Origin of the sequence: Bacillus sp. LBA3-1-1.1 (assembly GCF_040676495.1) — a bacterium.
GTDB classification, from domain to species: Bacteria; Bacillota; Bacilli; order Bacillales; family Bacillaceae_G; genus Bacillus_A; species Bacillus_A nitratireducens.
Window position 1 is genome coordinate 288213 of the sequence record NZ_JBEGIB010000018.1, and the last position, 57671, is coordinate 345883.

The window sequence follows — 57671 nt, forward strand, 5'->3', positions numbered from 1 at the left end:
AGGAAATTGGCCGAGGGACTTTGTGTTAGATCCTACTGGAAAATTTCTTATTGCTACAAATGAAAAGTCACATAATCTTGTACTATTTTCAAGAAATGAAACGACAGGGAAGTTAACACTGTTACAATCTGATGTTGTTGTACCAGAGCCTGTTTGTGTGAAGTTTTTAAACGTTTAATTTGTGATTAGTAGAATTTCTATATACCCCAAAAACAGAAAAAAGCAAAGCGATATCGCTTTGCTTTTTTCTATTTCTTCTTCGGCCTACGTACTAGTTCGCCGCCACAATTCGGGCAAACGTTTTGTCTTTCCTCTGTACATGGTGCACAAAATGTACATTCATACACGCATATGTATGCTTCAGAATCAGGCTGAAGGGAATGGTCGCAAATTTGACAGTTTGTTTTCATTTCTAATGCCATTGTAATCCTCCTCGTTATTTGAAAGTTCTTAATTTAATTATAATTAATATTGTAGTGGGTGTCCTTTTTAAATGAAAAGAAATAGATGGATTATGTTGTTGTTTGAAATGAAATAGGTCCATTTGTTTTAAAATTGATTATTTAGTGCAGTTGGAATATTATGAAATAGTCAAAAGACAACAGGGGGTATATATTTTGACTAATCATAACGACTATTTTCGTGTAGAAGAGGATGTAAATTACAATAGTTTAAAAGCGGATTGTGAAAAATGTTTTGGATTATGTTGTGTGGCATTACCGTTTGCAGCATCAGTAGATTTCGCGGTGAATAAAGATGGTGGTAAACCTTGCACAAATTTACAATCAGATTATAAATGTAGTATACATAGAGATCTTAGAGGAAAAGGCTATAAAGGTTGTACAGTATTTGAATGTTTCGGTGCTGGGCAAAAGATTTCTCAAGTTACGTTTAAAGGAATTGATTGGCGGACAGATGCCGAGCATGCGAGAGAAATGTATGATGCTTTTCCGGTTATGCATCAGCTTCATGAAATGCTGTGGTATTTGAATGAGGCTATTCTATTAAAGGCGACACAGACAATTCATAAAGAGCTGAAGGAAGCAATTGAAGAGACTGAGCGTCTTTCTAATTTAAGTCCAGATGAGTTAATGGAAGTAAATGTGCCATTACACCGAGCGGAAGTGAATGTTCTCCTTTTAGAGACGAGTGAATTAGTATGGAAGGAAATGAATGCTGCACGTAAAAAACGAATCAGTCACCGAGGGGCAGATCTTATGGGAGCTAACCTTAAAAAGAGGGATTTACAAGGAGCAAATTTAAGAGGAGCTTATCTTATTGCGGCTAATTTACGAGATGCAAATTTAAGGGGAGCGGATCTCATCGGAGCAGATTTGCGAGATGCAGATATTCGCGGGACGGATTTTACAAATAGTATTTTTCTTACGCAAGTTCAAATTAACGCGGCGAAAGGGGACAAACATACGAAATTGCCGAAATTGTTGTCCCGTCCATCGCATTGGAGTGCGTAAAGAGTATGGAGTGAAATAGTTTGGATATGTTTCAGTATTTAGAGGAAATGCAGGAAGATGTATTTTCGTTATCAGTATCTCAAATAGAATCGAAGTATTATGATATTTGTCGCACACTAGCGTCAAGTGAGGATGCGGAGCGCATTAAATTGATTCCATTAGATTCATACAGGGAAAGTATGAGGATAGGTTTGAAAGAAGCTTTAGAAATTACTGCAAGTGAAGAGGTAAAAACAATTTATTTTGAGTATGATTTGGATAATGAATGGAATAGTCAGTTCTATGTTTGTGACGATTATATTCCACTTGAGGAAGAGGATGATGATTGGGCTTGTGAATGGACGTATGATATTGAGGGACCGAGGTCAGTAGAATTAGCAGGTTTGTATGCTGAAAATGGCTTTGATACAAATGAAAAGGCAATTGGTATTACTTTATATTTAATTGCAAGAACAGTGTGTAGTTTTATAAGTGCATGTAGTGGATTACAAAGTAATATACCAATTTGCATCGGTTTTCACGACCAAGAGCCAATTATGCGAACAGGCAGAGACTAAGTCTCTGCCTGTTTTTTATACTATTTTTGCTTTTCAAAAGTAGTAATTATAACACTACATATAATAAGGATACCACCAATGAAAAAGTTACTGCTTAACGTCTCATTTAATAGGAGCCAGCCAAGTATTGAACCGACGATAGGTTGAAAGAAGAAAAATAATGAGCCGATGCTAGCATCCATTAATTCTAATCCTTTATTCCAAAGGAAAAATGCACCTGCAGTTGAGACGATTCCTAAATAGAGTACGCCCAATACTACATACATGTTCATATGTTCAATAGGATTTGTTTGAACTTCCCATACCATAAAAGGTGTAATGAAAAAGAGTGAAAAAAATATTGCGTACGTTGTAATAATTAAAGATGAAAATCGAGCTGAAGCGATTTTTACATAAATGGACAGTAAAGCCCACGTAATAGCAGCTCCAACTAAAATGATTGAACCGATAAAATAGGAGCCGATTTCAATATCCCATCCGATAACGATAATGACACCGAGTGTCGCTATTATAGTTGATAAAAGTCTACGAGTAGTTAGTTTCTCTTTTAAAATGAGCGCTGCAAATATAACCATAAATGCAGGTGTAGCTGATGTCACTAAGGAGCCTGTATGAGCATCGGATAATTTCGTTCCGATAAATTGACATGTGATTGAAATGAAATACCCGATGAATCCAATCCAAGCAAATAATAGCCAATCTTTTTTGTGGATGGTTACTTTTTTCTTTTGCTTTTTTTCAGTTATTTTCAAAATTACATATAAAACAACAAAAGCGATAATAAAGCGTAGCCAAACGAGTGTAAGTGGCGAGATAAAGTCGAGTACGTATTTACTAACAACGTACATACCGCCCCATATACTTGCTGCTAGAGATAAACATATAGCACCTAAAATTGTTTGTTTCATTTGAATTACCTCCGTCTATTTTTAGGGTTATGATTTATTCCCTAAGACGAGGCATAGTGCACTTGTTATATGAATGCCCGTCTTAGATTATAGACGGACTACAGGTTGATCGTTTTCGAATGAAGTGTTGTAGTACATGAGCGTAGTCTCCTTTCTTTTTTTATAATGACATTATAACTTAATTTTCTGATTATTGTAGAGTGTTATGAAAAATATTGCTATTAAGTTGCATGCCAGTGATTATCCGGATCCAATTCGTTTAGAGAAGGGAGATCTTGTTTCTGTTAGTGAAAAGCATAAGGGACCAAAAAAGTTGGATAACTGGGTGCGTTGTTCGGAGGAGAATTATAATAGGAAAGGCTGGGTACCAGAGCAAATAATAAGTAAGTGTACAGATGAAAGTGGAGTTATTATAAAGCGACATACTGCAAAAGAATTACAATTGAGTAGTGGAGAAATACTAATTGGGTTAGCAGAACTGAATGGATGGATTGGTTTGAAACGGTAAATGGTGAAGCTGGATGGGTACCGAAAGAAAATTTGCAGCAATAATAGGACACATATTTTTGAATAGTATAAGATGAGACGTGAAATTGTGTATAAATTGTGAATAACAAACCGTCACGTTTGACTGTACAGTTTATGTATTGTATGATTGTAGTAATATAAACAAGGGGGGAAGATCGTTGGGAAGGTGTATCGAATCGGACAGTTGGCTCTCATGGCTCACGTGTCGAAACGAACGATTGATTATTATACGAATCTAGGTATCTTAAAAGCGGAGCGATCTCAATCTAATTATCGCTATTACGACGAAACAGCATTTGAGACATTACAATTTATTGAGAAGTGCAAAGAAATGCATATGCCGCTTTGTGAGATTAAAGAGAAAATCGAGGAGAAGAAAAAGCTGCTCGGTATCAATGAACACGTTTCGAAACATGTGAATGAAGTGACAGACCATATTCATAGATTAGAAGCAGAACTAACGGAGTTAAAGCCTCTTTTAGATGAATTGACTGATTCACAACGTGAAAAAATATCGAAATCTTTATCAGGTCAAACGACAGCTTTATTACAGACACTTGCTCTATTATTATAGAATAAGTGAAATCCGACCTCTTTAATTTTTGTATCGGGCTATGTTTTCTAACGAACAAATAAGAAAACATTATAGTATACAGGAGGTGGACACCTTAGTTTTTTTAACTAAGGGGATTCATTGGAAATATTTAATTTAGTCATGGTTGCGATTTTAATCGCATTTACTGGATTTTTCGTAGCAGCAGAGTTTGCGATTGTAAAAATACGTTCAAGTCGCATTGATCAGCTTGTTGCGGAAGGGAAACGCGGCGCATTAGCAGCGAAAAAAGTAACAACAAATTTAGACGAATATTTATCTGCTTGTCAATTAGGTATTACAGTTACAGCGATGGGACTTGGTTGGTTAGGTGAACCGACGATAGAAAAATTATTACACCCGTTATTTGAGAAATGGAATTTAAATCCGTCTATCTCATCAGTATTAACATTTGGTCTTGCATTTATGACGATGACGTACTTGCACGTTGTAGTCGGGGAATTAGCTCCGAAAACGATGGCAATTCAAAAAGCTGAAAAAGTGACATTGTTATTAGCAGGTCCGTTAATGATATTCTATAAAGCTATGTATCCATTTATTTGGGTATTGAATGGTTCTGCTCGTGTTGTAACTGGTTTATTCGGTTTGAAGCCAGCTTCTGAACATGAAGTAGCTCATACAGAAGAAGAGTTACGTCTTATTCTTTCAGAGAGCTACGAAAGTGGAGAAATTAATCAAGCTGAATACAAGTATGTAAATAATATCTTTGAATTTGATAATCGCATTGCGAAAGAAATCATGGTACCGCGTACGGAAATCGTTGGTTTCTATCTTGAAGATTCAGTAGAAGAACACATGAAAGTAATCCAAAATGAACGATACACACGTTATCCGATTTTTGGAGAAGATAAAGATGATATTATCGGTATGGTCAATGTAAAAGATTTCTTTATTCGATATATGAACAACGATAAAGAAGATTTATCATCGATTCGCACGTATATGCGTCCGATTATTGAAGTTATGGAAACTACTCCAATTCATGATTTATTACTGCAAATGCAGAAGAAGCGAATTCCAATGGCTGTTTTATATGATGAGTACGGAGGAACAGCTGGAATTGTAACGCTTGAAGATATATTGGAGGAAATCGTCGGCGAAATTCGTGATGAATATGATGAAGATGAAGCACCACCAATTCAACATGTGAACGAATACCATAAAATTGTTGATGGAAAAGTGCTTATATCAGAAGTAAAAGATTTGTTTGGATTACACATTGAAGAAGACGATGTGGATACAATCGGTGGATGGATTATGATGCAAAATCATGAAATCGAAGAAGGACAATACGTTGAAGCAGAAGGTTATGAATTTAAAGTGTTAGAAAAAGATGCTTATCAAATTAAACGTGTTGAAATTCAAAAAATGGATCATGAACAAGAACAAGAGAAAGCAGCAACTGTGTAAGTTGCTGCTTTTCTTCTGACACATAATAAAATGTGAAATTAGGAGCGGATATTTTGATTCAAGTAGCCTTACGTGTATATCGATTACAATTGTATACAATCTTTAGTGGTTTACTACTAATGTGGGCGATTACTCCATTTGGAAAACAAGTGACAGGGTTCGGTATTGGTTTAGCAGTTAGCGCATATTGTCTTTGGTTATTAGCTCGTAGAGTGGAGAAACTAGGAAGAAGTATCGTGATGAAAGAAAAGGCTCCTGGATTAGGAGTTTTAAACCGATTTGCAGCCGCAATATTAGGGGCTATCATTATGTATGAAATTGAGCATGAAATGGAAATGTGGGCATTTGGTACGGGTATTTTAGGTGGACACTTTTTAATGATTGCGAATTTAGCCTATGCAAACATGCAGCTAGTAAAAGAAGAAGAGAAGCAAAGAGAACAAGCTTCGAAAAACATAGAGCTATGATGAAAGGGACCTAATGGGGTTCTTTTTTTTGTGTTTGAGAATAAATTGCGCAATAGTTAATGTACTATGAGCGATTTAATAATGACAATTGAATTTACGACCCAATATAATACGCCTCTTTTTTAGGTTTTTCAATAGTGTGGAAAAAAATTTGAAAAAATTTAAAAACCCATCGATTTCGAAAGCTTATGTATGTTATCATGACAAAAGAATTTGCGAAAGAGGTGGATACCAATGTTACAAGCTTTACTTATTTTTGTGCTTCAAATTATTTACGTTCCAACTTTAACAATCCGTACGATTTTGCTTGTAAAGAATCAAACAAGATCCGCTGCAGGTGTAGGATTGTTAGAAGGTGCAATTTATATTGTCAGTTTAGGTATTGTGTTTCAAGATTTATCGAATTGGATGAACATCATTGCCTATGTCATTGGCTTTAGTGCGGGACTATTATTAGGCGGTTATATAGAGAATAAATTAGCAATTGGTTATATTACGTATCAAGTTAGTTTACTAGACCGTTGTAATGAATTAGTGGATGAATTACGTCACTCTGGATTTGGTGTTACAGTATTTGAAGGTGAAGGTATTAATTCAATCCGTTATCGTTTAGATATCGTTGCAAAGCGTTCTAGAGAAAAAGAACTGTTAGAAATCATTAATGAAATTGCACCAAAAGCATTTATGTCTTCTTATGAAATTCGTTCATTTAAAGGCGGATACTTAACGAAAGCGATGAAGAAGAGAGCGTTAATGAAGAAGAAAGATGAACATGCATCGTAAAGAAAGGGGAGTAGTGCAGCTTTAAAAGCACGGCATAATCCCCATATAAAAAAGAGAGGAATCTATTTTAAAAAAGATTCCTCTCTTTTTTATATGTTATTTTTTTCTGCTCTTTCTCAGATTAACAATTAACCATACAACTTGAATAATTATTGGTAATATAAATGCAATTAATAAAACGATAAATGCCACTGATTTAAGCTCAGGTGTTTGAGTAACACCAGCACCATCAACCTCTCTTAGCCAAATGATAGCTGCCAATATCCCGAAAGTGATAATCCAAAATATGTTACCAATCCACCAATAAATCCATCGTCTGTTCATATTAGCACCTCTCAGATGTATTCTCTTTTAAAATATATTTTATTCGTTATATTAAAATGCGATAACTATAAAACTACTCTTTTTCAACTGTATATCTAACTTGTTTAAAGGTTACCATGTCTCCATCTTGAGTATCATCTTTCGTTTGTAAAAGTTGGACCCTTGGTTTGTAATCTGTTCTATGAGCATCCTTGATACTCGTAATATCAAGTTTGTAGGATTCATCATTTTTTATTTTTTGTTCAAAGACTTTTTTATTGGCAACGTAAATAAAAGTTACTTTATTTTCATCAATGCCCTCGGTCTTAATTTCTAATTCATTATCTGTTGTTGTAATCATTGGTGTTAATAATTCAATACTGCCGTTTCCAGTTTCTAAAGAATTTTCTGTTATAATTGAACATCCGGATAATATGATTCCGATGAATAGAAGAACAATTAATTTCTTTTTCATAACATCCCCCAATTTCAAGTGATTTTTGATTTTAGTATTGCTAGACTGCTAGTGTGGAACGTAAATGTTTAACTAGCGCTCTTTTTTTAATTGTACCATAATATGTAAATTTTAATAGGCTGTATATCTACTTTAAGTGGGATTGAAAAGTTTATTTATTGTTGTAAATCAGTATTTTTACAGTAGGTATTTATTTTCTTTAGAAAGCGGTGTTACTAAAATCATTACGAATTGGATATCCAAATATATGATGAAATGTAGAAAGGAGAAAGAACTTAATATGAAGCGCTCTTATTTTTATGGAAATTACAATTTTTACATTTTAAAATAATATAGAATAGATGAATTCATTCACTTCGGAGGTAGTTACTTGAACATTAATGAGAAGGCAATTGAAATGTTTGAACAAAATGAATATGAGGAAGCAATGGAACTGTTTCAACAAGCAGTACGTGAATCTAGAGATGTACAATCTCTCAATAATCTTGCTTGGATGTACTTATATGAGGAAGAGAATGATGATAAAGCTCTTGAATTAATAAGAGAAGTTGTTAAGTTGAATCCTTCCTCATACTTTCCTTATAACATCTTAGGAGAAATTTACATGAAACAAAAAAAGTGGGAAGAAGCGAAAGAAGCATTACAAAAATCTATTTCGATTCAACCATCCAATGAAGCATATCACAATGTAGCTGTAGCTCATTATAATCTTGGAGAGCTGGAAAAAGCTTTGGAATTTTTCTTGCGTGTTGCAGGGGATTCGGACTATATAATGTATAACTATGTAAAATGTTTAATTGATTTAGGGCGAACGACAGAAGCGAAAGAGAAGTTAGATGCTTTTAACAGGAAATCTGATAATTTTGTAGGAGAAATTAATGTAGCAGATTTATATGTTGAGTTGAATTGCTATAAAGAAGCAATTGAATGGTTCGAAAAGGGATACAAAGAAGTTTGGAAAAGCCCCAATTGGATTGGTAGATTTGTTTATGCTCTATATAAAGCTAATAATTTCTCCCGTATAAATGAAGTTATACGGGAATCTATCGAAGCGAAGACAGCAGATATAGAAGATGTTCAGAATGAAGAAGTAGAAGAAAACTGGACAGAAAAAGATAAGAAAGAGTTAATTGAGGAATATAAAGAAGAGAATAATTGTTATAAAAAAATGATAGAACGTATCAAATCTGGATATGTTCCAGGTTTAGAATTTGAAACTGATCATATAGGGGCTTGCTATTTGTTTGGTTGTAAAAGACATAATCATCTTGAATATGAAAAATAAAAAGATTCGACTGTCAAACATGATGGTCGAATTTTTTATTATAGGCTGCTTGTCTAAAGGTACCATCTCAATTGTAATGTGTTACAGATGTTTCGTCTCATTACATAGGTATATATCCTCTTTAGAGCCCCCTTTTTTAATATTTAAAATATGGAGTGAAATAAAACCAATAAGTCCTATTCCGCCGAAAATAAGCCATGGTGTATACATTCCGTTTAAGTTGGATGTAAAAGATGTACCGGTATAATTACCGATGATAAAACCAAATGCGAGTGATAGTTGATAAAATCCGAAGTAAGTAGCTGTATATGATTCGTTACTGTAATTTGCAATAGCGATATCAGCGTTAGGTAATACGAGTGTTTCACCGATTGTAAATAAAATTACACAAATAAATAGCCAATATGGGTGTTAAAATAAAGGAATGAGTAAAAAGGAAATACTCATTAATAAAACACCGTACTTAATAATCAAAAGTGTGTTGTATTTATGAAATAGTTTTCGGAATAACACCATAAATATGACGCCTGTTATTGCATTTATCGTAATAACTAGTGTAGCAAGCTGGTTGCTATTACTAATGTTTTTCATATGAAGTGGAAGTGCGACAGTAAGCTGAGTAAACATAATATAGAAGAAAATCATAATAAACGAAAACAAAAGGAAAGATTTGTTTTGTAAGATAGCCTGTAGCCCTAATGTAATAGACGTGTTTTCAGTAGTGACTTGGAAGGGATTTTTAAGTAAGTAAAAGATAAAAGCGAATAACAGCATAAGAGATCCTGTTAGAGAAAAAGCATAGATTGGATCGAGTAAGAGTAAGAACCCTCCTGCAATTGGTCCGATTATTGCACCGCAATTAAAACTAAGGTTTAAATATGTAAATAGATTTTTTCTCATATGAGCTGGTTGTGAGCCGAATATGGCGCGCGCAGCAGGTTCGTAAAATGCAGTTCCGAAGCCAATAAGTGCAGAAGAAATAGAAATTGTATAGAAATCAGAGCATATTCCTAAAGCGATAAACCCGATTCCTCTTAAAAATAATCCGGCTATCATCATAATGATATAGCCTATTTTGTCAGCAATGAATCCTGAGAATAATGGGATAACTCGTGATGTGATTGTCATAACCGTCAACACTGTTCCTACTTGAACAGCAGAAAAATGAAGAAAGCTTAATAGATAAATAGCTAAAAATGCGTATACTGCAAAATACCCAAAAGACATAAAGAATGAAGAAATAAGCATGAAACGTATCGGTATTGAGAAACTTTTCATAGAACTCCTCCTAATATCGTAACCATCAAAATTATTTAATGGTTAACTATTTTATATTATAATTATACATAAAGTCAGAAAAAAGTAAATTTTAAGAAGAAGGTGGATGGAATTGAATCAAAATGCACCAAATGAATTAGAATATATTCGGGAATTTTTAAATACATGGAAAATACCAAACGATACGAGAGAGCCAATTGATATGCTGCAAACAGAAGAGGATATAAAGCTTTTTATGAAAAAATATTTTCATAAAGAGGTTCCATTTCATACGATAGAGGAATTAAAAAGTTTTCGAGAAGATATTCGGTTAACGGTTGAAGGCGAAGGATCATTGCAAAAGTGGTTAGAGAAATACCCATTTCATGTACATGTAAAGGAAGATATGAAAGGTATTACATATGAGCCTGTGCACGAAGAGAATGTATATACAAAAGTATTAAGCATTGTGTTAATGTCAATTCAAGAAAATTTGTGGGGGAGGTTAAAAGCATGCCCAGATTGTCGCTGGGTATTTTATGATCATTCGCGAAATGGAAGTAAAAGATGGTGCGGTATGTATGCTGGAGAAGAAGGAGGAAGAGCGTGCGGAACGATCGCGAAAGTGAAAAATTACCGGGCGAAGAGAAAAGGGAGATCGGGGTATAATGTGTAATTTATAGTAGGAAAAGAAAATGGGATGGGGGAATGTAGGGTATGAAAGGTACACAAATGTTAGCTTTAAATAAAAAGTGTTGGGATACAGTTGCACCTTATTTCTTTCAAGTGGATTGTTTACCGAAATATGGCCCGTATACAGCGTCTGAAGATGAGATTCATTTGTTCGATTCAATCAAAAATAAAAAAGTTCTTGATATTGGATGTGGAAGTGGGCATTCGTTGCAATATATGGCTGAACATGGGGCGGCAGAATTATGGGGTCTAGATCTTTCAAGTACACAAATTAATACAGCGAAAGAAACGTTAAAGTGTTGGAATCCAAAGTTAATATGCGGAGCAATGGAAGAAGAAGGAGATATTCCGAAAGGGTATTTTGATATTGTATATTCCATCTATGCATTAGGATGGACTTCAGATTTAGGAAAAACGTTGGAACTGATTTATTCATATGTAAAGCCAGGAGGAAGTTTTATTTTTAGCTGGGAGCATCCAGTATATTCAAACTTACAGTATGGTACAGAAGAGATTGCTTTAAAGTCTTCTTATCATGAGGAAACTCCTATTACGTTTGAAACATTTAAAGGAGAAAATGTACAAGCGACATTATATAAGAGAAAAATAAGTACATACATAAATATGTTAAATAGAGTGGGATTTACAATTGAGAGAATAGAAGAGCCTGAACCGTCTCGTGTATTTGATGAAGAAGTAGCTACACCTTCTACGAAATATTATTCTTTATATAAAGCTAGAATGGTGCCAACTACTTTTATTATTAAGGCGAGGAAATAACTTGCTGAAAATAAAGAAGCCTATCATTTTATATTTGAAATGATAGGCTTCTTTATGTAAAAAAAATGAGGTTGAATGTGTACTTTTCATATAAAAATGCATTTCATATAAAAAGTGTAATTATTTTTGGGAAGGGGGATTGTTGTGCGTCATCATAGAAATTGCAAAAAATTCGGAGTGGCACTGCCTCTTCCGCTTGTGGGAGCAATTGGACCAGCTGGTAACAGTGGTCCGACTGGTCCAACTGGAGGCCATGAAGGTCCAGTCGGTCCTCCAGGCATCACCGGTCCTAGAGGGGCAACGGGTCCACAAGGTCCTCAAGGGATACAAGGAATACAAGGTCCGCGAGGGACAACAGGAGCACAAGGAATGCAAGGTGCCGTTGGGGATACTGGAGCGCAAGGGGTTACTGGTCCAATTGGTTTACAAGGTTCTCAAGGGTTGATTGGAAACCAAGGTCCAATTGGTGATATTGGAGTACAAGGACTAGAAGGGATACAAGGAGTGCAAGGCCCTACTGGTAGTCAAGGCTTACAAGGCCCGCAAGGAATACAAGGAGAAATAGGGGAGCGGGGACAAACAGGAGCACAAGGAATGCAAGGTGAGATGGGTGAAACTGGCATCTCGGGTGTAACGGGTCCACAAGGTTCCCAAGGAGCGAAAGGAATACAGGGAGAGGAAGGCGCTACGGGTATACAGGGAGAAGAAGGCCCGCAAGGAATACAAGGAATTACTGGAGGGCAAGGACCACAAGGTGATCAAGGGATACAAGGTGTCATTGGTCCAATTGGTTCTACTGGAATACAAGGATCACAAGGCATAAGTGGAATAAAGGGGATAACAGGTGTGATAGGCCCACAAGGTCCACAAGGTTCTCAAGGAATACAAGGAATAAGCGGATCAATCGGTTTTCAAGGGGCAAAAGGAGTACGAGGGATAACAGGAGCAACAGGGAGTATTGGTACGCAAGGCCTAGAAGGACCACCGGGTGGTCCGATGGGCACTACTGGTCCAATTGGTCCATCTAGTGGAGTGACTGGTCCATCTGGCCCACCCGGTCCACCTGGGGGACCAACAGGTCCAACGGGTGAAACTGGTGCACAGGGTATAACAGGGGGAACTGGTGCAATAGGAGTGCAAGGGTTACAAGGTATAACTGGTCCAACTGGTCCTCAAGGTGTAAGGGGAGCACAAGGTTCCCAAGGTGTAGTTGGAGCAGTTGGAGTACAAGGTCCACAAGGGCCTCAAGGCAACCAAGGTATAACAGGAGCAACCGGTGTAGAAGGTCCACAAGGAATACAAGGTCCACAGGGAGAAATCGGTCCAACTGGTGCAGATGGTCCTAAAGGTATGCAAGGAATACAAGGAGTAACCGGTCCAACAGGAGCGCAAGGAATACAAGGGTTACAAGGAATAATAGGTCCCACAGGCACAACAGGAGCGGCAGGAGTCCAAGGCCCACAAGGAATACGAGGAGAAACAGGAGCAGCTGGAGTACAAGGTCTTCAAGGAGTGCAAGGAATACAAGGGGAAAATGGATTGACTGGTCCACAAGGTGCTCAAGGTACACAAGGAGTTCAAGGAATAACAGGTCCAACAGGAGCGATTGGTTTGCAAGGTCCTCAAGGATTACAAGGGATAGCAGGTCCACTCGGTCCACAAGGTACTCAAGGTTTTCAAGGGATCCAAGGAATAACAGGTCCAACAGGAGCGCAAGGAATTAGAGGTCCACAAGGGAATGTGGGGGAAGACGGTATAACAGGCCCGCAAGGAATACAAGGCCCGCAAGGTAGTCAGGGCCCTGAGGGAACTCAAGGAAATGTTGGAATAACTGGTGAAACTGGAGAAACAGGTCAGGCGGGAGTAACCGGAGCAGCTGGAGCGCAAGGGTTGCAAGGCGTTCAAGGGATTATGGGGATACAAGGAAGTACAGGAATGACTGGACCTACAGGAGCAACGGGAGTAACCGGAATACAAGGTTTACAAGGTATTCAAGGTCTACAAGGTACAACTGGAGTAAGTGGAATGACAGGGGTTAGTGGCAGTATAGGGCCGATTGGAGCGCAAGGTAGTCAAGGCCTAAGTGGCGCGGTGGGACCTAGAGGAGCAACTGGTAGTACAGGGTCTATAGGTTTCTTAGGAATGGTAGGTGCAACAGGAGCGACTGGTTTACCTAGCGGAGGAGGTTATTTCTTTTCTACTGCAACGAGTGCAATTGCAGCGAATGCGTTAATACCAATTAATTCAGGATCTACAACTTTTGGTTCTGGTGTCAGTTTAACAAATGCAACAACTGTAACGTTAAGTACGCCGGGAATATATTTAGTCAGCTATTATTTTCAAGGTGATCCAAATGGGGGGAATGAAACGATTTCCGTGAGGCTTACTTTAAATGGAACGCAAGTCGCAGGGAGTTTTATTCTTTATGTTACAAGAGGTACTTTTGTATTAGAACCAGCAGTTTCTAATACGATGATAATTGAAGTTACTTCTCCAAATTCCACCTTGTCATTACAAAATGGTCCATTAGCTATTGGACATGTAACGACATTATCTGGTGTGATTACAGCTAGTTTAAATGTATTAAAAATAGTTTGATATGTTATAACGGGGGGAGATGCTTGTGAAGAATCAAGATAAGTGTAGTAAGCACCTATTCCTTTTCCGCCGTCAGGTATTACGGGGCCCACTGGACCAACCGGTCCGACTGGTTCTTTAGGTGGACCGACTGGACCACAAGGGATACAAGGAGTACAAGGGCCAATTGGTCCGACTGGTCCGACAGGAATTCAAGGAGTGCAAGGGGTGCAGGGAGAGATCGGTCCAATAGGCCCAACAGGTTTAACTGGACCACGAGGTTCTCAAGGGAGTCAAGGACCAATGGGGGAACAAGGTCCACAGGGAATTCAAGGTGTTCAAGGTATACAAGGAGAAAGGGGGCCAGCCGGTCCAACCGGAATTCAAGGTATCCAAGGAATACCTGGTCCAATGGGAGAAACAGGTCTAACAGGAATACAAGGCATTCAAGGTATGCAAGGTGAAATTGGTCCAACGGGTCCAACAGGAATACAAGGTATACAAGGAGTGCAAGGCGAATTAGGTCCGACTGGTCCAACAGGAAATACTGGTATACAAGGTATGCAAGGGGATTTAGGGAGTAGTGGTTTACAAGGTGTAACAGGTATACAAGGCATTCAGGGTCCGATTGGTCCAACCGGTCCAACAGGCTCTCAAGGAATTCAAGGGGAACAAGGGCCAATGGGACCAACAGGAGCAACTGGTGTTCAAGGTTTACAAGGGCCACAAGGTGAGATGGGTCTAACAGGTCCAACAGGTTCTCAGGGGATACAAGGAGTGCAAGGTGTAATAGGACCAACAGGAGTAACGGGCTTGCAAGGGGATCCAGGTCCAACAGGCTCAACAGGCTCAACTGGGGGAATCGGCCCAACTGGATCTGCAACGGGTCCAACAGGAGCAACCGGTCCAACCGGTCCACCAGGAGGCCCAACCGGCCCAACGGGTCCAGCCGGATCACCAGGAGGCCCAACTGGGGCAACAGGAGCAACGGGGGCAACTGGGGCGACAGGGGCAACCGGAGCGACTGGAATTCAAGGTGTTCAAGGTGTAATGGGACCTACCGGGGCAACCGGTTTAACAGGTTTGCAAGGCGTACAGGGACCAATGGGGGCAACCGGTCCAACGGGTGACCAAGGGATTCAAGGGCCACAAGGTGTAATGGGAGCAACCGGTCCAACAGGTTTACAAGGTTTACAAGGAGTACAGGGACCGATAGGAGCAACAGGCCAGGCAGGTCCACAAGGAGTGCAAGGGGCACAGGGGCCAATAGGTCCAACAGGTCCACAAGGAGTGCAAGGAATTCAAGGTGAGCAAGGAGTAATGGGAGCAACCGGACCAACAGGCTTACAGGGTCTACAAGGAATCCAAGGTCCAATAGGTCCAACCGGTCCTCAAGGTTTACAAGGAGTACAAGGGCCAAGTGGCATAACGGGTCCAACTGGTCCTCAAGGAATCCAAGGAATTCAAGGTCCACAAGGAGGTATAGGTCCAACCGGAGCGACTGGAATCCAAGGCGTACAAGGTCCAGAAGGTCCAACAGGTCCAACCGGTGCAACCGGCCCGCAAGGAATTCAGGGAATACAAGGGATACAAGGCACAACCGGTCCACAGGGCATTCAAGGTCTGCAAGGAATCCAAGGTCCGATTGGTCCAACAGGCCCAACTGGACCTCAAGGAATACAAGGAATAACCGGATCAACAGGTCCAACTGGTCTAACCGGGGCAACAGGACCGACGGGAGCAACTGGTCCACAAGGAATACAAGGAATACAAGGTCCACAAGGGGTAACGGGGCAGGCGGGAGCAACAGGCCCAACGGGAGCAACTGGTCCACAAGGGGTGCAAGGAATACAAGGTCCACAAGGGATAACGGGGCAGGCGGGAGCAACAGGCCCGACGGGAGTAACGGGCCCTCAAGGTCCTCAAGGAATTCAAGGTCCACAAGGGATAACGGGGCAGGCGGGAGCAACAGGCCCGACTGGTGTGACCGGTGTGACTGGTCCGACAGGGGCACAAGGAATAAGAGGAGCGACAGGATCAACCGGTCAGGCGGGAGTAACCGGTCCAACTGGTGCAACAGGTTCAACTGGATCAACCGGTCCAACTGGATCGTCTGCAATATCAACAGGTGGCGGCTATTTCTTTTCTACATCAACGAGTGCAATTGCGGCAAATGCCAATATTCCAATTAATAGTGGATCTACCGTGTATGGAGCAGGTGTATCTTTAACTAGTGCCACAACCGTTACCGTATCTACACCAGGAATATATTTAGTAAGTTATTATTTTCAAGGGGATGCAAGTGCTGGGAATGAGACAGTATCTGTCAGATTACTATTAAATGGAAGCCAATTGACAGGGAGTTTTATACAAAACGTAACGACATCAACTGTAGTAATCGAACCAGCCATTTCAAATACACTTCTTGTAAATGTAGCGAGTGCCAATTCAACGTTAATATTACAAAATGGCCCATTAGGTGTAGGGCATGTGACCACTATAGCAGGTGCGATTACGGCAAGTTTAAATGTAGTGAGAATTTTATAAAGAATATAAAAAACACAAGGAATGTCTTTGTAAGACACACCTTGTGTTTTTTAATATTAAATAAACATTTTCTTTATCTTTTCGGTTGAAAAATATGCTGAAAGAAGTATTTGTGATGTAAGTTATCTATAACTTTATTTGCTTGATATGTGCGGTGTTGTTCTAGTCGAAGTCTTTGTTCCATCATTTTTATTTCGTGATCTGATAAACGTAACATTATACATTTCTCCTTTTCTATAAATATAGGTGTCTATTGGTATCGTTCCCATATTTATAACTAAGGAGGCATACTGTGTAACATAGGCAAAAAGCACCTTCCTCTCCCATTACGCTTACGAGGTTAGCTGTCGGACTCGGGAAGTGAGAGTTTCCCTACTTAAAAAAGATTCGCCCCAAGTAGCAAAAAGCTACATAAGTGGTTCCCCCGCTCCAAAATTTGGACTCAGCAAAAGGTTTTATAAGGTAAAAAATAACATGAACAAACAGTTAAGTCAAATTTTTTTATGTTTTCTGTCTTTTTTAAATTGTGTAAGAATCATACCATTAGGAAGTATTGTATCTGATACTGTAATGAATCCGTGTTTTTTATATAATGTAATAGCAGGGGTATTCGCTTTACCTGTTTGTACAATGTATGTCATTGAAGAAGGGAACATGTTAAAAATATAAAGTAGCAGTTTCGTTGCGATTCCTTTTTGAAAAAAATCAGGCGATACAACGAGTCGGTGGATATCAATTCGTTGTTCTTCTTGCATAAAGGAAATAAAACCGACAAGTTTATTTTCAGAAAAATATCCATAGAATGTTTCATCGCAACTTTGAATATCGTTTACAGTATCATATAAACGGGGTATTGCAGTACTGTTTAAATAGATTGCTTCAACTTTATAGGCTGGGATTTGAACTTGTAATATGGATGATGCTACCTCAAAAGAACTGGAATGCAATTTGTGAATCATAGATCAAGAAACCTCCTTTACATATGATATATTAATATAATTCCTTTTTGGCTAAGTTTGACAATATTTTTCTTTTTTGCATATAATATATGTATCTCCATACATATATTATTCTAAGCTATATTTCTATAGTAGAATATATTTAGTGTAAATGAATGTATAATCTTATATAAGAGTTTGGTTACCCTTATGTTTGATCATACAAACTATAATAGAAATGGAGGACTAAAAATGGGATGGATTATCACATTAATAGTTGGTGCTATTATAGGTGCAATTGCTAGTTCTATAACGGGTAAAAATTTTCCAGGTGGTATGTTCGGAAATATTATCGCAGGTTTATTAGGTGCTTCGTTAGGTGGTAGATTATTTGGATCTTTTGGACCATCATTTGGTGGGATTCATGTCGTGCCAGCATTATTAGGTGCAATTGTATTAATTCTTATTGTATCATTTGTAGTGAAAGCTGCAAGGAAATAAAGATATAGATCATGACGAAAAGCCCTGAATAAGGGCTTTTCATCATTCGAAGAGGTGGTTTAGTTGGAAAAAGTAAATATAAGAAAAAGAGATAAGTTGAAAAAGTTTTTTAGAGAACAAAATTATTTAGCGGTGCTACTTGGGTTTGCATTATTGTTTATCAACATATTATTGCTAACGAAAATTTCTTTTGTTTTTACTCCGTTTATCGTCTTTTTAAAAACAATTTTCTTCCCGGTATTATTAGCGGGTGTGCTATTTTATATTTTACATCCATTCGTTTCGCTTTTAGAAAAGAAAGGTGTTTCACGAATCGTATCAATAGCTTCTATATATATAATAGTACTAGGATTATTTGTATTTTTAGTTGTAACAGTAATACCGATTATAAAAGATCAAATCGATGCATTAATAGATAACTTACCGTATTTCGGTCATGAAATTGAACGAGCAGCACGTAGATTCGGGGAAAGTAATTTACTAGGAAAAATTCAGGAGAATTTAAATATTGATGTAGCGAGTATGGTAAAAGACTACACAGTTGATTTTACGAAATCATTATCATCAGTAACTGGAAATGTAACTGGATTTTTAAGTACTGTTACAGAGGTCGTTTTAACGTTTGTAATGGTTCCGTTTATATTGTTCTATCTTTTAAAAGATGGTGAGCAATTACCGAATCACTTTTTAAAGTTTATTTCAGAGCAAAGACAACCAGCAGCGATGAGAATACTAGATGATATGCATTATGCGATTAGCTCGTATATTAGAGGGCAAATTATTGTTAGCTTGTTTATCGGTATTATGCTATTAATCGGTTACCTTATTATTGGTATTAAATATGCAGTACTACTCGCTATTTTGGCAATGATTGTAAATATTGTTCCGTACGTAGGACCAATCATTGCAATTACACCAGCATTAATTATCGCGTTTATTGACTCGCCATCAATGGTGTTAAAAGTAATTATCGTTATGATGGTTGTACAATTAGCAGAAGGTAAATTTATTTCTCCGCAAGTCATGGGGAAAAAGCTAGACATTCACCCGATTACTATCATTTTTATTATTTTAACTGCCGGAAATTTATTTGGAATTATGGGGATTATTTTAGCAATTCCAGGATATGCGATATTAAAAGTGTTAGTAACGCATGGGTATAGATTTGTTAAGTTGAATACGTGAAAAAAGAGCTAAAACAGATAAAACTGTTTTAGCTCTTTTTCATTTATAGTCTTGTTATAGTAAACAAATTCACCTTATGCGTAGGCTTTTAACTCAATAATAGGTAGATTGCTTTCCTTTAGTTTGTAATCAAATATTAAATCGTCCATGCGAAAATTAGCATCTACTTCAAGAGAAATGAAGGTACCCCCGATTTCTACTTGATTTCCGTTCTCATTTTCAAAAGTGAGCGCACTGTCAAATGTTTCTATGTACTCATCGCAAGTGTATAAATATATAGCGATAGGTGTGAAATGTATAATTACCCCTAAAGTATCATCTTGACTTTTATCATCGTTCTTAAATACATCAATCTTAAACGTATCATTCTTTTTAGTAAACCAACCCATGACATCACCTCGTTTTTTTATTGTAAATCGATTCTATATATATTGATTATATATTGTTCGGAATAAATTGGTAATCACTATTGCTAAAACCTAACAAAAAAAGAAAATTCAGTTTTAGATGAACGACAAATGTGATAAACTGTAAAAAATAACTAAAAGCAATGAAAGAGAAGAGTACATATTCGAAACTTTTTAGAGAGCTGATGTGTGGTGGAAATCAGTAAGGGATGAATATGGAATGGGCTCTGGAGCTTCTCGCTGAAATGAGTAGGTAAAGACGGTTACTTCACGTTATCGAAGTATGAAGTGAGCTAATGATAGCTAATTAAGGTGGTACCGCGGGAGTTTCTCGTCCTTTTTATAGGATGAGGGGCTCTTTTTATTTTTATTTTGAGGAAGGAGGAGTTAGTGTGAGTGAAAAAATAATGTTAACAGGAATTAAGCCGACAGGTTATCCGCATTTAGGAAATTATATTGGTGCAATTAAACCAGCATTACAAATGTCAAAAAATAATGAAGGAAAAGCATTATATTTTATAGCTGACTATCATGCGTTAAATGCTGTGCATGATCCGGCGAAGTTCAATAATTATACGAAAGAGGTAGCAGCAACTTGGTTATCGCTTGGACTTAGTGAAGACGTTATTTTTTATCGCCAAACAGAAATACCGGAGATTTTAGAATTAACGTGGATACTATCTTGCCTAACTCCGAAAGGTCTTATGAACCGTGCCCATGCGTACAAAGCGAAGGTAGAGCATAATAAAGAAGCAGGATTAGAGAACGATGCAGGTGTGAATATGGGGTTATACACATATCCCATTTTAATGGCGGCCGACATATTATTATTTCAAGCTACTCATGTACCTGTCGGAAAGGATCAAATTCAGCATATTGAAATCGCTCGTGACATTGCGACGTATTTTAATCATACATTTGGCATGACATTTACGCTTCCAGAGTTTGTGATACAAGAAGATGGTGCAATTTTACCGGGGCTTGATGGAAGAAAGATGAGTAAGAGTTATGGGAATGTTATCCCGTTATTTGCAGAGCAAGAAAAACTACGAAAATTAATTTTTAAAATCAAAACAGATTCTTCACTTCCGAATGAACCGAAAGAGCTAGAGACGTTATTTACAATTTATAAAGAATTTGCGACAGAAGATGAAATGCAGTCGATGCGTGAAAAGTATGAGACTGGCATTGGATGGGGCGATGTGAAAAAAGAGTTGTTTCGCGTTGTAGACCGTGAATTAGCTGGACCTCGTGAGAAATATGAGATGTATATGAATGAGCCGCATTTATTATATGAAGCGTTAGAGAGAGGTGCTGAGAGGGCACGAGCTATCGCAAAGGTAAATTTAGCGGAAATTAAAAAGCGGATTGGATTTGAGAGGGGACGTTAAGCGTTCCCTTGTTTTGCGATATGAATTTTAATAATTTCTGCGTAATATCATTAAGTGAAGTAAGGAATTCACATTTTCTTTCGAAACTTATTAGTTGCATATATTAAAAAATATGCTAATATAGGGATACTTATTAAACGTGTTTAATAAGTGAAATTAAAGCAACTTATTAAAGTTGTTTAATAAGTTATATTCATTCTATAACGAAGGAGATGATTGTATGAAAACGGAAAAAGAGAAGATGTTGGCGGGAGAAATGTATATCGCGGATGACGAAGAATTAGTGGCTGATAGGGTGGAGACAAAACGTTTAACACGCCTTTATAACGAGGCGATGGAGACAGGAAATGAGGAGCGTTTTACTTTATTAAATCAGCTTTTAGGTTCTTCAGCTGACGGGAAAGCCCAAATTAATCCTGATTTTCGTTGTGATTACGGCTACAATATCCACGTTGGAAAGAGCTTTTTCGCAAATTTTAATTGTGTTATTTTAGACGTATGTGAAGTGCGAATCGGTGATAATTGTATGTTTGCACCTGGTGTTCACATTTATACTGCTACGCATCCGTTGCATCCGGTGGAGCGGAATTCTGGAAAAGAATATGGAAAACCGGTAAAGATAGGTAACAATGTTTGGGTTGGTGGGGGAGCTATTATTAACCCTGGCGTTTCAATTGGTGATAATGCTGTAATTGCCTCAGGGGCAGTTGTGACAAAAGATGTACCTAATAATGTAGTAGTTGGTGGTAATCCAGCTAAATTTATTAAAACGATAGACGAATAAAGGGCGTTTTCGCCAGTTCGTACATTATCGTATAGACAATTTGAAAGGTGTTTCATATGGAGAAATATAGTGCGGACAATCATACAAAGACATTACTTGCCTCTCGAAACGCTCTTTTTCTCTTATTTGCTTTGCCAGGTGTTGCGTTTGCTACATGGATTTCAAGAACAGCAGCTACTCGAGATATTTTAGCAGTGTCAAATGCAGAAATGGGCTGGATTTTGTTTGGATTATCAGTCGGTTCAATAATGGGTCTACTGAGTGCAAGTCACTTCATTGACTGTAAGGGAGCTAGAGACGTTATTATAGGTAGTATGTTTTTTATGATTGTTGGATTGATTTGTTTAGGTATAAATATTTATTTTGTTTCTAGCATGGGGGCTTTTAGTAGCTTACTAGTATTTGGAGTAGGATATGGGTTAGCAGAAGTCGCATTGAATGTAGAAGGTTCTTCCATTGAGCGGAAATTAGGAACAACACTTCTTCCGAAATTCCATGGCTTTTTTAGCGTAGGAACTTTAGTAGGCGCGCTCAGTGGTTCTATCGCAGCGTCGCTTCACATCCCAATTCTGTATCAGTTTCTTGCGATTTCGGTCGTGTTTGTATTACTTGTATGTATGGTGTATCGTTTTCTTCCGTATGGAACAGGAAAGAAGGAGAAATCGCAGAACAAAAAGAGAGCGAAGCGTACTTCCTTACGTATGGAAAAAAAGGTGCTTTTAATTGGTCTTTTTGTGCTTGGAATGGCTTTTGCAGAAGGAAGTGCAAATGATTGGTTACCTATCGTGATGGTAGACGGACATGAACAAAGTGTAGTGACAGGTTCTATTATGTACACAGTTTTTGTAATGGCAATGACGTTAGCTCGTATGTGTAGTAGTTATTTCCTTGATCGATTCGGTCGTGTCGTTGTTGTACGTGCTACTATTATGATGGCGATCATAGGAATTTCAATCGTAATATTTGGGAGTAATTCGTATTTTCTAGCATTAGGTGTAGTACTGTGGGGGATTGGTGCAGCATTAGGTTTCCCGATTGGTCTGTCAGCTGCTGGAGATGATCGTGAAAATGCGACTTCTAATGTTGCTGCAGTTTCTATCATTGGTTATACAGCCTTTTTAGTCGGACCACCATTTTTAGGGATACTTGGAGAAGCATTCGGAATACGTAATGCCTTGCTAGCGGTTTTATTATTTGTTCTTTTGTCTGGAATTGTATCATCTATTACGAGAGAGAATACATCGAGTTAAATAAGAATGGCATGCAGCGGAAATATATCATCTCTATTGCTTTAGAAAATGATGTATGATATATTGTCAACGCAACTTATTAAAAGTGTTTAATAAGTATGTTGATTAAGGTGGTGAGCGATTTGGGTGAACAATTTGTTACTCAAAAATCGATTAAAGAGACGATCCTTCGCGGCATTCGTACAGCTCTTCTAGAGCAAGGAAGTGCGACGAAAGTTGAACTTAGTAATACATTAGAAATTAGTTTTCCAACGATAAGTAAATTTATAGAAAATATGAAACAAGATGGTGAAGTCACTTTAGTTGGTTTAGATGATTCAAGTGGCGGAAGAAGAGCGAAACGATATGTATATAATCCGGAATATATGTTAGGATTAGCGATATTTTTAGAAAAAAATGAGACGAACTATACAATTTTTAACTGTTTAGGGGAAGTAAAAGAACAAGGAAGTACTTCAAGTGTATTGATGGATACGGGTTTACATTTATTAACAGAACATATAGAAAGTCTTATCGCTACATTTCCGAAAATAAGTTCTATATCAATTGGTGTGCCTGGCGCGGTCGATAATGGGCGTATTTTTTACATTCCTGGATATGAAAAGTTCCAAAATTTTAATTTGAAAAGTCATTTGGAGGATCTGTTTTCTATACCTGTAGTAATAGAAAATGATATGAATGCCGCAGTGCTTGGTTATTATAAAAACACTGGAAATCATGACAATTCCTCTCTTGTATATTTGTATTCAGGTCAAAATGGTCCAGGGGCAGGGATTATGATAAATGGAGATGTAGTACGAGGAAGCACCTTTTTCTCAGGAGAGATATCTTTCGTTCCGCAGTATGATAATAAAAATTTCCTACAAGCTTTAAGAAGTGGAGACGAAGTTAACGATGCAAATAATCCAGAGGAATATAATATAGATGCTATTACCCGATTAATTTCTACATTTATAGCTATTATTAATCCACATGCGTTTATTTTCTGTGATGATGAAGTGAATCAATTTGTAATAGATCAAATTGTAAAAAGTTGTCCGCAGTACATTCCAGCAGAACATATTCCTCAAATAACAGTGAGCGATTGGAAAGAAGATTATTTATATGGATTAAAAAGCCTGGGACTTGATCTTATGATTACAAGAACAAGCAAAGAAAATTAAATATCAAATTGTTGGTTGAATATTGTAAAAGAAAAGGTGTCGATTATGAAAATTGAACATGTAGCAATTTGGGTGAATGATTTAGAAGGTATGCGTGACTTTTATAAACAGTACTTCGGTGGTGAAGCGAATATAATATATCACAATCCGAAAAAACAGTTTGAATCTTATTTTATAACTTTTGAAGGTGGAGCGCGTCTAGAACTTATGAGGCAAGTAGGGATAGACGATAAAATACAAACACAAACAGTAGGATATGCGCATATTGCTTTTTCTGTAGGTAGTAAAGAAAAAGTGAATGAATTAACTAATACATTAAGAGAAGCTGGATATCCTGTGTTAAACGGCCCGCGTACTACAGGGGATGGTTACTATGAAAGTGTAGTAAATGATCCTGAAGGAAATCAGATTGAGATAACAATCTAGCTACTAAGGGGACAATTCGGATTTACGGTGAACGATAACACCCTCATTTCACGTTATAATGACGGGAAATGAGGGTGTTTTATTTCTATATACAATATGTGATGTTTTTTAATTGGAGTGCTGAAACTCCTTAATAATACGCTCAATTACTGGATGAAGAGTAATAGGTAACTCATCATGCGGAAAGAAGCGTAATTCTTTTGACTCAGTTTGATCACATATAAGCTCACCGTGGAATTCTCGGCAAATATAAACAACGAGTACACCGTGTACTTGATCGCCGTTTGGATAGATTTGAAAGTAATCAGGTCCTGAGTATGTACGGAATAGTTCTGTTTTTTTGATGATAAGTCCAGTTTCTTCATATACTTCTCGCTTTAAAGCGTCTTCTAACGTTTCGTTATATTCTAAGGCGCCCCCAATAATGCCCCAGCGATTAAAATCTGTACGGAGCTGCAATAATATTTCATTTTTCTCATTTAATATAATGGCGTGTGATCCGATTAAAATGAGTGGATGATTTCCTACTAGATTTCTCATGTCTTCAATATAGCCCATATTTCTTCTCCTTATATTTAATAATAATTAGGCAGTTCTTTTAACATTTTTTCTGTTTTACGTGCTGTAAATGCTAAGTTATGATCATCTTTTGTTCTAAAAAATAATGTGCGTAAAAAGATTTTAATGTTTGCGCATAAAATACAATACTCATTAAGGGAAAGGCGTTTTCTAATTTGAGGAAGCCTTTTTATTTTTTTATAAATAATTGAAATTAACTCATCTTGCGGGAAATCATGATATAGCATAGATAGTAACGGTGTAACAATGCGTTCATCTTCGTTATTATGAAATAGATCCGATGGAATGAACATTTTATTTAATAAACAATGAATTAATTCTTCGTACCACTCAAAGGTCGTATAGGAATTGTGAACAATTTCAGTGAAGGCATCAGATACGTGTGCAAGACAATGAGCCCATCCTTTATTTTCAATATAGCCTCGAAAATCCATTTCCAAGTTTATATATGTAATGAGTTTGGTTTTTATTTCCTCGATATCCTCCTCTGTAAAAAAATAGTGCGAGTTAGCGAATTGGAGTATTAACGCAATTAACGAAACAGTATAAGAACGTGTGAAAATCCCATCTGTATGTGGGGAGTGAATGTCACAATATAAATACTCATCACTTAAACAAGTTTGTAAAAGTAATTTCAGCTGATCGTCCATAAGGAATTCATGATGAATAAAATGCACAAAACATTTATATATAAGTTGATAACGGACATAACTATCAGTCGTTCCAATATACTGAAGCATGTTCAAAGTTAACTCATTTACATCTATATGATGCAGTTGCGTATAGTCATTTTGTTGTATAAGCTCTAACTGTTGTTGCAATGCTGTAATATCCAATGGAGAACCTCCTCCGCACTTTAAAGATGCGATGTTTTCTAGTATTCTATATATTCAAGGACAATCCTGCTCATGCAAGGAGAACGAGTAGAAATTCGAGAATGACATAGATGAGGGAAGTATATGATGACTATAGAACAGTTAGAAAAACATTTTAAAATAAGAAGAAATGCTTCTTCTATAATGATAAAAGAAAATAATGCAGAGGTTTTTACAAAAGAGCAATTAGAAGAGATAATACAATATTGCGTTGTTGAAGCTGAAAAAGATGGAATAGAAGAATTGCAATTTGAGATTTCTTCAAAAAGTCCAAATTATGATGTGTATAAGAAATGTTTCGAAACGTATTCATTTGAATATATTACTGAAAACATGATTGTATGTAAGGATATATATGAAGTAGAAGATATAGAAAGTGAAATTGATTTTAAGCTTATTGAAGAGATAGGCGAAGACGCTTTTTATTCACTGTGGAATGAAGTGACCGGAGAACAAATCGATTATGATCAATTTGTAAATACGATGCTACAAGAAATTGGTGAGCGATGGAAAGAACATTGTTTAACAGCGAGTATTGATGAAGAGCCAATAGGAATTGTAATCCCGCATATTGAAAGAGGTACGTTAGAAGAGGGAAAACTTATGTATTTCGCAGTCGCTCCAAATATGCGAAATAAAGGGTATGAAATGGCATTCTTTACAGGAGCAATGTTTGTTTTAAAAGAAATAGGTGCATCTTATTATATTGGCGAGACAAATGTACAAAATGAGTGGATGAAGGATGTTTTTGAAAAGAACGAATGTCAGCAGCTGAGCTCTACTGAGCGATATGTGAGAAGGTTTTAGAAGGATGGATGGCTTACTCTCTCGAACTCATTTAGCGGGAGGGTTATATATGCTGGAAAAACAATTTCATTCTTTTGTTTTACTGTATCCAGAGATCTTGTTAGAAGGTTGGAACATCGAAAAAGTTTCAGAGCGTTATGAGGGTGAAAAGTGGGAAACAGTTTGGTTTCAAGTTGTTACGCCAACTAGTATGTTTCGCGTAAAAGAGTTTTTCCTCGATATAATGGAGCCGGTATTTCCAGATAGTTGTATTTCTCAAGCAAAAGGAGCTTGTTTTCAATATAAAGGGCTTGTGTATTGGAAAGGTGTAAATTATAAGGGAAAAGAAAGTTACGTTACATCAAAATGGAAAACGCAAATTGAAATTTCTATAGATCATGGATATGTAAACCAAGATGAAATGGAAAAATTTCTATTCGGGTTACAACCTATAAATATGGAGTTCGCGAAAACGATATTACATACACCATTTCATTTATTAAGCTTTCAAGCGAAGAGAGGTGAAATGGGTGAGATAGGAAGATGTCGTGATTGGAATGCCCCAGATGACGTAATTTATTCGAAATTGCCAATTCATGAAAAGTTAAGTTGGAAGCTCGAATCGGTCGGATTAGGAAATGACGAAACGCAGTATGTATACTGGGATGAAAATAGTAAACTATATGCACTTTGGGTTTGTAGGCATAAAAACAAAGCGTACTATCCTGTTTCTTCATGGACAACGAATTATAGTGTTAAAAAGATGATAAATGGGTTAGAGTTTTATTCGCACCCAGATCGTGGAACAGTTGTATATGAAGATTTAGATGATGAGCAAATCGCATATGTATTTCGAGGGAATCCGTGTACAACTTATGAACAAATAAAAGAACTTTTTGCATGTTTGTAAGATAAAAAGAAAAATCGAAACGACAAAGTAAGCGTTCCTATAATACAATAGAGAAGGAGTAGACTATACAAAGAAAGTGTTGGTGAGAGAATGGAGCAGCAAAGAAATTGGCTACAAGCAACTGTAGAACGAAATGAAGATAATACGTTACATATAAAGTGGGAAAATAATATAGAAGAAGTTCGTATTTATTGGAGTACTTCACCAGATCATATTGAAGAAAATGGAGAATTACTTGTAACAGTAAGTGGGGATTCAGCATGTACAATTGAAAACCCGAGTGAAAATGAGCGTCCATATTTTAGGTTAGTAGGAAGTAATGGACAAGCAGTGACAGTAGCTGAGCGTAGATTACCATTACAAGGCGCGTTTAACTTCCGTGATATGGGAGGATATGAAACGACTGAAGGCCGTAAAGTAAGATGGGGTAAATTGTATCGTTCTGAAGAATTAGCAGGATTAACAGAATGGGATATCGAGTATTTACAGAAGTCTAGCTTAAAATTAATTTGTGACTACCGTACAGATTTTGAAGTGAAGCATAAGCCAAATCCAGATATTACAGGTGCTCGTCAAGTGTGCTTACCAGTTATGCAAGACTTGGCGAAAGACTTGAATATAAATGAATTTTTCCAAGTTGGTGACCTTTCTATGTTAGGGAAACCAGGCGAGTATCTTGTGAAAATGAATCAAGATTTCGTAAGTGGTAATGAAGCATTCGTGAGTTTCTTAAACTTAGCGCAAAACCCGGAAAACTTACCGTTAGTAAACCACTGTACAGCTGGAAAAGACCGTACTGGATTTGGCTCAGCATTACTATTACTGTTACTAGGTGTACCAGAAAAAACAGTAATGGAAGACTACTTACTAAGTAACGGTTTCCGTGAAAAGTTAAATGAAAAAATGATGGCATTTTTAGGTGCGAAATTACAGAACGACGAAAGTAGAGCAATATTAGGTGCAATGTTTGAAGCACGTGCTGAGTATTTACAAGCTGCGATTGATGAAGTTAAAAAGCAATACGGATCAGTTGAAGTATACGCTGAAAAAGCTCTTGGCTTTACGAAGGAATCGTTAGAGGAAATGAAAGTGTTATTGCTAGAAGATAAAGTGAAACTTTAATCAGTGGGGGGTTCATCCCCACTGATTATTAGCCTTCACCAATCGGGTGTTTACGGGCAGTCCGATTCCCACCTAACTTCTTCGCATTCGCCGAATTTGAGGTGGGAGTTTTACTGCCCGTTAATGTGGGATAAATAATGAGAAGGGAGGCTGATTGGATTAGCCTCCTTTTCTTATTGTTGCTATAATTTTGTTTATGAGGAGTGTTGTGCACCGGGGAGAAAATGGATGAGAAGAACTTACGAATCGGGGGATAAAATGATTCAGACACGTTTAAAAGCAGAGGGGTTAAGAGGAAAGTTAGCAACAATACTAAGTCAAGATTATAAGGAACTAGCTGTTCAGGATTTAAAGGTGATTGGAACGGGAGTGCAAAATATTGTTTTTCGCGGAGATTCAGAAAAGGGAGCTTTAGCTTTTCGAGTGCCGTGGGAAAGAGAAGTAGAAAATATAAATGAAGATTTATTTAATAGTCGGATTTCATTGCAAAAGGAAACAGAGCTTTCTAAGTTTTGTTATTCAAAAGGTATTCCAGTGCCAAAGATACATGGATTGCATCTTTCTGCCGAACTTGATTTTTTAATATCGGATCATGTATCTACTGATCACATGCCAATTTCTGCATGTAAAATAGGGAAGTTAGTTAGTGAGCTTCATAGTATACCAATCGATGGTTTACAATATGAGCAGAACATTAGAGAGCCGATTAGTAAGTATATAGCGGAACGCATTGTGAAACGGATAGAAGGTTTTAATGCAATCACGAACTGTGGAGTTAAACTTCCAGAGACAAAAACAATTGAACATATTCTTAGTACAGCTGACCATGTAAAGAGTTTATTGCATATGGACATTCGACCAGCCAATTTAATTGGATATAACGGAGAAGTTAAAGCGATAGTTGATTGGGATAACGCTCTAATTGGTCATCCATTATTGGAGCTTATGAGAATAGCTGAAACGAATGAGGTTAGTTGGGATGAATTTAAAGCTGGATATAAGAATGATAATATCTTTAGCGATACTTCTCATATTGTTAGTTTGTTTTATAGATTAGATACTGCGGTCATGCTTGCAAACTTATTTATAGCACATTTGAAAATAGAAGATAAAGGTGTATTCTATAAAGAGCGAGTCAAAGCGCTTTATAATGAAATATATAAAAGCTTATAATTAAGCTATAAGAAGTGTTTAATATAGGAATTGAGGAGAAGATCATGAAATACAAAGTAATACTATTCGACGTAGACGATACATTATTAGATTTCCCTGAAACGGAAAGAAACGCATTACATAACGCGTTTGTACAGTTCGGTATGCCTACAGGATATGATGATTATCTTGCAAGTTATAAAGAGATTAGTAATGGATTATGGAGAGATTTAGAAAATAAAATGATTACGCTAAGTGAATTAGCGGTAGACCGATTTAGACAATTATTTGCACTTCATAATATAGAAGTAGATGCGCAGCAATTTAGTGACGTTTACCTTGAAAACTTAGGGAAAGAAGTACACCTTATAGAAGGTGCAGTGCAATTATGTGAGAACCTTCAAGATTGCAAGCTAGGTATTATTACGAATGGATATACTAAGGTGCAACAATCAAGAATTGGAAATTCGCCTTTATGTAACTTCTTTGATCATATTATTATTTCAGAAGAGGTTGGCCATCAAAAACCAGCACTTGAGATTTTTGATTATGCATTTGAAAAGCTTGGAATTACTGATAAATCCAGTGTACTAATGGTTGGAGATTCGCTAACTTCTGATATGAAAGGCGGAGAAGATTACGGTATTGATACTTGTTGGTATAATCCGAGTCTGAAAGAAAACAAGACAAGTGTTAAACCGACCTATGAAGTGGAGAGTTTGCTGCAAATTTTAGGAATTGTAGATATTGCGGAAAAAAGTGTAGTCTGTTCCTAATCTGAATGAAATTATATCGACGTTTAGACAAGAGATATCGATTTAACGACATGTTATGACAAAAAAGCCCTTTATTATAAGGGCTTTTTTTACATTAATCCTCAAAAATAAAAATCTCATCAATCGTACTATGTAGTGCCTTCGCAATATCGTGAGCAAGCTGCAAGGAAGGGTTGTATTTTCCTTTTTCGAGATGACTAATCGTTTCACGGCGTACACCAACACTTTTCGCTAAATCTTCTTGTGTCATATTCAATTTGGCACGGTATTCTTTTATCTTCGTTACGAACGCCATGGCGCATCTTCCATTTCATCAACAGGTTTATCGTAAAAGAACATAGAGAAGCCGAACGTAAGAATAAGTGTGCCAAAAATAAGAGCGATATCAATCTCTTGTAGCGCCGGGTTTGGAAATAACATTTCAATAAACATAATGATAGCGGTAGTTAGTAATGTAACGATAAATGCATTGCGGCACGATTTATTGACGATTTGTTCAAACAGTTCATCGTGTTGAACCGTTCTATATGTTGTGAAAAAGGAGAAGAAACAGAACATAGTAAACAATCCTTTTTCATAAAAAAATCCGAGAAACCCAAAGAAACCGAGAAATCCTAAATATTTTATCCAAGTTGTTTTCACGATAGATTCTCCTTTCAATGTTAGAAATAAAGTGAAGGCTAATAATCAGTGGGGGTGTTCATCCCCCACTGATTATTAGCCTTCACCAATCGGGCGTTTACGGGCAGTTGATCTCCCACCTAACTTCTTTGCTCCAGACGAATTTTGAGGTGGGAGTCTTACTGCCAGTTAATGCGGGATAAATCACGTTATGTTATAAATATATCACGTATGGATATGAATGGTAATAATAGTTTTCCAGTTCTTTTCATAATAATAGTAAAAAGACTAAATATACTGCGAAATAAAGAGGATAATATTGTAAAATGGTTGTAAGGAGGGGGAGGAAGGAATGTTAACTGGGATAATGATCGTTATATTACTTGTAGTGATTACTGTAATTGCAACGGTTCTAATTGGGCGAAATGGTGATGCGAATTATAGTAAAGCGACAAAAGGGAATATTAAACGGCTTACGATGATTTATATTATACTAGCTGTCGTTTTAATCGTTGGATTAGGCGTGTATATTTATTTTAAAGGTTAAGAAAACTGAAAAAATACAAAAATCTAAAAATGGAAGTATGCTATAATATCAATATAGTTATTTGGTAATTAAGGAAAGGATTGGATGGAATGATTGAAATTACGAATGTGTCAAAAAGTTATAATGGGTCTACCTATGCAGTAAAAGATTTAAGTTTATCTGTGCCTAGCGGAGAAATCTTTGGATTTTTAGGACCGAATGGTGCTGGTAAATCAACGACAATTAAGATGATTACTGGTATCCATGGGGTGGATAAAGGGACCATTACGATTAACGGTAAAAATATTATGAAAGAGCCGATGGAAGCGAAAAAGACGTTTGGTTATGTTCCAGATAGCCCAGATATGTTTTTACGATTAAAGGGAATTGAATATTTAAACTTTATGGCAGATATGTATGAAGTGCCGAAAGAAGTACGCCAAGAACGAATCGAGTCTTTAGCGAAGAAATTTGATCTTTATAACGCATTATCTGATCAAATTCAAAGTTACTCGCACGGTATGAGACAAAAAATCGTTATTATTGGTGTGCTCGTGCATGAGCCAGATGTATGGATTTTAGATGAACCGTTAACGGGGCTTGATCCGAAATCCGCATATATTTTAAAAGAAATGATGAGAGAACATGCGGATAAAGGAAAGATTGTATTTTTCTCTACACACGTATTAGAAGTGGCGGAAAAAATATGTGACCGTGTTGCGATTATTAATAAGGGGAATTTGCAGTTTAAAGGGAATTTAGATGAAATGAGAGATCATTTTAAATCCAATGAATCACTTGAAAAAATGTTCTTGGAGATGACGGGCAATGAGTAAAATTTGGACGTTAACGAAAGTATTATTGAAATTAAACTATGCAGATTTCATAACAGATAAGAAGAAGCGATGGGCGTATGTATTTTCATTTGCAGCCATTTTATTTGTTGGCTTTTTAATATTTGGTTCGATGACGCACGGAATGTATGAAGGTATGAAACAATTAGGGCAAGACCCAGGAATGATTATCGCAATGGGGCTTGCGATTGCTAGTATATGGGTATTTTTAATGAGTATTACGAACATTTTAACTGTATTTTACTACAGTAATGATATTGAAATGTTATTGCCGTTACCATTAAAACCAGCTCAAATTATTTCGGCAAAATTTTTAACAGTATTAATAACACAATACGTAATGAGTTCATTCATTTTATTACCAATCTTTATTACGTACGGGTTAAAAAGTGGCGCATTTATTACATATTACATATACATGATTTTTATTTACTTACTCTTCCCGATTGTGCCGTTAGTATTAGCTTCATTACTGATGACAGTTATTATGAGGTATACAAATATAGCGAAAAATAAAGATCGAGGCAATATATTTATTGGAATCGTAAGTATACTATTTATTGTAGGAATTAATGTATTTTTACAGTGGAAAAATAAAAGTTCGTTTTCTGAAGATGCACTTACGAATTATCTTGCGAACAACCAATCTTCACTTTTAGTACAAATGACAAATTATTTTCCAACTACATATTTTGGAGCAGTGGCATTAGTAGAAAATGCAAATTGGAAGGGTCCTTTATACGTAATCATCTTTGCACTTATTTCATTTGTATTCTTTGTGTTGTTTTATTACATTGCAGAGCGTACATATTTAAAAGGGGTTATTGGACTTTCAACGAGTACAGCAAAGAAACAAATTATTACGTCGGAAGGTTTACAGAAATCAACGGTACAAAGTTCACATTTAAAAGCATATGTGAAAAAAGAATTTAAAACGTTATTCCGTACACCGCAATTTTTCTTGAATTGCATTGTACAAACTTTCGTTATGCCGATTATGCTGTTCTTTGTTTTATTCGTACAAGATGGAAATTTAAAGTGGATTACAGGATACATTAATAATCCAGAATCAGCAGGTTTGGCGATTGGTGTAGGGCTTTGTGCATCATTATTTTTAATGGGGAGTAACGTTATTGCAACAACATCATTTTCACGAGATGGAAGCTCTTGGTTTGTGAATCGTTATTTACCAGTAAAGGCTTCGGATATCTTTTTTGCGAAAGCAATCACTGCTTGGCTAATTAATGTGATTATTTTAGCAGTATTCGGTATTACGATGGCAATCGTAGCTGGGATTTCTCCAGTGTTCATGATACTGTGGTTTTTACTAAGTGCGAACGGATTGTTATTAATTAATTTAATTGGAACACGCTGGGATGCACAAACTGCAGATATTCATTGGGATACAGAACAGAAATTATTTAAAAGTCGATATACAACTTTGTGGAATTTTTTAGCTAATATTTTAATAGCTTTAGTTATTGTAGCGGGTGTAGGTGTATTATACTTCTTCCTTGAAGTAGGACTGTGGATTATGTTTATCGTTTTATTTGTAATGTTTACGATTGTAAACTATATCTTTATTAAAATGTTAAAATTAGGTGCTGAACGTATACTGTCAAATATTCAATAAGAAGATAGATCCTCTGTATTCATGCAGGGGATCTATGTATAGATGGAGGAGAAAAAGGTGAAGAAAATAGCAATTGTAACAGGGGCAACTCGTCTGAATGGAATTGGTGCAGCTGTATGCAAGGTGCTTGCTCAAAAGGGGATAGACATTTTTTTCACGTACTGGCCAAAGTATGATAAAGCGATGCCATGGGGAATGAGTGATCAAGAACCCTTTTTGCTGAAAAAGGAGATTGAAAGTTACGGTGTTCGATGTGAAATGGCAGAAATCAATTTATCGCAGTCTTATTCGCCAAATCGTTTGTTTTATATGGTATCAGAACGGTTAGGTGATCCATCTATTCTAATTAATAATGCAGTGTATTCTACTCATACGAAAATTGAGGAATTAGATGTAGAGCAGTTGGATAAACATTATACAGTTAATATTCGGGCTACTATGTTATTAAGTTCATTATTTATTAAACATTTTTCACTTAAAACGAGTGGTAGTATTATCAATCTTACTTCTGGGCAATCATTGGAACCAATGCCAGATGAATTGGCATACGCAGCAACGAAGGGAGCGATAGAAGCATTTACAAAGTCTGTTGCACCAGTTGCTATGGAGAAGGGGATTACAGTCAATGCTGTTGATCCAGGACCAACGAATACAGGATGGATTACAGAGGAATTACAGCATCATTTAGTATGGAAATTCCCGCAAGGTAGAGTTGGAGAACCGGTGGATGCTGCCCGTTTAATTTCCTTTTTAGTAAGTGAAGAAGCGAAGTGGATTACTGGGCAAGTCATTCATTCGAACGGAGGTTATTCATAAGAATATTATGTTAACATGTGTTGAGAAACAAAAATATTATAAAATATTTAATTTTTTTGTATAAATAAAATGTCAAGAAAGATAAAAAATTGATAGGAGAGTATGTTGTCATTTGTAGATTGCAAATCTTCATGTGACAATATACTCTTTTTCTTTTGCTGCAGAGGAGAAAAATGAAGTAGAAGAAACTCGAATATTAAAATGAATTTATCGTTTTTTGTACGTATTATTATGAAGATTACTGTCGGAAAGATGGTGATTCGTGTGAAAAGGGATTTTTTAAGGGGAAATAGAATCGTAAAGGGGAGGATAAATAATTAAGTAAACATAGGGGGATTTATATGAAAATGAAAAAGGTCGCTATCGCATCAGTAGCAATTGGTACAATGCTTACAATGGCAGCTTGTAGTAGCTTCACAGATAAAGAGGAAGCGAAGAAGGATCAAGCTACTACACAAAATGAAGAGCAATCAAAAACGACAAGTGCAGATGAAGCGTCAAAAACAACGAAAGATAGTGAAAAAGACACAAATACTTCTTCGAATGAAAAAACAGATAAAGATACAAAAAATACAAAGGAATCATCAGGAACAGAAAGTAACGGCAAAACATCAACTCAAAACGAGAATGTGAAAACAAAAGAAAAAGAGACGACAGGAAAAACAAATGATCAAACTACTAGCGGAAAAACAACAGATCAAAGCACAAGCACAAATAATAACGGAAAGACAACGAAAGATCCGAAGAAAAGTGTAGCTGTAAAAACAAATGTAAAAGAAGTAGTTACATTAATTGAAAGCTTAGACAAGCAATTAGCTGCAAATCCTAAATTAGAAACAGTGAATAAGCTTGGAAAACAAATTAATGAGAAGTGGGATGTCATTGAAAAAGAGTTAGAAGCATCACATCCGACTGAATATAAAACAATTGGCCAAAGTATGTATCCGTTAATTGTAGGAGCGGAGAAAGAAAAGATAGATGTTAATAAAATGAAGTCATTAACGACAAAAACGAAAAAGGATTTAAATCAATTATTAACGAAGCTTTCATAGCTTCAAAAGCCTACTCGTGTGAGTAGGCCTTTTTAGTTTGCTCGGGTAGTATATGTGGCTCGCTACATCCAGTCTGACTTAATTTATTGTTCATTTTTAATTACGATGCGAAATGAACCGAAGGCTTGTTGACTCATATAATTGTTTTTACTGACTTTATAAGGAAATGGAAAAGCAACTAATTGGAAATTACTTTCTTGTTCCACTATAGGTAATGTGAAATTAAAAATTTGTCTCGTTTCAGGAGCGACCGTAGTATAAGCAACTTTTTTGTTATTTAATAGTTCAACTTGCTCCCAATCTTTAAAGGCCACGATTGCATAACTCATTTCTTCTGTCGTTTCATTTCCGCTAGATATAGTTAGCTCTTTACCTTCATTCTCAGAAAGCACCACTTGTAGTTTTTCCTCATTTCTAGTAACAAATAATGGTTCATAAAGATCATCTTTTAAAACAGTTTTCGGCTGTACAGGAGTAGGTTTTATTTTCTCATTATCTTTATGATGAGTATTAATCGAATATCGCATACTTAGAACCTCTTCTAATATAGCGGCTTTATTTAGGTCATTATCTTGTAATTTATATTCAGGTTTTTTAATTATTAAAAAGGTTAATTCACTAGCGGTAGGAGAAATTTGTAAATGGATTTTAGTAGTGATCGAACTGTTTGGCTTTATATCAAAAGAATAGTGGGATACCGCATTTGGAGTGTCATCTATTTTAAAAGGCTTTTGTTCGTAATCTTCTAAAACAATTAATCCATATTTTCGGTCTTCATTAATATTATGTACAAATGATAACGATACGTTGATCTTATTATTCTCACTAGTAATTTCACTTCCATTGTCGATATGTTGACCTTGGTCATCCTTTAAGCCATAAGAAACGGTGTTAGTTTGTGGCTCTCTCTGTTTTTCTTTTTTCATCTTTTCTTTAGAAGGTGCATGAGATAGATTCGGGCTCTGTATAAATGAAGTATTGAACAAAATATAAATTATAAGTATCGAAACTAGTAAAATACCGATAATAATATATATCTTTTTCATAAATAACACCTCTTACATTCGAGAGTTTAAACCTAATTAAAACAATATATGAAAATTTTAAAACTCTCAATGATTTGTCTTGAAATTAACTTTTATTTTACATTTGATTCATCTTATTGAATAGAAAGAAATTTATGGATTGCAAGATGATAAGTTTCAGGAATTATCCACTTTAATTCAATATACATAGTATGAAACATGAAGACAAAAATATATACAGAGGTGAGGTGAATAAAGAATGTTTTTCAATTATTTTTACAATGAAACGCAAATGCGCCCTTTAGGAGGGCAGGGTCCTGCGCAAAGCACTATTCAAGCTGTTCATCATGCTATACAAGCACAGCAACAAGCATTACAAGCGCAACACATGCAACAAAGTTATTATCCACCACAGGTGTATTACCCATCACAATCATATTACCCGATGTAGATTACACAAGAATGGAATTTGTTTTCGAGCGTTATCGTATGAAACTGTATATGTTTTATAGCGAACAATGACAAAAGAAAAATAGCTCTTTGATGGGGATAGGCTGCAAAAACATAAATTTCATATTAAAAAAAAGAAAAAAGATTACCTGTATCCTAAGAGGCAATCTTTTTTGAGTTGTTTGTAATGGCTCATTACAGGTTTTAAATACTATTTAGTGTTATTTCTACTTTCCAAAACCTGCTCCATATTATTAGTCGCCCATTCCATCATTAAAAGGATAATTGGACGTAGTGACTCGCCGAGTTCGGTTAGCGAATATTCTACTTTAGGAGGCACTTCACGATATACCTCTCGATGTACGATGCCATCTGCTTCAAGTTCTCGAAGTTGAAGTGTTAACATTCTCTGGGTGATATTAGGTTTTAATCTTTTTAATTCATTAAATCGTTTTTTACCATCTAACAAATGATAAAGAATAACCCCTTTCCATTTCCCACCAATAACCTCGACGATAGCTTCTACGGGACAAGAATATTTATTTAAAAATGGATAATTTATATCATCTTCTTTTGAACTAATCATAAAAAGACTCTCCCTTAACAATAGTATCTTTTTTGATACTATAGCACATAAATGTGCGTACTTGTAACGTTGATACTTAAAAAATATAATTTAGTTGAATAATAAATTAATGAAAAGAGGACTTTTTATGACTAACACAAAACAAAAAATTATGGAAGCTTTTCACTTTAGACATGCATGTAAAGAGTTTGACCCTATGAAGAAGATTTCAGAAGATGATTTTAAGTTTATTTTAGAAACAGGAAGATTATCTCCTTCTTCTTTTGGATATGAGCCTTGGAAATTTATTGTGGTACAAAATAAAGAATTAAGAGAAAAACTATTACCATATTCATGGGGAGCAGGTGGGCAACTTTCAACAGCAAGTCATTTTGTCATTGTTCTTTCAAGAAACATCAAAGATATGCACTATGATGCAGAGTATATTCAGCACATGATGAAAGATATTATTGGATTGCCTGAAGAAGCTCAACAGATGAGATATGAATTCTTCAAAAAATTCCAAGAATCGGATTTTAAATTGTTAGACTCCGAACGTGCTGTATTTGATTGGTCATCAAAGCAATCTTATATTGCTTTAGCTAATATGATGACTAGCGCAGCTCAAATCGGTATTGATTCTTGTCCAATGGAAGGATTCGATAAAGAAAAAGTAGATTCTTTACTTCGTCATGAAGGAATTTTAAAAGATGATAATCTTGAGGTGTCAGTTATGGTTGCATTCGGATACCGTAAAGGAGAACCAAAATTTAATAAAACAAGACAAACTTTGGATACTATTGTTGAATGGATTTAATAAGATAAATTTGTATCCATATAACGAAAAAAAACGCTATCCTTTCTATAGAAAGGATAGCGTTTTTTTATGTCTGTATTTAAATTTAGCGAGAATGCTTTGTGAATAGTTGAATTGCTTTTTCAGGTACATAGAATTTCCCGTTGCTTTCTACAACGATGCCTCCTAATTCATAATCTTTCCCACCAATATAGATAATGTTTTTATTCACAAACAATTTGGCCTCCGTATTATTGCGCTTTACTACAAGCACCGGATTAAGTGCATCTTGCTTGTCAATCGTTACATTTGCACCAATTTGTTTAAAGGATGTTTCAGCATCTAAGAATAATTTTTTAGTTATTTCTTCTAATTGAAAGCCCATTGCTTTGGCCATTATTTTCGCAATGTCTGTATTTTGGACTAAACCGTATGGCTTTTGAGGGCCGTAAGAGTATAAGAATACATCTTCACCCGTATGACCACCAGTTGTAAAACCGATGTTCGCACGGTTGGCCAATAATTTAGTAAGGATTGGACCTACATTAGTTTTCTTATTTGCAGTTTTTAACTTTTCTCTTTCATCATTAGTTAGGTTGTCTAAACCGTAAAGTGCAGCGACCTCTTTTATATTAGATAAATCATCTTTTAGTTTATTTGTAGCACCTTCAAGTGTCATTTTCGCCTTTTTTAGTGGGTCAATGTAAGCTGATACTGGTGTGGTATCATATCCTTTTGTTGTATTACTGTTACCAATGGAAATACCGCTATTACCATGATCCGCTAATGCAATGACCATAGTGTTACCATCTTTCTTCGCAAATTTTAATGCTTCTGTAACCGCATTATCAAATGCCAATACATCGCTAATCATCCCAATTGGGTCATTTGCATGTGCTGCCCAATCTGCCTTACTGCCTTCTACGAATAAGAAGAAACCATCTTTATCTTTTGATAATGTTTGAATTGCTTTGCTTGTCATCTGGGAAAGAGTAGGCTGCTTAGGATTGGTTATTTTACGATCCATATCGAACGCAAGGGCAGTATTAGAGAAAGAACCCCAGATTTTATTTGATTTGGAGTTTAATAACGCATCTTTTGTTTCGACAAAGTCGTAGCCTTTATCTTGAATTACCTTTACTAAATCTTCGTTGTCTTTACGAATTCCATTGCTTGTCATAGGAAGAAGTGCTGCTTTTCCACCACCTAATACAACTTCTATATTTTGATAAACTTGCTGTTCACCAAGTACTTCGAAATTTTTACGGTTAGCATGGTGAGCAGAGAAACTAGCCGGAGTAGCATGCTGAATTTCTGACGTAGCAATGATTCCTGTCGCGCGTCCGGAACGTTTTGCGCCTTCTAAGACGTTGGCAACTGGACGAAACTTGCATTCTTCTTTCATTGGTTCTAAGCCAGGTGAATTCACAACAGAAGGTAATACGCCCACGTAACCTGAATTTGATTTGTTTCCTGTCGCTAAAGCTGTGGCTGCCGGTGCAGAGTCCGTAATAGCAGATTCTGCGGAATACGTACGAACACCTCCAGATACAATTTGATCTAGTGCAAGAGGGGAGCCTTTATACCAACGTGCCAATGTTGTAGCAGAAGAACTTGTCCCATCTATAACCATGAAAATTACATTTTTGGGTTGCTTTCCTGACTTCTTTACATCAGCTTTTACCTCGTTAAGGTTCATTATGCTTCCTGCTACTAATGAACCTAGTGCTACCATTCCCGCTAATGTTAGTCCCATTATTTTTTTACGAAGATTAGTCATTGTGGTTCCTCCATAGGTTGTTTTCGATATCCCAATCTACCGTTCGTATGTAAACAAGATTTATTATTAGTAGTACCCTATTGCAACGAAACTAACAATAACTATTAAGTCAAAAAGTTAAATTTAAGCTACTTATTCAGCAATCGCTTCTTCTCATATAAAACCTTTGTGCATCTTTAAGTTACACAGTCTTTCCTATAAAAAGAATCTTCTCTTTATTTTATGGGAAACATTAGAAAAAGGATGGTGGGAACATGACAATTGATCGAGTTTGTACAATTGGGCCAGCGAGTAATAATGAAGAAACATTAGCGCAGTTAATAAACAATGGTATGAAAATTGTTCGTTTGAATTTATCACATGGCACGCATGAAAGTCATAAAACAATCATGCGTTTAGTAAAATCGTTAGACGATTCTATTAAAATTCTAGGGGATGTACAAGGTCCTAAAATAAGATTGGGTGAAATGAAAGAGGAACAAATTACACTTGAAGCAGGGGCGTTATTTACTTTACATACCAATCCAGTTCAAGGGAATAAAGAAGAAGCAAGTGTTGATTATGTGGGGATTGCGAATGACGTAAAAGTTGGAAGTAGAATTCTTATTAATGATGGAGAAGTTGAATTAATTGTTGAAAAGGTAAGTACGGAAAAAATAGAAACAAGAGTAAAAACAGGTGGCAATATTTCCTCTCATAAAGGGGTGAACTTACCAGGTACAATTGTTAGTTTACCGGCTATTACCGAGAAAGATAAAAAAGATATTCAGTTTCTTTTGGGAGAGGAAGTTGATTTTATTGCGTGTTCTTTCGTTCGAAAAGCTAGCCATATAAAGGAAATACGAAGTTTTATACATGAACATAAAGAAACATCTCCTAATTTAATTGCAAAAATAGAAACGATGGAAGCAATCGGGAATTTTCAAGACATATGCAAAGAAGCGGATGGCATTATGATTGCAAGGGGAGATTTAGGTGTGGAATTACCGTATCAATTTATTCCGCTTTTGCAAAAAATGATGATTCGTGAATGTAATCGAACGAATACATATGTCATTACAGCGACACAAATGCTTCAATCTATGGTAGATCATTCTATTCCTACAAGAGCTGAGGTGACGGATGTATTTCAAGCTGTACTGGACGGAACGAATGCTGTTATGCTTTCTGCTGAAAGTGCGTCAGGGGAGCATCCAATCGAAAGTGTGAAAACGTTACGTCTCGTTTCGGAATTCGCTGAGCATGTGAAAAAAGATGGGCCTTTTGCGATGAAAGATGTACTGGAATTGCTGCATAAGTCTCTTTAATATGAAAATTTATATTTATCGTTTATAGTATTAATGGAATACATATGCTGAACCAGCAAGAATTTGTTGTTCTTTCTGTATGAATTTAACTTTTTATGGAAAGATATGTTAGTAAGTATACGATTTGAACGTTCTATTTTTTAGAGTGTAATAGGAGGAGAATGAATATGTCAGATATTGAAGTAGGCGAAGTTTTTAGCCTTAGCGACGAGAATAATGAAGAACAAGAAGTTGAAGTACTTGGAGCGATGGATGTCGAAGGAGCAGAATATATTGCGGTTGCCTTTGTTGAAGATATTCAAACAGAAACTGAGGAAGACATTGATATCTTCTTTCTAAAAGTAGAAGAAGATAGTGAATTCTCATACATTGAGAGTGACGAGATATTTGAAAAAGTATCTGCTGCGTTTGAGAAGATTTTGGACGAGCAAGAACAAGAATAACAATAAAAAGAGTTAGACAAAAGAGGGAGATACATATCTGCCCTCTTTTTTTGTATATGGTTGAAAAATATTTCTCTAATTTCTGTTTTAATCATAAAATTCTTTTGTGTTCACGGAAGCAGCATCTAATAGAAGGAAAATCGACGCTATAATATGTATAGCGATTTGTATATAGGGAAAGAAAGCAACTAGAATAGTGAGGATTCCTATATAATTAGCATAGGTTTTCATGCCTTCCTTTTTAGCTAATAAAATTGTAATGATATGTAAAGTAATTACTATAAGTAGTGGTATCCCGTATAAGTCAACTAGTCCTTGAAATAAATAACAAGGAATTAATAAAAGGTGGGAGATACCTGTAGTCCACTTCAATGTTTTTACGACTGCCCTCAAAGTTAATTCCTCCTAAATAATATGTACGTATGAATATGTTACCAAATATAGTGGTGAATGGATATGTTTTTTGTGATTCACATTTATAGAATTCTATAATAATATTATGTAAACTAAATAGTTCTTTATTTGTGCACTAGAAAAACCACCCAAATGAGGGTGGTGCTTATTATATATATTTATTAAATGTGTTATTTTCCAAGGAAGAGAGGGAAATCTTCACTTCAGTACCTTCCTTCATATTACGCAATACAACTGTTTCTGTAGATAGTTCCTCTTCACCTATTATTAGTACATACGGGATATTTTCTTTATTGGCATAATTAAGGGCACGTTTCAATTTACGCCCGGCTAGTTCAAGTTCGATTTTTAAGGAAGTAGTAGAACGTAATTGCTGGGCAATTTGTAAGCATTGTAATTCTGTCCCGAGTGGGATGATAAAAAGATCTGCTGTAGATGATATGGTTTCTTTCTGTGATAGTGCTGTATAAATAACGTCTAATCCGAATGAAATCCCTACAGTCGGATAGTTCATATTATCACCACGGAATGCTCCGATAATATTATCGTATCGACCACCGCTACCGATGCTAGATGTAATGCTAGCGTCTTTTAGAAAGATTTCATACACGGTACCTGTGTACATTGTGAGTCCTCGCGCTAAAAATGGATTGAATATAGCATCTTCATTTATTCCGAGAGCGATTAAATAGTGCTGTAATTGTTGTAACTCGTCTACTCCATTGACAACGAGTGGATTATTGAAAGTTTCTTTAAAGTCAGCAATTGTAAGCTCTAGACAAGATAAAACGGTATTACATATCGTATCAGCCATTTCTTCAGAAATTCCGCGCTCTAATACATCTTTTCGTACACCATCAATCCCAATTTTTTCGATTTTGTCTAATGATAAAATTACGTTACTCGTTAGTTCAGTAGGGATGTTAATCGCCTGAAGAATACCGTTTAACAATTTTCGGTTATTATATTGGACCGTTACGTCTAAGTTTAACGTTCGGAACAGCTCAAACGCCATGCTCATGAGTTCAGCTTCCGCCATGACTGATTCTACACCGACTATATCAACGTCACATTGAATGAACTCACGGAATCTTCCTTGTTTAATTGGCCCATCTCGAAATACTTTCCCAATTTCATAACGTTTAAAAGGAAGGCGGATGTTCGGATTCATTGCCACGACTTTTGCGAATGGAATTGTTAAATCGTAACGTAAGGCAAGATCGCGTTTTCCTTGATCCTTAAGTGTATATATTTCTTTTAAAATTTCATCGCCACCACCATACTTGTAAGACATAAGCTCATACATATTTAACGTTGGTGTCTCTAACGGTTTACAGCCATAACGTTCAAACGTATCTTCACAAGCTCTTTTAATTTTATTTCGTAATACTTGTTCCTCTGGTAAATAGTCTTTCGTTCCTTTTACATTTTTCATTTCCATTGTAATCTCTCCTTTTTTAAATTAAAAAAAGCTATGCAGGTATAAAAATACCCACATAGCTTTATGAACGCTTCGTGGGTCAACAGGAAAAGCCCTGTACCCACGAAGAAAAATTTTTCTTCGGATACACGGCGTTACGTATGATGATGAAGTTGGAAAGAAGTATTAAAATTTCGCATTACAAATCTCTCCTTAACATAAGTTTTTCCAAATTATATCAGATGATTTTTGAATTATCAATATTTTTAGTTTTGAAATATACGTGAAGTTATGTAGGAGGAATGGAAAAGGGTGTATAATATAATAAAACTTAATAATATGAAATAACCTTTTAAGGAGACCGCTATGAAAAAAGATAAAACTAATGCGATGCGAATATTAGATAAAGAAAAAATTGAATATTCGATGATGTCATATGATCCGGACGATGGAAAAATTGATGGCGTATCAGTGGCAGGGAAAATTGGACGAGAAGTGAGAGAGGTATATAAAACGTTAATCGCTCAAGGGAATAGTAAAAATTATCACGTTTTTATCATTCCAGTAGATGAGGAACTAAATTTAAAAGCTGCCGCAAAAGCAGTAAGTGAAAAGAAAATTGAAATGATTCCAGTAAAAGATATTACGAAAGTGTCAGGATATATTCGCGGCGGTTGTTCACCAGTAGGAATGAAGAAGTTATTTTCTACATGTATTGATGCGAGTGCTCAATCGCTTGAAACGATCATTGTAAGTGGCGGGAAAATTGGCGTGCAAATTGAGCTGAAAGTGGATGACTTGGAAAAAGTGACGAGAGCGCAGTTTGGTGAAATAACGAAGTAAATAGTGAAATTTAACAGGATATAGCATCCTTACATATTTGAAAAAAGAAGTGCTAGTAAACCAGTGAATTTGAAATACAATCTTTATTAAGGCTTAATTTCTAAAGAATACTTTAATATCAATCCCACAGCATATTTATAATATGTTGTGGGATTTTTTTATTTGAACCTCTAAAAATGAACAACTTCATTATTTTTAAAATAACGTGTATTGAAGGGGAAAGATAAAACTTTTAATAGGTATATCATTATATAACTTCAAAGAGAACTCATTGAAATCCATATACTGAACTAATTCTAGTTCAGTATATGGATTTCTGTTTTTTTAGCTGGTTATTCCATTTGAAAACAATTTTTTTCATCTATTACACTTTAAAAAACGAACATTTTTAGTTATTTAAATAAAAATGTTCATATTTTTGTTGTATATTCACTAAAAGTTTGTTATATTACCAATATAATAATTTTAAATAACATCACTCGTATATACTCGGTAATATGGTCCGAGCGTTTCTACCTAGTTCCCAATGAAAGAACTGGACTATGGGTTAAAGTATTCGGTCGTTAGTTGTACTGAGCCGCTACCGATCTATAATTTAGCAATGGCCTCATCTTTTGCTTAATTAACTTTGACTACCGTAGTTCTAGAAAGTAGAGATTCTTCTACAATTTCTAGAGCTTTTTTCTTTGGACCAAAACATCGAGTATAGAAAACAACAAGAGAAAGAGGAGAGATTATTTATGAAGAAAAATCTGTTGAAAAAATATGGTGCCCTAGCAACTACTATCGCATTATCATTCTCAATACTTGCAGGATGTAATGCTAGTCCAAAACAAGTAGCTGAGGCGAAAAGCAATCAAAACCCTATCTTAATTCAAGGCCCAATGCCAATAGAAGCTGAAAAATTTGCAAAAAGGTTAAAAAATGTGAAAGAAGAAAAATCTGGGAGTTTTGTATTTTATAAAGGAACTGTAGACAATTATCCTGTAATCGTTGCGAAAACAGGTAAAGGAATGGAAAATACAGCAGCCGCTACAGCAGTGGCTATTGAAAAATATAAGCCTAAGGCGATTATTAACCAAGGAACATCAGGTGGACACGATCCTAATTTAAATGTATTTGATATTGTGTTAGGAAAACAAGTCGCGAATATAGGTTCACTAAAAACAACAAATATGAATGAGAATCAAGGAATTGAACCGGAAAAATGGATATCTATGGACCTGATGGCTTCTGAAGGGAGTGCAGGAGAAGATCCAAATGCTGAGAAAATCCGATACTACGAGGGAGATAAGGGCTTACTTGCAGCAGCGAATGCGGTAAAAGACACATATACAAAAGGTAAAGTAGTGGAAGGTACGATTGGTTCAGCAGATGTTTGGAATAATGAAGTTGATAGAATTAAATGGTTCCATACAAAATACGGTACATCTGTTGAAGAAATGGAAGGCGCTGCCGCAGCGCAAATCGCCAAAGCGTATGACGTACCATTTTTAGGGATTCGCGTATTATCTAACAATAAAACAAACGGCGGAAAATACAACCCAAACACAGCAGCGGCAAATCAAGAATATGTATATGAAGTAGTTAAAAAGTATATAGATTCGATGCCAAATAAATAGTAGTAGTTCTGTCCAAATATAAAAATGTTATCATTACTGCACAATGTGTTGTGAACTCAGAATTACCAAAGTTTCTTTAATTAAAATAGATTGGTGCCTTACATGGTATCCAATCTATTTTTGTATTTATTCTTCAGAGGAAGAAGGGGTTTACACAAAAAAATAAAGACAATTATAGAAAAAGGAAAAGTCGAACTATCATCTTAATTTTTATTCAAAATGTTTTTTGAACGATTTATCGAATATGCATAATTGCATGAAAAAAATTGAAATTTATAAGTTAACATTAAACTACTTTTTAATTGTAAAGAATATTTTAATAACCTTTACTAGAGAAGGATATTTCTTGTGAAAAGTGAAATTGCTTGAAAAGTAGATAAATCAAAAGTGTGGAAATGATACAGACCCAATAGAGTTTTGTATTAAATAAAAAGAAAAGGGTGGGTATGGCTTTCTAAAAGTTTTTGGGGGTTAGAAAGCATTTTTTAGTTAATAGCTTCAAATTATATTTTAAAGGGGAAATGGGTATATGAAGTTCCGAAACACAAAACTTGCTATGGTTACACTATCTTCGTTTTTTATTTTAGGTTCTGCATCTCTATCATTTACAGATATCATACATGGTGAAGTAGTTTCTGCATCTCCACAAGTAGATACGTTTTCAGCACAAGAGATTACTGTGAAAAACTATGACGATACATATTATAATAATGCAATAGGAAAAACGGGTTTAGAATTAAAGAAGGAACTTCATAATATTATTGATGATCATACAAGGTTATCATACAGTGCGGTTTGGGAAGCACTAAGAGATACTGATGAAGATCCAAATAATAAAAACAATGTGATACTCTTATATACTGGGCGTTCGCAAGGAAAACTTACGAATGGTTCAGGAGTTGATAATTGGAACCGAGAGCATGTTTGGGCAAAATCTCACGGTGATTTTGGAACGACTGCAGGAGCTGGAACAGATTTGCATCATTTAAGAGCGACGGATGTATCTGTAAATAGTTCACGTGGAAATCTGGATTTTGATAATGGTGGTGTGAATCATTCGGAAGCGACAGAATGTAAATACGATAGTGATTCTTGGGAACCTCGTGATAGTGTAAAAGGAGATATCGCTAGAATGCTGTTTTACATGGCTGTTCGTTATGAAGGAGACAACGGCGAAATAGACTTAGAATTAAATGAAAAGGTGAATAACAATAAAGATCCATACATGGGCAAACTATCCGTTTTACTAAAATGGAATGAACAAGACCCTGTCGATGATTTAGAGCGAAAGCGTAATGAAGTGATTTTTACAAAATATCAACATAATCGCAATCCTTTTATTGATCATCCTGAATGGGTAAATAAAATTTGGAATTAAAATATTTAAAGGTATTTTACTTTGAGAGAAGGGATTGATCACTATGATTAATCCCTGTTTATATCTATACTAGAATAAGTGATTTTTATAGGATTGGAGAATAGAATAGATATTTTATTAAGTTAAGTATAATATGAGTCTTTTAATACGGTCCCCATTCAATATTCACACCAACAATAAGAAAAATAAGTCCAATGATAAACCAAATGAATGCAAGTGGAGCCATAAATCGAATCCATTTTCCGTAAGAAATGCCGCTCGCTGCGAGAACGCCCATTAAAACACCGGAAGTTGGATTGAGGCAGTTCACTACACCTTCTCCAAGCATAACAGCTTGTACTGTAACTTGGCGTGTAATGTGCATGAAATCGGCTAATGGAGCCAATATCGGAATGAAAATAACAGATTCTCCTGTCCCGGATGAAATGAGGAAATGTAATGCGGCACTACTTACATACATGCCGAGAACGCCAAATACAGGGCTATGTCCTTCGAGAGACTGTGCTAGCTGATTAACAATTGTATCAAGTAATTTGCCTTGTTCTAAAATGACTGAAATACAACGAGCCATTCCGACGATCAAAGCACCGTATATGAGATTTTGGCAACCTGATAGAAAAGTAGAAGCGATATCGTTTGCTTTCATACCACCTATTATTCCCGCTGTAATTGCTATGAATATAAAAGTAGCGGTCATTTCTGCGTCCGTCCAATGTAGACGAAAAGCGCCTATTAAAAATGCAATTAATGATAAAGCTGAAACGAGTAAAATTAATTTATGACGTATTGTCCAAGGAACTTCTGTTTTCTCTGTTTCTTTCTCACTTGAAAGAGCATTACTTGGAAACCAGTTATCTCCGAGTATGCTGCCTTTATTCGATTTTTTTAAGCGTTTTATATACCAATTAATATATAAAATGGTGGCAATTAAAAAAGAGATATAAATTGCCGTACGTAAACCAATCCCTGAAAACATTGGAAGTTCTGCGATCTTTTGTGAAATGCCTAAAGGTGAGGGAGATAAAATAGTAGCATTAAAACCAGCATAAGTGCCTAAATAAATAATTGCTACGCCGACGATAGCATCCCATTTTAATGTGCGTGCAACGATGATGCCGATGGGGATAAAGCCGATAACTGAGTTCACGATAATACCAGTCGTTCCGAGAATAGAAAAGAGTGCGGCGACAATACAAATGAAAAGTAATTGCTGATTCCGAAATTTGTTAATTACATGATAGATTAAACCGTCAAGAGCACCTGTTTTTTCAAGAATTGCAATGGCTCCACCTGTAAATAAAATTAAGAAGATGATAGGAGCAGCAAGTGTCATTCCTTTTTCAATAGCGGTAAAAAAAGAAACAAACCCTACCGGCGATTGTGGAACAGAATGATAACTTCCTGGTATTGTCGTTGTAACAGTACCATTTGTGACTCTTTTAAATTCTCCAGCAGGAACGAAATATGTAGCTATTGCACAAAGTAAAGCAATAAAAAATAGTAGTACGTACGCGTCAGGCATTTTAAACTTTCGTTTACTAGGCTGTTTTTTTGCCTCGGTCTGTAATTGCATAAAACCCCTCCTTTTTCACTTGGTTAATTTTTAATATTCTGAAATTTATCTGTGGAATAGATTATAATAAAGGTGGCTTCTTAAGGCAATAGTTTTTCTGTCCTTTTCTTACACATACAAATTATTGCAACATTAGACAGGGAAACGAAAAAAATCCAAGAATATGTAATATAAAAAGAAAAGAGGGAACGAGATGTGGAAAACTACGGATCTATGTGATGAATTTGAAAAGGAATTACAAATATGTCGCCAGTCTTTTCAGTCGTTTGGGAAGAAGGAACAGTTTTACGGGAAAATTGCAACGGTAAAAGTGAAGGATGATAATGTACTAGTGAAGGAAGGATTGCAAACACTACCAGAAGGAACGGTATTAGTTGTTGATGGCGGAGCGTCTACGAATTGTGCGTTACTTGGCGATAATTTGGCAGCTATTGCGGAGGAAAGAAAGTTGGCAGGAATTATTGTGAATGGATATGTTCGTGATTCTAGTGAACTAAAGAATATTAATATTGGTATTTTAGCATTAGGGACGATGCCAAATAGAAGTGTAAAAGAAGGAAAAGGAGAGCGGAATATTTCATTGCAATTTGGACAAGTAGAATGGAAGCCGAATGAATATGTTTATGCGGATGAAGATGGCGTCATTATTAGTGAAAAGAGTTTGCATCGTTAAAGGTTAGTAAGTTACTATTCTTAGAAAATAAATCTGATAAAGCATGGACAAAAATATTTGTCAATAGTAAAATAATACAGAAAATCAAAATTTGCAGAATGTATAGGTTTATCGTTTTACGATAACTGAAATGGAAGTAAGTAGTGCCTAGAAAAGTGAATGTTATCACAATGATACGTTCATAAACGAAATTATTTTTCCTATACAAATATAGCCGCGAATAATGCGGATAGGAGGTGTTGTGCATTTTGTTCGACACTTACAAAAAGAGAGTGTCAATCACACGCCCTTAAAGGGTCTTTTTTTGTGTAAATGTTAGTAAGGGAGGGAATTTTGGAATGGCAATGTTAAAGAAATGGCTGCTTACATCATTAATGGCAGTGGCACTTGTATTTGTTTCTTTTGCGAATACAGTACATATTACGTTTGCTGAAGGAAAGACAGCGAAACTTGCAATTATTGGTGAATCACAAAAAGGAATTATGTTATGTCCAAAAGAAGTTTCGATTGAAGATGGAGAAACAGCTTTTAGTTTGTTGCAAAAAGTCATGGGTGACAAAGTAATATCTGAAAGCATGTCATTTGGAACGTATATAAAGGGCATCGACGGATTAATGGCCGGAGCAACGAGCGGTTGGTTGTATGATGTAAATGACAAATCTGCAGAAGTTGGGGCAGATAGTTATAAATTAGAGTCTGGGGATGTTGTTGCATTTCGTTACGTTGCGGACTGGAGTAATATGAGTCAAGAAACGTTGCAACAAACGTTAGATAAATTTGGCACTTGTAAAACTGTAGAAGAGCCAAAGACAGAGGAACCGAAACCAGAGGAACCGAAAACAGAAAAACCAGATGGTAAAACAGAGGAACCAAAACCAGAAGAACCGAAAACAGAAAAACCAGACGGTAAAACAGAAGAATCAAAACCAGAAGAACCGAAAACAGAAAAACCAGAAGATAAAACAACAGAACAACCAAAGCAAGAGAAAGTTGAAATTCCAGCAGCACAATTAAATGAAGCAATTTCTAAAACGTCAGAAAAGATGTTACAAGATGGAATTGGTAGTGATTGGGTTGCGATTGGACTTGCTCGTTCAGGTGTAAATATTCCACTTGAAACGAAAATAAACTATGTTCAGCCAGTAGCTGAAAAGGTTAAGAAGCGTTTAAATCGTTTTTCAGCAACAGATTTAGCTAGAACGATTATTATGATGAATGCAATGAATGTAGATCCTACAAAGGTAGAGGGACAAAATTTAGTACAAAATTTATTTGAATCAGATAAAGTGAATTCTGTTACAGGATACGCATTTACATTACTTGCATTAGATACAAAGAAATATGAGGTTCCGGCCGAAGCGAAATGGAATCGAGCTACTTTAGTACAAGCACTTTTAAACACGCAGCATACAGACGGTGGCTGGACGTATGATAGTTCAAGTAGTAAAGAAAGTGCTAGTAACGTTGATGTAACAAGTATGGTATTAGCAGCATTAGCTCCTTATCAAGATCAAACGGATGTAAAGCCAGCTATCCAAAAAGCTGTTGATTATTTATACAAGCAGCAGCTAAGTAATGGTGGTTTTGCCGCTGATGGACAAGAGAATTCTAATAGTACTGCACAAGCAATTATTGGACTATCGCTAGTTAAAGATGTAGATCACGATCGTCTTAATAAAGCAGTACAAAATGTAATGTCATACCAGCTTCCAAATGGTGAGTTCAAATGGTTACCGAGTGATCAAAAAGGTAGCGGAATGGCTACAGAGCAAGTATTTTTAGCGTTACTTCAGTTTAAAGATCTTGGAAAATCGATTTATGATTGGTCAAATGTAGTAGAGAATGAAATCGATACGAAACCAATTGTAGAGCCAGAGACAACTGTAGAAGAAAAAGAAGTTGTAGAACAGCCGAAACAACAAGAAGAGTTACAAAAACAACCAAAAGATGAAAATCTAAAAGTTGTTGTAGATAACGAACGAGTTAATAAAGAAACAAACAAGAATAAGAATCAATTACCACAAACAGGAGCAACTTCTCATAGTGCAGCTACACAAGTAGGTATGGGTGTATTATGTATCGCTTCTGCATATGTATTATGGAGACGTAAAGCAGCTTAACAAAAATTAGGAGCAATCATTTGCTCCTAATTTTATTATAAAAGTGAGGCCTAATAATGAGTGGGGATGAACAAAATCTCCACTTATTAAAGTTTCACTTTAATAAGAAAGGTGAGGGACAGCATGAGTAAGATGAAATGGTTCATTTCTTTAATTCTTTCATTGGGATTATTAGCCGGATGTGAAGAAACGGCTGTAAAGCCTGAGAAGAAGGTAGAACCGAAGCAAGAAGAGCAAAAAGAAGTAGCGAAACAGGAAGAACAAAAAGATGTACCGAAACCGGAAGAGAAACAAGCTGAACCGGAACAGAAACCACAAGAAGAGCAGAAAGATAAACAAGAACAAAAAGTAGAAGAGAAACAAAAAGAAGAAAAAGCGCAGGAACAACCTGAAGTAAAGAAAGAAGAGAAACCAAAGGAACAGCCTGCTGCAAATAAACAACCGGAACAAAAAGTACAAGAAGAGAAACCACAGCCGCCGAAAGCGCCAGAAGTAAAAGAAGAAGCAAAGGTTGTTAATCAACCGAAAGAAACACCAAAGCAGGAGCAAAAGGAAGATCCGAATAAAGAGGAGAAAACGATACCGACTCCGGCAGTACCAACTCCTGAACCACCAAAACCAAAACCAGTACCAGTACCGCAAGCGAAACAAGTTACTATCTCCGTAAAAGGAAATGAAGGATACTTATTAGGTGCGAAAAAGGTTGATGTACAAGAAGGCGACACTGTTTATAGTGTGCTAACGGGCACAGGATTAGATGTTGATGCGAGTGGATCTAAAGGTGATGTTTACGTAAAAGGTATTGAAAATTTATATGAAAAAGATGTAAATGATAATAGCGGATGGAAATATCGTGTGAACGGATCGTTTCCAAACCGTAGTGCTGGTGTAGTTACAGTTAAACCAGGAGATACAGTTGAATGGGTGTATGTATACTAAATTAAGAAAGGATCTTCGGTAAAGGACTATGAAAATAAGTTTTTCTTCTTTACATCCTTTTGTGAATTTTTTCTATTATATTGGGGTGATGATACTATGCATGATGTGTCTTCATCCTCTTTTTTTAATTGGAGCGATTATACTAATAGTAATTTTAAATATAGTACAAGGGAATGGCGGGAAAATAAGAAAGATGCTACCTAGTACTATCGTGTTCTTTTTAATGGTTATTTTATTTAACTCTTTATTAACACATAGAGGAGCGACTACGTTATTTCATTTAGGAGATAGCCGGATTAAGCTTGAGGCCTGTATGTATGGACTTGTTATGGGGTTATTATTAGTTGCGATTATGTTTACGTTTGCTTCTTATAACGATATTATTTCGAGTCATAAATTTTTATATTTATTTTCAAGAATTTCACCGAAAGTAGCATTGTTAACGATGATTACAGTGAGGTTTGTTCCTTTGTTTATTAGGCGGTTAAAGAAAATTACACTCGTCCAAAAAACGAAAGGTGTACAATTAGATTCAGGTTCACTCATTGAGCGTATAAAAAATGGGATGAAATTACTGCAAGTGTTATTAGTTTGTTCGTTAGAAGATGCACTACAAACAGCAGATTCTATGCAAGCTCGTGGGTTTGGTGTAACGAAGCGTACGACTTATATTCGGTATAGAATGGAAAGACGCGATTGGTACACGCTAAGTTATTTAAGTATTCTATTTATAGCCTCATTCATATTTAGTTATTATGGCGGAGGGAAATTGATTATCTATCCGAAAGTGGAATCAATACTGTTCCAGCAATACGATGGAGTTATGTTTTTATTATTTATGATGTTTGTTAGTTTACCAATTATGATGGAAGGAAGGGAATGGATATGGTGGCGCATGCAGAAATAAAGAATTTATCATTTATATATGCTGATGAAAATGAAGAAGCGTTGCAGCATATTTCTCTTTCTATTCAAAATGGAGAATTTATAGTACTTGCTGGTGATTCAGGTTCTGGGAAGACAACTTTATTAAAGCATTTTAAAAAGGAGTTACTTCCAATTGGCACGCGTTCTGGGCATACATATTACGATGGTGCTTTATTAGAAGATGTACCAGATTTATTATCCGCACAAGAAATTGGTATGGTATTTCAAAACCCAGAAAATCAGCTCGTAATGGATACAGTTATTCAAGAACTAGCATTTTCTTTAGAAAATATTGGGTTACCATCACATATTATTCAAAAAAGAATAGCGGAACTCATTAGCTTTTTAGGATTTCAAGATTTATTGCACCAATCTGTTCATACGTTATCTGGTGGTCAAAAACAACTAGTAAATTTAGCAGCAGTATTAGTCATGCAGCCGAAGCTACTATTACTGGATGAACCGACAGCGCAGCTAGATCCGATTGCTGCAAAAGAGTTTTTAGGATTGTTAAAACGTATTAATGAAGAACTCGGAATTACGATAGTTTTAAGTGAACATCGTTTAGATGAAGTTATACCACTCGCAACACGCGTTGTTTGTATGGATAATGGCAGAATCATTTATGATGGTACTTCTAAAAGTGTGATAGCGAACATGTGGGAAGTAGAAAAGTTCCATCCATTTATTCCGCAAATTCCAAGATTGTTTTTAGAGTGGAATGTAGAAGATATTCCGTTTACAGTACGAGAAGCGCAAATGAAAATGAATGATTTTTCAGCGATATCCTATAGGAATGGGCAAGTAGAACAATGTGAAAAGCAAGAAGTAATTTTAAGTGCAGAACATATATCTTTTCAATATGAGAAAAATAGTCCACTTATTTTACGAGATTTAACAGTGAACATCGAAAAAGGAAAATGGACAGCTCTAGTTGGGAAAAACGGAACTGGGAAGTCTACACTGTTAACGATTTTAGCAGGATTGCAAAAAGCTAGAAGAGGTAAGGTAAAGTGGAATGGAAAAGTGATACATAAAATTGATTCGAAAGAACGATTTAAAAGTATCGGGTATGTATCACAGCATCCGTATTATCATTTTACATTTGATACAGTGTGGGAAGAAGTGTATGAACGTGCGCGTGAATTATATGGCGAAGAGGGAAAAGTAATAGCAGAAGAAATGTTGGAAAAGTTCTGGTTACATTCGCTTAAAGAGCGCCATCCGCATGATTGTAGCGGCGGGGAGCAACAACTACTTGCATTATGTACAACGTTATTATCAAAGCCAACTTTATTATTACTCGATGAGCCGACAAAGGGGCTAGATCCATGGAAAAAGGAAAGAGTAGGAGAGCTGTTTAAACAGTTGCAAAAAGAAGGTACAACAATTGTAATGGCAACGCACGATATTGAGTTTGCAGCAAAATATGTAGATCAATGCATGATGTTATTTGACGGGAAAGTTATTATGAATGATGCACCGAAAGAGTTCTTTAGTGGTAACTTCTTTTATACAACATCTATTAATCGATTCATCCGTAAAGAGTTACCGTTTGCATTAACGTGGGAGGATGTGTACGAAGCGTGTCCAAACGATATGTTGCATTCATAATTTGTATTTTTACAGTAATAATAGGCACATTACTCTTTACTACACTTATCATGGATGGATATTACATGTTAAGTAGCTTGTTTTTATTAGCTGTTATTATGTTACCCTTCTATGTCCGTTTTGAAAGGAAGGCGTTTGTTTCACGTGAAATTGTTATCGTTGCTGTGTTAGCGGCAATCGCAGCGGTTAGCCGGGTACCATTTTCGATATTACCGAGTGTACAACCGACTTCTTTTGTTATTATCGTTTCTGCAATTGTATTTGGGAGCGAAACTGGTTTTATGATTGGGGCAACGGCAGCTATCGTGTCTAACATCTTTTTAGGTCAAGGTCCGTGGACGCCGTGGCAAATGTTCTCTTGGGGCATGATCGGTTTTATAGCAGGATTACTTCGAAATACATTTTTGATGAAAAAACTATGGGGAAGATTGTTGTACGGATTTGTCGTTGGATTTCTATTTGGATGGATCATGAATTTTTGGGGTCTTCTCGGTTTTATACAGGAGGCAACGTGGGAAACTGTCATTGCGTACTATGCCGCAAGTTTTTCATTCGATCTTAGTCATGCGATATCGAATGTTATTTTCCTTCTGCTATTTAGTACGTCATGGATTACGATCCTCACAAGATTTAAAAAGAAATACGGTATATTAGATGAGCATAACGTGACATAGAAAAGCATACTCATATAAGGTAGGGTCGCGACTTACATATTCGTTTGCCTCTTTCATGCTTCTTACATATTGTAAGGAGCATTTTTTTATTGTAAAAGTGTCAAAGAATAGATGTAATATATCTTCGTTTTCATATGATGTTATTTGTATAATAGTAGGTGAGAATTCTTTTCAAGAGGGAGGTGTATAGTTAATGAAGTTAGTTATTCCGAAGCAGCATGGAGCATGGGCCATGCTTGTTATACCATTTCTATTAAGTATCATACTTGGGAAACCTACTATTTATCATATCCCGCTGTTTTTAGCCTGGTTCTTTATCTATCTCGCTACGTATCCATTTCTCATGTACATAAGGCAAAGACGAAAAAAAGAGTTTTTACACGCTGCAATTGTTTATTCTATCACTGCATTTGTATTTGGGATGATTTCTTTATTATATGAATGGCGAATTCTTTTATTCACAGTATTAATGATTCCATTGTTTATTGTAAATATGTATTACGCTCGTCAAAAAAATGAACGAGCATTACTAAATGATATTTGTGCGATTATAGTGTTTTGTATAGGTGGTTTAATCAGTTATTATTTTTCAATGAAGCAAATCGATAAAACAGCAGTATTCATTGCGCTTATTTCATTTTTGTATTTTTTAGGAAGTACGTTTTATGTGAAAACAATGATTCGTGAGAAAAATAATCCGAAGTAT

At 36.0% G+C, this 57671-nt stretch carries 60 protein-coding genes, 2 pseudogenes, 2 riboswitches and 1 other annotated feature (2 of these 65 cut by a window edge); of the genes and pseudogenes, 44 read left to right on the forward strand and 18 right to left on the reverse strand.

What is annotated here, in order from left to right; all coding sequences use genetic code 11:
- Positions 1–178: the end of a lactonase family protein gene (locus MRBLBA3_RS16305; RefSeq protein WP_363382410.1), read on the forward strand. It extends 884 nt beyond the left edge of the window; 178 of the gene's 1062 nt are visible here — the last part of the coding sequence; the start codon falls outside the window, past its left edge; it ends in the stop codon at positions 176–178.
- Positions 179–248: 70 nt separating this feature from the next.
- On the opposite strand, the gene MRBLBA3_RS16310 is transcribed toward MRBLBA3_RS16305, so the two are convergent.
- Positions 249–422, reverse strand: a complete 174-nt coding sequence (locus MRBLBA3_RS16310) for a DUF1272 domain-containing protein (RefSeq protein WP_001162783.1) — start codon at positions 420–422, stop codon at positions 249–251.
- Positions 423–617: 195 nt separating this feature from the next.
- On the opposite strand from MRBLBA3_RS16310, the gene MRBLBA3_RS16315 reads away from it, so the two are divergent.
- The gene (locus MRBLBA3_RS16315; RefSeq protein WP_000181454.1) at positions 618–1472 is read left to right on the forward strand and encodes a pentapeptide repeat-containing protein; all 855 of its coding nucleotides are present in this window, start codon (positions 618–620) and stop codon (positions 1470–1472) included.
- 20 nt (positions 1473–1492) lie between these two features.
- A complete protein-coding gene (locus MRBLBA3_RS16320) occupies positions 1493–2029 on the forward strand; it encodes a hypothetical protein (protein ID WP_363382281.1) in 537 nt (178 codons plus the stop codon).
- A 20-nt stretch (positions 2030–2049) separates the two neighbouring features.
- Here the strand turns inward: MRBLBA3_RS16320 and MRBLBA3_RS16325 are convergent, their stop codons facing one another.
- Positions 2050–2937 carry a DMT family transporter gene (locus MRBLBA3_RS16325; protein WP_000814752.1) on the reverse strand — a complete coding sequence of 296 codons (888 nt, stop codon included), beginning with the start codon at positions 2935–2937 and terminating at the stop codon, positions 2050–2052.
- A gap of 205 nt (positions 2938–3142) precedes the next feature.
- Between MRBLBA3_RS16325 and MRBLBA3_RS16330 the strand changes: the two are divergent.
- The 5 genes and pseudogenes from MRBLBA3_RS16330 (at position 3143) to MRBLBA3_RS16350 (ending at position 6738) form a co-directional block, all read left to right on the forward strand.
- Positions 3143–3489, forward strand: a pseudogene (locus tag MRBLBA3_RS16330) (SH3 domain-containing protein).
- 142 nt (positions 3490–3631) lie between these two features.
- On the forward strand, positions 3632–4039 hold the full coding sequence (locus MRBLBA3_RS16335; RefSeq protein ID WP_000285631.1) for a MerR family transcriptional regulator: 408 nt from the start codon (positions 3632–3634) through the stop codon (positions 4037–4039).
- Between the two features lie 120 nt (positions 4040–4159).
- Positions 4160–5488 (forward strand): hemolysin family protein, encoded by a 1329-nt coding sequence (locus MRBLBA3_RS16340; RefSeq protein ID WP_000402261.1) that lies wholly within the window; start codon positions 4160–4162, stop codon positions 5486–5488.
- Positions 5489–5541: 53 nt separating this feature from the next.
- On the forward strand, positions 5542–5955 hold the full coding sequence (locus tag MRBLBA3_RS16345; RefSeq protein WP_000616833.1) for an ATP synthase subunit I: 414 nt from the start codon (positions 5542–5544) through the stop codon (positions 5953–5955).
- 234 nt (positions 5956–6189) lie between these two features.
- Complete coding sequence (locus tag MRBLBA3_RS16350) at positions 6190–6738, forward strand: DUF2179 domain-containing protein (RefSeq protein ID WP_000938445.1); 549 nt, start codon at positions 6190–6192, stop codon at positions 6736–6738.
- A 96-nt stretch (positions 6739–6834) separates the two neighbouring features.
- On the opposite strand, the gene MRBLBA3_RS16355 is transcribed toward MRBLBA3_RS16350, so the two are convergent.
- Both MRBLBA3_RS16355 and MRBLBA3_RS16360 read right to left on the reverse strand, forming a co-directional pair.
- Positions 6835–7062 (reverse strand): DUF3923 family protein, encoded by a 228-nt coding sequence (locus MRBLBA3_RS16355; protein WP_001082013.1) that lies wholly within the window; start codon positions 7060–7062, stop codon positions 6835–6837.
- A 73-nt stretch (positions 7063–7135) separates the two neighbouring features.
- On the reverse strand, positions 7136–7516 hold the full coding sequence (locus MRBLBA3_RS16360; protein ID WP_000727880.1) for a hypothetical protein: 381 nt from the start codon (positions 7514–7516) through the stop codon (positions 7136–7138).
- A gap of 370 nt (positions 7517–7886) precedes the next feature.
- On the opposite strand from MRBLBA3_RS16360, the gene MRBLBA3_RS16365 reads away from it, so the two are divergent.
- The gene (locus MRBLBA3_RS16365) at positions 7887–8801 is read left to right on the forward strand and encodes a tetratricopeptide repeat protein (protein ID WP_363382288.1); all 915 of its coding nucleotides are present in this window, start codon (positions 7887–7889) and stop codon (positions 8799–8801) included.
- 81 nt (positions 8802–8882) lie between these two features.
- Here the strand turns inward: MRBLBA3_RS16365 and MRBLBA3_RS16370 are convergent.
- A pseudogene (locus MRBLBA3_RS16370) lies at positions 8883–10079 on the reverse strand (MDR family MFS transporter).
- A gap of 112 nt (positions 10080–10191) precedes the next feature.
- On the opposite strand from MRBLBA3_RS16370, the gene MRBLBA3_RS16375 reads away from it, so the two are divergent.
- From MRBLBA3_RS16375 to MRBLBA3_RS16390, 4 genes are all read left to right on the forward strand, one after another.
- Positions 10192–10734: a CGNR zinc finger domain-containing protein gene (locus MRBLBA3_RS16375; RefSeq protein ID WP_001072927.1), complete on the forward strand. Its 543-nt coding sequence runs from the start codon at positions 10192–10194 to the stop codon at positions 10732–10734.
- A gap of 41 nt (positions 10735–10775) precedes the next feature.
- Positions 10776–11531, forward strand: coding sequence for a class I SAM-dependent methyltransferase (locus tag MRBLBA3_RS16380; protein ID WP_000679192.1), 756 nt, complete (start codon positions 10776–10778; stop codon positions 11529–11531).
- Positions 11532–11675: 144 nt separating this feature from the next.
- Positions 11676–14129 (forward strand): collagen-like protein, encoded by a 2454-nt coding sequence (locus MRBLBA3_RS16385; protein ID WP_363382291.1) that lies wholly within the window; start codon positions 11676–11678, stop codon positions 14127–14129.
- Between the two features lie 57 nt (positions 14130–14186).
- Positions 14187–16655, forward strand: a complete 2469-nt coding sequence (locus MRBLBA3_RS16390) for a BC_3345 family exosporium-associated protein (protein WP_414646012.1) — start codon at positions 14187–14189, stop codon at positions 16653–16655.
- Positions 16656–16728: 73 nt separating this feature from the next.
- Here the strand turns inward: MRBLBA3_RS16390 and MRBLBA3_RS16395 are convergent, their stop codons facing one another.
- Together MRBLBA3_RS16395 and MRBLBA3_RS16400 are read right to left on the reverse strand one after the other, a co-directional pair.
- On the reverse strand, positions 16729–16872 hold the full coding sequence (locus tag MRBLBA3_RS16395) for a hypothetical protein (protein WP_000945247.1): 144 nt from the start codon (positions 16870–16872) through the stop codon (positions 16729–16731).
- A 96-nt stretch (positions 16873–16968) separates the two neighbouring features.
- Positions 16969–17113, reverse strand: a riboswitch (cyclic di-AMP (ydaO/yuaA leader).
- A gap of 33 nt (positions 17114–17146) precedes the next feature.
- Entirely contained in the window at positions 17147–17614 is a 468-nt protein-coding gene (locus MRBLBA3_RS16400; RefSeq protein WP_363382294.1) for a GNAT family N-acetyltransferase, read from the reverse strand.
- Between the two features lie 231 nt (positions 17615–17845).
- On the opposite strand from MRBLBA3_RS16400, the gene MRBLBA3_RS16405 reads away from it, so the two are divergent.
- Positions 17846–18094 (forward strand): GlsB/YeaQ/YmgE family stress response membrane protein, encoded by a 249-nt coding sequence (locus MRBLBA3_RS16405; protein WP_000539733.1) that lies wholly within the window; start codon positions 17846–17848, stop codon positions 18092–18094.
- A gap of 63 nt (positions 18095–18157) precedes the next feature.
- Positions 18158–19279 carry an AI-2E family transporter gene (locus MRBLBA3_RS16410; RefSeq protein WP_000416919.1) on the forward strand — a complete coding sequence of 374 codons (1122 nt, stop codon included), beginning with the start codon at positions 18158–18160 and terminating at the stop codon, positions 19277–19279.
- Between the two features lie 74 nt (positions 19280–19353).
- Here MRBLBA3_RS16410 and MRBLBA3_RS16415 read toward each other — a convergent pair whose 3' ends face one another.
- Positions 19354–19668, reverse strand: coding sequence for a hypothetical protein (locus MRBLBA3_RS16415; RefSeq protein ID WP_363382297.1), 315 nt, complete (start codon positions 19666–19668; stop codon positions 19354–19356).
- 152 nt (positions 19669–19820) lie between these two features.
- Positions 19821–20028 (forward strand) — a binding site (T-box leader).
- Positions 20029–20033: 5 nt separating this feature from the next.
- Here MRBLBA3_RS16415 and MRBLBA3_RS16420 point away from each other — a divergent pair.
- From MRBLBA3_RS16420 to MRBLBA3_RS16440, 5 genes are all read left to right on the forward strand, one after another.
- A complete protein-coding gene (locus MRBLBA3_RS16420) occupies positions 20034–21077 on the forward strand; it encodes a tryptophan--tRNA ligase (RefSeq protein ID WP_154214711.1) in 1044 nt (347 codons plus the stop codon).
- A 220-nt stretch (positions 21078–21297) separates the two neighbouring features.
- Complete coding sequence (locus MRBLBA3_RS16425; RefSeq protein ID WP_328023836.1) at positions 21298–21861, forward strand: maltose O-acetyltransferase; 564 nt, start codon at positions 21298–21300, stop codon at positions 21859–21861.
- A gap of 56 nt (positions 21862–21917) precedes the next feature.
- Positions 21918–23111 carry an MFS transporter gene (locus tag MRBLBA3_RS16430; protein ID WP_000417596.1) on the forward strand — a complete coding sequence of 398 codons (1194 nt, stop codon included), beginning with the start codon at positions 21918–21920 and terminating at the stop codon, positions 23109–23111.
- Between the two features lie 122 nt (positions 23112–23233).
- Complete coding sequence (locus MRBLBA3_RS16435) at positions 23234–24274, forward strand: ROK family transcriptional regulator (RefSeq protein ID WP_363382302.1); 1041 nt, start codon at positions 23234–23236, stop codon at positions 24272–24274.
- Positions 24275–24319: 45 nt separating this feature from the next.
- Positions 24320–24700, forward strand: coding sequence for a VOC family protein (locus MRBLBA3_RS16440; protein WP_363382305.1), 381 nt, complete (start codon positions 24320–24322; stop codon positions 24698–24700).
- A gap of 108 nt (positions 24701–24808) precedes the next feature.
- Here the strand turns inward: MRBLBA3_RS16440 and MRBLBA3_RS16445 are convergent, their stop codons facing one another.
- Complete coding sequence (locus MRBLBA3_RS16445; protein ID WP_016129950.1) at positions 24809–25258, reverse strand: NUDIX hydrolase; 450 nt, start codon at positions 25256–25258, stop codon at positions 24809–24811.
- A 17-nt stretch (positions 25259–25275) separates the two neighbouring features.
- A complete protein-coding gene (locus tag MRBLBA3_RS16450) occupies positions 25276–26115 on the reverse strand; it encodes a DUF2785 domain-containing protein (RefSeq protein ID WP_000355433.1) in 840 nt (279 codons plus the stop codon).
- A gap of 123 nt (positions 26116–26238) precedes the next feature.
- On the opposite strand from MRBLBA3_RS16450, the gene MRBLBA3_RS16455 reads away from it, so the two are divergent.
- The 5 genes from MRBLBA3_RS16455 to MRBLBA3_RS16475 all read left to right on the forward strand — a co-directional run bounded on the left by MRBLBA3_RS16455 (position 26239) and on the right by MRBLBA3_RS16475 (position 30900).
- Positions 26239–26961, forward strand: coding sequence for a GNAT family N-acetyltransferase (locus MRBLBA3_RS16455; protein WP_363382308.1), 723 nt, complete (start codon positions 26239–26241; stop codon positions 26959–26961).
- 49 nt (positions 26962–27010) lie between these two features.
- Complete coding sequence (locus MRBLBA3_RS16460; protein ID WP_363382311.1) at positions 27011–27850, forward strand: hypothetical protein; 840 nt, start codon at positions 27011–27013, stop codon at positions 27848–27850.
- Between the two features lie 90 nt (positions 27851–27940).
- On the forward strand, positions 27941–28972 hold the full coding sequence (locus MRBLBA3_RS16465; RefSeq protein WP_363382314.1) for a tyrosine-protein phosphatase: 1032 nt from the start codon (positions 27941–27943) through the stop codon (positions 28970–28972).
- A 228-nt stretch (positions 28973–29200) separates the two neighbouring features.
- A complete protein-coding gene (locus MRBLBA3_RS16470; protein WP_363382317.1) occupies positions 29201–30145 on the forward strand; it encodes a phosphotransferase family protein in 945 nt (314 codons plus the stop codon).
- 44 nt (positions 30146–30189) lie between these two features.
- On the forward strand, positions 30190–30900 hold the full coding sequence (locus tag MRBLBA3_RS16475) for a YjjG family noncanonical pyrimidine nucleotidase (protein ID WP_363382320.1): 711 nt from the start codon (positions 30190–30192) through the stop codon (positions 30898–30900).
- A 94-nt stretch (positions 30901–30994) separates the two neighbouring features.
- Here MRBLBA3_RS16475 and MRBLBA3_RS16480 read toward each other — a convergent pair whose 3' ends face one another.
- Positions 30995–31195: a helix-turn-helix transcriptional regulator gene (locus MRBLBA3_RS16480; protein ID WP_000896301.1), complete on the reverse strand. Its 201-nt coding sequence runs from the start codon at positions 31193–31195 to the stop codon at positions 30995–30997.
- Entirely contained in the window at positions 31183–31542 is a 360-nt protein-coding gene (locus tag MRBLBA3_RS16485; RefSeq protein WP_000859232.1) for a DUF3796 domain-containing protein, read from the reverse strand. The genes MRBLBA3_RS16480 and MRBLBA3_RS16485 overlap by 13 nt, the downstream gene beginning before the upstream one ends.
- A gap of 331 nt (positions 31543–31873) precedes the next feature.
- Here MRBLBA3_RS16485 and MRBLBA3_RS16490 point away from each other — a divergent pair, with 331 nt between their 5' ends.
- The 5 genes from MRBLBA3_RS16490 to MRBLBA3_RS16510 all read left to right on the forward strand — a co-directional run bounded on the left by MRBLBA3_RS16490 (position 31874) and on the right by MRBLBA3_RS16510 (position 36402).
- Positions 31874–32068: a hypothetical protein gene (locus MRBLBA3_RS16490; RefSeq protein WP_000955218.1), complete on the forward strand. Its 195-nt coding sequence runs from the start codon at positions 31874–31876 to the stop codon at positions 32066–32068.
- Positions 32069–32157: 89 nt separating this feature from the next.
- Entirely contained in the window at positions 32158–32883 is a 726-nt protein-coding gene (locus tag MRBLBA3_RS16495) for an ABC transporter ATP-binding protein (RefSeq protein WP_000570208.1), read from the forward strand.
- Positions 32876–34534, forward strand: coding sequence for a putative ABC transporter permease subunit (locus tag MRBLBA3_RS16500; protein WP_000036864.1), 1659 nt, complete (start codon positions 32876–32878; stop codon positions 34532–34534). The genes MRBLBA3_RS16495 and MRBLBA3_RS16500 overlap by 8 nt, the downstream gene beginning before the upstream one ends.
- A 57-nt stretch (positions 34535–34591) precedes the next feature.
- On the forward strand, positions 34592–35350 hold the full coding sequence (locus tag MRBLBA3_RS16505) for an SDR family oxidoreductase (RefSeq protein ID WP_363382325.1): 759 nt from the start codon (positions 34592–34594) through the stop codon (positions 35348–35350).
- Positions 35351–35691: 341 nt separating this feature from the next.
- The gene (locus MRBLBA3_RS16510) at positions 35692–36402 is read left to right on the forward strand and encodes a hypothetical protein (RefSeq protein WP_000782568.1); all 711 of its coding nucleotides are present in this window, start codon (positions 35692–35694) and stop codon (positions 36400–36402) included.
- A gap of 83 nt (positions 36403–36485) precedes the next feature.
- On the opposite strand, the gene MRBLBA3_RS16515 is transcribed toward MRBLBA3_RS16510, so the two are convergent.
- On the reverse strand, positions 36486–37448 hold the full coding sequence (locus MRBLBA3_RS16515; protein WP_071735434.1) for a hypothetical protein: 963 nt from the start codon (positions 37446–37448) through the stop codon (positions 36486–36488).
- A 271-nt stretch (positions 37449–37719) separates the two neighbouring features.
- On the opposite strand from MRBLBA3_RS16515, the gene MRBLBA3_RS16520 reads away from it, so the two are divergent.
- Positions 37720–37878, forward strand: a complete 159-nt coding sequence (locus tag MRBLBA3_RS16520; protein ID WP_363382413.1) for a DUF3947 family protein — start codon at positions 37720–37722, stop codon at positions 37876–37878.
- A 210-nt stretch (positions 37879–38088) separates the two neighbouring features.
- Here MRBLBA3_RS16520 and MRBLBA3_RS16525 read toward each other — a convergent pair whose 3' ends face one another.
- A complete protein-coding gene (locus MRBLBA3_RS16525) occupies positions 38089–38463 on the reverse strand; it encodes a winged helix-turn-helix transcriptional regulator (protein ID WP_000625800.1) in 375 nt (124 codons plus the stop codon).
- A 109-nt stretch (positions 38464–38572) separates the two neighbouring features.
- Here MRBLBA3_RS16525 and MRBLBA3_RS16530 point away from each other — a divergent pair, with 109 nt between their 5' ends.
- Positions 38573–39259: an NAD(P)H-dependent oxidoreductase gene (locus MRBLBA3_RS16530; RefSeq protein ID WP_373560912.1), complete on the forward strand. Its 687-nt coding sequence runs from the start codon at positions 38573–38575 to the stop codon at positions 39257–39259.
- An 85-nt stretch (positions 39260–39344) separates the two neighbouring features.
- On the opposite strand, the gene MRBLBA3_RS16535 is transcribed toward MRBLBA3_RS16530, so the two are convergent.
- Positions 39345–41018 (reverse strand): alkaline phosphatase, encoded by a 1674-nt coding sequence (locus MRBLBA3_RS16535; protein WP_363382330.1) that lies wholly within the window; start codon positions 41016–41018, stop codon positions 39345–39347.
- Positions 41019–41272: 254 nt separating this feature from the next.
- Here MRBLBA3_RS16535 and MRBLBA3_RS16540 point away from each other — a divergent pair, with 254 nt between their 5' ends.
- Both MRBLBA3_RS16540 and MRBLBA3_RS16545 read left to right on the forward strand, forming a co-directional pair.
- Complete coding sequence (locus tag MRBLBA3_RS16540) at positions 41273–42325, forward strand: pyruvate kinase (RefSeq protein ID WP_363382332.1); 1053 nt, start codon at positions 41273–41275, stop codon at positions 42323–42325.
- Between the two features lie 167 nt (positions 42326–42492).
- The gene (locus MRBLBA3_RS16545; RefSeq protein WP_001279875.1) at positions 42493–42768 is read left to right on the forward strand and encodes a DUF1292 domain-containing protein; all 276 of its coding nucleotides are present in this window, start codon (positions 42493–42495) and stop codon (positions 42766–42768) included.
- A gap of 87 nt (positions 42769–42855) precedes the next feature.
- On the opposite strand, the gene MRBLBA3_RS16550 is transcribed toward MRBLBA3_RS16545, so the two are convergent.
- Together MRBLBA3_RS16550 and MRBLBA3_RS16555 are read right to left on the reverse strand one after the other, a co-directional pair.
- Positions 42856–43161, reverse strand: a complete 306-nt coding sequence (locus MRBLBA3_RS16550) for a hypothetical protein (protein WP_363382335.1) — start codon at positions 43159–43161, stop codon at positions 42856–42858.
- 169 nt (positions 43162–43330) lie between these two features.
- Complete coding sequence (locus MRBLBA3_RS16555; RefSeq protein ID WP_363382338.1) at positions 43331–44623, reverse strand: histidine--tRNA ligase; 1293 nt, start codon at positions 44621–44623, stop codon at positions 43331–43333.
- Positions 44624–44968: 345 nt separating this feature from the next.
- Here MRBLBA3_RS16555 and ybaK point away from each other — a divergent pair, with 345 nt between their 5' ends.
- From ybaK to MRBLBA3_RS16570, 3 genes are all read left to right on the forward strand, one after another.
- Positions 44969–45445: a Cys-tRNA(Pro) deacylase gene (ybaK, locus tag MRBLBA3_RS16560; RefSeq protein ID WP_000710871.1), complete on the forward strand. Its 477-nt coding sequence runs from the start codon at positions 44969–44971 to the stop codon at positions 45443–45445.
- Positions 45446–45904: 459 nt separating this feature from the next.
- Positions 45905–46008, forward strand: a riboswitch (purine riboswitch).
- Between the two features lie 177 nt (positions 46009–46185).
- Positions 46186–47067, forward strand: coding sequence for a 5'-methylthioadenosine/S-adenosylhomocysteine nucleosidase (locus MRBLBA3_RS16565; protein WP_000739901.1), 882 nt, complete (start codon positions 46186–46188; stop codon positions 47065–47067).
- 529 nt (positions 47068–47596) lie between these two features.
- Positions 47597–48445 (forward strand): endonuclease I family protein, encoded by an 849-nt coding sequence (locus MRBLBA3_RS16570; RefSeq protein ID WP_363382343.1) that lies wholly within the window; start codon positions 47597–47599, stop codon positions 48443–48445.
- 142 nt (positions 48446–48587) lie between these two features.
- Here the strand turns inward: MRBLBA3_RS16570 and MRBLBA3_RS16575 are convergent, their stop codons facing one another.
- Entirely contained in the window at positions 48588–50018 is a 1431-nt protein-coding gene (locus MRBLBA3_RS16575) for a YfcC family protein (protein ID WP_363382346.1), read from the reverse strand.
- A 193-nt stretch (positions 50019–50211) separates the two neighbouring features.
- Between MRBLBA3_RS16575 and rraA the strand changes: the two genes are divergently transcribed.
- The 7 genes from rraA to MRBLBA3_RS16610 all read left to right on the forward strand — a co-directional run.
- Positions 50212–50691: a ribonuclease E activity regulator RraA gene (rraA, locus tag MRBLBA3_RS16580; protein ID WP_363382348.1), complete on the forward strand. Its 480-nt coding sequence runs from the start codon at positions 50212–50214 to the stop codon at positions 50689–50691.
- A gap of 338 nt (positions 50692–51029) precedes the next feature.
- Entirely contained in the window at positions 51030–52811 is a 1782-nt protein-coding gene (locus tag MRBLBA3_RS16585) for a DUF4430 domain-containing protein (protein ID WP_363382351.1), read from the forward strand.
- 123 nt (positions 52812–52934) lie between these two features.
- Positions 52935–53750, forward strand: a complete 816-nt coding sequence (locus MRBLBA3_RS16590; protein ID WP_363382354.1) for a DUF4430 domain-containing protein — start codon at positions 52935–52937, stop codon at positions 53748–53750.
- Between the two features lie 28 nt (positions 53751–53778).
- On the forward strand, positions 53779–54657 hold the full coding sequence (locus MRBLBA3_RS16595) for an energy-coupling factor transporter transmembrane component T (RefSeq protein WP_363382356.1): 879 nt from the start codon (positions 53779–53781) through the stop codon (positions 54655–54657).
- A complete protein-coding gene (locus MRBLBA3_RS16600; RefSeq protein ID WP_363382359.1) occupies positions 54630–56291 on the forward strand; it encodes an ABC transporter ATP-binding protein in 1662 nt (553 codons plus the stop codon). Before MRBLBA3_RS16595 ends, MRBLBA3_RS16600 begins: the two co-directional genes overlap by 28 nt.
- Positions 56264–56965, forward strand: a complete 702-nt coding sequence (locus tag MRBLBA3_RS16605) for an ECF transporter S component (protein WP_000044912.1) — start codon at positions 56264–56266, stop codon at positions 56963–56965. Before MRBLBA3_RS16600 ends, MRBLBA3_RS16605 begins: the two co-directional genes overlap by 28 nt.
- Before the next feature lie 193 nt (positions 56966–57158).
- Positions 57159–57671: the 5' portion of a YwiC-like family protein gene (locus tag MRBLBA3_RS16610; protein WP_363382362.1), read on the forward strand. The gene runs 210 nt beyond the window's last position; 513 of the gene's 723 nt are visible here — the first part of the coding sequence; its start codon is at positions 57159–57161; the stop codon falls past the right edge of the window.

Excerpts from the sequence above, each read along its gene's own strand:
- MRBLBA3_RS16430 (WP_000417596.1), top strand. The coding sequence starts at position 21,918 with ATGGAGAAATATAGTGCGGACAATCATACAAAGACATTACTTGCCTCT.
- MRBLBA3_RS16460 (WP_363382311.1), top strand. The coding sequence starts at position 27,011 with ATGCTGGAAAAACAATTTCATTCTTTTGTTTTACTGTATCCAGAGATC.
- MRBLBA3_RS16535 (WP_363382330.1), bottom strand. The coding sequence starts at position 41,018 with ATGACTAATCTTCGTAAAAAAATAATGGGACTAACATTAGCGGGAATG.
- rraA (WP_363382348.1), top strand. The coding sequence starts at position 50,212 with ATGTGGAAAACTACGGATCTATGTGATGAATTTGAAAAGGAATTACAA.
- MRBLBA3_RS16555 (WP_363382338.1), bottom strand. The coding sequence starts at position 44,623 with ATGGAAATGAAAAATGTAAAAGGAACGAAAGACTATTTACCAGAGGAA.
- MRBLBA3_RS16500 (WP_000036864.1), top strand. The coding sequence starts at position 32,876 with ATGAGTAAAATTTGGACGTTAACGAAAGTATTATTGAAATTAAACTAT.
- MRBLBA3_RS16310 (WP_001162783.1), bottom strand. The coding sequence starts at position 422 with ATGGCATTAGAAATGAAAACAAACTGTCAAATTTGCGACCATTCCCTT.
- MRBLBA3_RS16585 (WP_363382351.1), top strand. The coding sequence starts at position 51,030 with ATGGCAATGTTAAAGAAATGGCTGCTTACATCATTAATGGCAGTGGCA.
- MRBLBA3_RS16570 (WP_363382343.1), top strand. The coding sequence starts at position 47,597 with ATGAAGTTCCGAAACACAAAACTTGCTATGGTTACACTATCTTCGTTT.
- MRBLBA3_RS16400 (WP_363382294.1), bottom strand. The coding sequence starts at position 17,614 with ATGATTCACAAATTGCATTCCAGTTCTTTTGAGGTAGCATCATCCATA.
- MRBLBA3_RS16565 (WP_000739901.1), top strand. The coding sequence starts at position 46,186 with ATGAAGAAAAATCTGTTGAAAAAATATGGTGCCCTAGCAACTACTATC.
- MRBLBA3_RS16350 (WP_000938445.1), top strand. The coding sequence starts at position 6,190 with ATGTTACAAGCTTTACTTATTTTTGTGCTTCAAATTATTTACGTTCCA.
- MRBLBA3_RS16545 (WP_001279875.1), top strand. The coding sequence starts at position 42,493 with ATGTCAGATATTGAAGTAGGCGAAGTTTTTAGCCTTAGCGACGAGAAT.
- MRBLBA3_RS16395 (WP_000945247.1), bottom strand. The coding sequence starts at position 16,872 with ATGTTACGTTTATCAGATCACGAAATAAAAATGATGGAACAAAGACTT.
- ybaK (WP_000710871.1), top strand. The coding sequence starts at position 44,969 with ATGAAAAAAGATAAAACTAATGCGATGCGAATATTAGATAAAGAAAAA.
- MRBLBA3_RS16465 (WP_363382314.1), top strand. The coding sequence starts at position 27,941 with ATGGAGCAGCAAAGAAATTGGCTACAAGCAACTGTAGAACGAAATGAA.
- MRBLBA3_RS16475 (WP_363382320.1), top strand. The coding sequence starts at position 30,190 with ATGAAATACAAAGTAATACTATTCGACGTAGACGATACATTATTAGAT.
- MRBLBA3_RS16540 (WP_363382332.1), top strand. The coding sequence starts at position 41,273 with ATGACAATTGATCGAGTTTGTACAATTGGGCCAGCGAGTAATAATGAA.
- MRBLBA3_RS16360 (WP_000727880.1), bottom strand. The coding sequence starts at position 7,516 with ATGAAAAAGAAATTAATTGTTCTTCTATTCATCGGAATCATATTATCC.
- MRBLBA3_RS16600 (WP_363382359.1), top strand. The coding sequence starts at position 54,630 with ATGGATATGGTGGCGCATGCAGAAATAAAGAATTTATCATTTATATAT.
- MRBLBA3_RS16355 (WP_001082013.1), bottom strand. The coding sequence starts at position 7,062 with ATGAACAGACGATGGATTTATTGGTGGATTGGTAACATATTTTGGATT.
- MRBLBA3_RS16325 (WP_000814752.1), bottom strand. The coding sequence starts at position 2,937 with ATGAAACAAACAATTTTAGGTGCTATATGTTTATCTCTAGCAGCAAGT.
- MRBLBA3_RS16415 (WP_363382297.1), bottom strand. The coding sequence starts at position 19,668 with ATGGGTTGGTTTACTAAAAAGAATGATACGTTTAAGATTGATGTATTT.
- MRBLBA3_RS16440 (WP_363382305.1), top strand. The coding sequence starts at position 24,320 with ATGAAAATTGAACATGTAGCAATTTGGGTGAATGATTTAGAAGGTATG.
- MRBLBA3_RS16455 (WP_363382308.1), top strand. The coding sequence starts at position 26,239 with ATGATGACTATAGAACAGTTAGAAAAACATTTTAAAATAAGAAGAAAT.
- MRBLBA3_RS16530 (WP_373560912.1), top strand. The coding sequence starts at position 38,573 with ATGAAAAGAGGACTTTTTATGACTAACACAAAACAAAAAATTATGGAA.
- MRBLBA3_RS16480 (WP_000896301.1), bottom strand. The coding sequence starts at position 31,195 with ATGGCGTTCGTAACGAAGATAAAAGAATACCGTGCCAAATTGAATATG.
- MRBLBA3_RS16490 (WP_000955218.1), top strand. The coding sequence starts at position 31,874 with ATGTTAACTGGGATAATGATCGTTATATTACTTGTAGTGATTACTGTA.
- MRBLBA3_RS16595 (WP_363382356.1), top strand. The coding sequence starts at position 53,779 with ATGAAAATAAGTTTTTCTTCTTTACATCCTTTTGTGAATTTTTTCTAT.
- MRBLBA3_RS16520 (WP_363382413.1), top strand. The coding sequence starts at position 37,720 with ATGCGCCCTTTAGGAGGGCAGGGTCCTGCGCAAAGCACTATTCAAGCT.
- MRBLBA3_RS16470 (WP_363382317.1), top strand. The coding sequence starts at position 29,201 with ATGAGAAGAACTTACGAATCGGGGGATAAAATGATTCAGACACGTTTA.
- MRBLBA3_RS16495 (WP_000570208.1), top strand. The coding sequence starts at position 32,158 with ATGATTGAAATTACGAATGTGTCAAAAAGTTATAATGGGTCTACCTAT.
- MRBLBA3_RS16380 (WP_000679192.1), top strand. The coding sequence starts at position 10,776 with ATGAAAGGTACACAAATGTTAGCTTTAAATAAAAAGTGTTGGGATACA.
- MRBLBA3_RS16515 (WP_071735434.1), bottom strand. The coding sequence starts at position 37,448 with ATGAAAAAGATATATATTATTATCGGTATTTTACTAGTTTCGATACTT.
- MRBLBA3_RS16425 (WP_328023836.1), top strand. The coding sequence starts at position 21,298 with ATGAAAACGGAAAAAGAGAAGATGTTGGCGGGAGAAATGTATATCGCG.
- MRBLBA3_RS16525 (WP_000625800.1), bottom strand. The coding sequence starts at position 38,463 with ATGATTAGTTCAAAAGAAGATGATATAAATTATCCATTTTTAAATAAA.
- MRBLBA3_RS16575 (WP_363382346.1), bottom strand. The coding sequence starts at position 50,018 with ATGCAATTACAGACCGAGGCAAAAAAACAGCCTAGTAAACGAAAGTTT.
- MRBLBA3_RS16405 (WP_000539733.1), top strand. The coding sequence starts at position 17,846 with ATGGGATGGATTATCACATTAATAGTTGGTGCTATTATAGGTGCAATT.
- MRBLBA3_RS16420 (WP_154214711.1), top strand. The coding sequence starts at position 20,034 with ATGAGGGGCTCTTTTTATTTTTATTTTGAGGAAGGAGGAGTTAGTGTG.
- MRBLBA3_RS16590 (WP_363382354.1), top strand. The coding sequence starts at position 52,935 with ATGAGTAAGATGAAATGGTTCATTTCTTTAATTCTTTCATTGGGATTA.
- MRBLBA3_RS16445 (WP_016129950.1), bottom strand. The coding sequence starts at position 25,258 with ATGGGCTATATTGAAGACATGAGAAATCTAGTAGGAAATCATCCACTC.
- MRBLBA3_RS16510 (WP_000782568.1), top strand. The coding sequence starts at position 35,692 with ATGAAAATGAAAAAGGTCGCTATCGCATCAGTAGCAATTGGTACAATG.